We start from the raw sequence: 46,418 nt of genomic DNA, 5'->3' as shown, positions 1-46,418 counted from the left end.
CCAAACCAGATGGCTTTCCACTATGCATGACTTTCCCCGGACAGCCCTGCCCTTGAGGGGAGGGGTTAGGGGTGGGGGTAGCCGGCCGCGCGACGCTTCCAGAACTTCCATATGCGATCGTCCTGCCCGTTACCCTGGGAGGAGGACCATGCGAAGCATGGTGGAGGGGGCGCGAAGAGTTAACAACGGAACGGTCAGCGCAAGCACCCGCTGGTATCAGGCCGCGCGCAGTGCCCCGGTGCGCGCCTCGTCGACGACGAGCACGCCGAGTTCACCGCCTTCGACGAGCGCGACGCGGTAGACCGTCTCGGCGGCTTCGCGCGACAGCCAGCCGCGATTGACGGTGGCCGCGACGCGGCGCGGATCGCGCTTCAGCGGATCGCCATAGCCGCCGCCGCCGCAGGCGGTGAAGGCGATCTTGGCGCCCTGCTCGATCGTCTCCTCGGCGAAGGCCGGCAGCACGACGCGTCCGGAGCCGGTGAGCTTGATCGATTCGCTCTCCTTGCCGTCGCCGCCGCCTAGCACGCCGCGCGGCGGGAAGCTGGTGCCGTCGGCGGCGTAGACGATCGTCATGTCGTGGTCGAGCGGATAGAAGACGCCGGCCATGGCCGGCGCGCCCTCGAACTCGCCAAAACCCTGCGAGCCGGGCAGCACGCCGCGGCGCTCGATGACGATCGGGTACATCGACTCGTCCACTTCGACGGAGTCGAGCTGGATCAGGCCGGCGTTGGCCGGGCCGCAATAGGTGAGCCAGCCGTCGAAGCCGTGGCGCGCGCCGCCGCCGGCATAGCCGACGAAGACCTGGTTGACGTAGGCCTTGCCGTTCTTGAACGGATCGTGGCCGGAGATGACGCCGACACCCGCCGGCAGGTGGTTGCCGCTCTCGGCCTGGCCGTGCGGCGCGCCCATCTCGGCGAACACGCAGTTGCCGGCGATCATCAGGCGGTCGTTGACGTTGGTCGTGGCGACCGAGGTGCCGACCGGGTATTTCGGCTTGCCGACGACGCTGCCCTCGCGCAGCAGCACCTTGATCTGCGACTTGGCGCCTTCATTGTGCGGGACGCTCTCGTCGAGATTGTTGAAGACGCCGATGCGGCAGGAGCCGGTGGCGGTGTTCTCGGAGAGGTTTAGGCCGCCGGGCACGTTGTCGATGTTGTCGCGGGCGTCGACGACGATCTCGCCCTTCTCCGGATCGACATGGATGGTGACGCGCACCGGGATGCCCTCGTCGGCCACGCCTGGCACCGGATCGTGCCTGGTCTCGTAGGTGTAGCTGCCTGCCGGCAGCTTGGCGATGGCCGCCTTGGCGCAGCGCGCGCCGTAATCGAACCAGTCCTCGACGAAGCCCATGATGGTATCGCGGCCGTAGCGGGCGAACAGCTCGCCGATGCGCCGCTCGCCGGTGCGGCAGGCGCCGATCTGGGCGCGCACGTCGCCCAGCCACATGTCCGGCACGCGGTTGCGCATGGTGCCGATGCGCAGGATGTCCTGCTTCTCCCGGTAGTCCTGCGCCACCCGCACGCAGGGGAAATGCAGGCCCTCCTCGAAGATGTTCTTGGCGAAGGGCAGATAGGTCGACGGCACCGGCGCGCCGGTGTCGGCATGATGCGACAGCGCCACCACCCAGAACAGCGGCTCGCCCTCATGGAATACCGGCATCGCCATGATCAGGTCGGCATGATGAGTGCCGCCGGTATAGGGGCAGTTGTTGAGGAAGATGTCGCCCCGGGCGATGTCGTCGAAGAGCTCGGTGAGCGGCCTGGTCGCCATGTCCATCGACATGACGTGGATGGGCAAGGCATCCTCGACCGAGACCAGCTTGTGGTCGAAGGTGAGGATGGCGCAGGAGAAGTCGCGCGCGTTCTTGATGACGGCCGAGCGGCTGGCGCGCATGACCACCAGCGTCATCTCGCGCACGATCGCCTCGAAGCGGCTCTTCAGCACCGACATCAGGAAGGGGTCCACGCGCCGGTCGGCGATGTCGAGGTCAGATGTGTTGATGGCGTCCATGACGGTCACTTCCTCGTTCGACGATTGGATCAGGCGACGGCGACGACGAGATTGCCGTAGCGGTCGATCTCGCCGTGGTGCCGGTCCTTGAGGTAGGCGGTGAAAGTCTCGGCCTCGACCAGGCACGGCCCGGCGAGACGGACGCCGGCGCCGAGATCGCCCATCTCGTAGACGGGCAGCTCGTCCACCCGGCCGCTCTCCTGCCGGTAGACGCCGCGCTTCGCCTTGGGCGCCACATCGCCCGCCTGATCGGCTAGCGTGTTCCTCTGCCAGATGTCCTGGCCGGAGCGCTTGCCGATGGCGCGCAGCTTCCAGGCGGTGAACTCGACCACGTCGTTGTCGGCGCGAATCGAATAGATGCGCTCATGCATGCGGTGGAAGGCCTCCACCAGGCCCGGCAGGTCGTCGTCCGTCAGCACGCCGCCCGCGGCCTCGAACGGCACCTCGATCTCGAAGGACTGGTATTCGTAGCGACCGAGGAAGGCGAATTCGAACTGCCGGTTCTCCGGCGCCACGCCGGCCTCGGCAAGGAAACCGTCGCCGGCCCGGCGCAGGCGCTGCAGCGTGTCGGTCGCGCCCGCGGCATCGAAATTCGCCCCGGAGGTCAGGAAGACCGCGCTCTCCTCGTTGCGGATATCGGAGATCAGGCCGCCGAAGGCGCTGAGGCCAGCCATGAAGCGCGGGATCATGTAGCGCTTGAGGCTGAGGATGTCGGCCATCTCGGCGATGTGGATGGCGGTGGCGCCGCCGCCACAGACGAAGAAGCTGTCGCGCGGGTTGATGCCCTCGCGCACCGTGATCTCCTCGATGGCGGCGACCATGTTGTGGTTGCTGGTGGTGTAGATGGCGTAGGCCGCCTCGTGCAGCGACACCCCGAGGCGCGCCGCGATCCTGCCGACCGCAGCTTCGGCGAGGTCGCGGCGGAGCTGCATCTTGCCGCCGAGGAAATAGTCGGGATCGACGATGCCGAGCACGACATTGGCGTCGGTCACCGTCGGCTCGGTGCCGCCCTTGCCGTAGCAGGCGGGGCCCGGCCGCGCGCCGGCGCTGCGCGGACCGACCCGCAGCAGCCCGCCCTCGTCGACGAAGGCGATGGAGCCGCCGCCGGCGCCGACCGAGCGCACGTCGACCTTCGGGATGCCGAGCGAATCGTCGTGGATCATGCTGTCGGGCGTGACGATGATCTGGTGGTCGCGCAGGGCTGATACGTCAAAGGTGGTGCCGCCCATGTCGCCGACGATGATGTCGGGTTCGTCCGACAGCGCCAGCGCCGCCATCGGTGCCAGCGTCGGGCCGGACATGACGCTGTAGATCGGCTTCCTGATCATGTCAGCGAGCGGCATCATGCCGCCGACGCAGTTGGCGAGCAGCAGCTCGCCACCGAAGCGCTCGTCGTCGAGCGCCGTCTTCAGCTTCTCGATATAGGTGCGCACGATCGGGTTGATCGACGCGTCGATCGCGGCGGCGATGATGCGCTTGTACTCGCGCGGCATCGGGTTGATCTCGTGGCTGAGCGTGATCGGGATGCCCGGCAGCTCGCGCTCCAGCAGGTCGCGCACGGCAAGCTCATGCGCCGGGTTGACCACCGACCAGAGCAGGCCGACTGCAACCGCCTCGACGCCGAGGGCGCGGAAGTCGGCCGCCGCCTTGCCGATATCGTCGAGCGACAGCGCAACCAGCTCGCGGCCGCGCGCATCGATGCGGCCGCCGACGGTCCTGGTGAGATGGCGCGGCACATAGGGATCGGGATAGTCGAGGCGCCACTGGAAGGCGCCCTTGCGCGGCCCCTCACGCAGCACGAGGATGTCCTGGTGGCCTTCCGTCAGGATCAGCCCTACCTTCACGGTCTTGCGCTCGACCAGCGCGTTGGTCGACACCGTCGAGCCGTGCACGATCAGGTCGACCTGCTTCATGAAATCCGCCGGCGTCAGGCCGTAGCCTTCGGCCGCGACATGCAGGACGTCGATGAAGCCCTTCTCGAACTCGCCCGGCGTAGTCGGCGACTTGAAGATCGCGATCTCGCCCTTGCTGTTGGAGACCAGGCAGTCGGTGAACGTCCCGCCGATGTCGATGCAAACCTGATATGCCATACGGGTCCTCGAAGATATCTTGCGGGATCTCAGCGCCTGACGTCGCGGCTGACGATCAGGCTGACGATGATGATGACGCCCAGGCAGATCTGCTGGAGATAGCCGTCGATCTGGACGAGGTTCATGCCGTTGGAGAGCACGGTGATGAACAGCGCGCCGAGCACCGCCGCGCCGACGCCGCCCTCGCCGCCGGAGAGCCGCACGCCGCCGACCACGGCAGCGGCGATCGCCTCCAGCGTCAGGTTGCCGCCGAGATTGGGCTCACCGGAACCCGTGCGGGCGGTGAGTAGCAAGGCGCCGAGGCCGATCAGCACGGAGCAGAGCATGTAGGCGACCACCAGCACCGGCATGGTGCGGATGCCGGCGGCAACGGCCGCCCTCGGATTGGCACCGATGATGTAGAGGCTGCGGCCGAAACGCGTCGCCTTGAGGGTCAGGAAGAGCAGCGCGAAGACCAGCGCGGCGACCAGGATCGGAACCGGGATCGACAGGACGCTCGCCTGGGCGAAAATGGCGGTGAAGCCCGGCGGCAGGCCGGTGACGGGAAAACCGCCGCTGACGGTCGAGGCGAAGGCCATCACCACATTGGCCATGCCCAGCGTGGTGACCAGCGGATTGATGCCGATGCCAGCGATCAGCAGCCCGTTGGCAAGGCCGATCAGCGCCGCGACGAGGATACCGGCGCCGAGGCCCCAGAGGATCGCGGCATCGCCGCCGCCCATCGCGACCATCGCCATCGACGCCGCCACGCTGACCAGCGACACGGTGTAGCCGAGCGACAGGTCGAAGCCGCGGGTCAGGATGACCATGGTCTGCGCCATGGCGAAGATGGCGAGATAGCTCGCCTGGATGGCGATGTTGCGGAAATTGCCGAAGGACAGCACGCGCGGCTCGATCAGGCCGAACAGCACCAGCGTGCAGAGGATGGCGATCGGCAGGCGGGCGGCGCGCAGGCCGGCGAGAAAAGACGTGGCGGAGGCCCGCACCGCTGCCGCTTGCGTGCCCGAAGGAGTGCTCATGCCTGCCGCCTCCGCAGAAGCAGCCGCTCGATGGCGAGCGCCACGATCAGCACGGCGCCGAGCACCAGCGTCTGGTACTTGCTGTCGACCTGGACCAGGTTCATGGCGTTGGCGACCACCGCCAGAAACAGGGCGGCAAGCGCCACATGCTCGGCGCGGCCGACGCCGCCGCGCAGCGACACGCCGCCGATCACCGCCGCCGCGATGGTCTCCAGCGCCAAAGTCGTGCCGATGGTCGCGTGGCCGGCGCCCAGCCGCGACGTCATCAGGAAGCCGGTGAGCGCGGCCAGCACACCCGCCAGCACATAGGCCGCCATCAGGGTGCGGCCGGTGCGCACGCCGGAAAGGCGGGCCGAGCGCTCGTCGCTGCCGACGGCATAGATGTGACGGCCGAGCGCGGTGAAGCGCTGCAGCACGATGCAGGCGGCGAGCACGGCGAGCGCCACCCAGAGAACGACCGGCAGGCCGAGAAGCTGGCCGCGGCCGACACCGCTGACGAAGGCATCGGTGACGCCGTAGATCGGGATGCCCTGGGTGAAATAGAGCGCGATGCCCACCAGCACCGACATCATGGCGAGCGTCACCATGAAGGGCGACAGCGAGAAGGAGGCGACCAGCCAGGCATTGACCGAGCCGACCAGCACGCCGACGCCGACGACGGCGGCCAGCGACAGCAGGATCAGCAGCACGCCCATGTCCGGGAAGTAGCCGCTGCCGACCAGCATGACGGTGGCCGTCACCACCGAGGCGATCGCCACCACCGCGCCCACCGACAGGTCGAAGCCGCCGGCGGTCATCACCAGCATCTGCGCCAGCGAGGGGATGAGCAGGAAGGAGAAATTGCGCATCATGTTGATCAGGTTGAGCCGGTTCAGGAAACGCGGCTCGATCAGCGCGGTGGCGACGACGGCGATGACGAGGAATGTGATGACGATGCCGCCCTGCATGAGGAAGCGGTCGAGCAGGCCGACGCGGTGCGGTGTCCGCTCCGTGCCGGCCGAGGTCGCGGTCACCGAACTCATGCCTGGCCCCCAAAATAGTGGGAGAGAATCTGCTGCTCGGAGCGTTCGTTCTCGCCGAGCTCGGCCACCATGCGGCCCTCGTGCATGACGTAGATGCGCGAGGCGAGATTGACGAGCTCAGGCAGCTCCGACGTCGAGACGACGACGCAGGCGCCGCCTTCGACCAGCCGCTTGATCAGGTTGTAGACATCGGCCTTGGCGCCGACGTCGATGCCGACCGTCGGCTCGTCGAAGAGATAGACGTCGAAGGGTTTCATCAGCCCGCGCGCCAGCATCACCTTCTGCTGGTTGCCGCCGGAAAAGGCAGAGACCCGGCGCTCGGGCGCCATCGGCCGGAGCGCGAGCTCGGTCAGCGGCGCGCGGATCACCTCGTTCTCGCGCCAGAATTTCAGCACCGGCCCGGCGGCCAGCGACGGCAGCCTGAGCGCACTCATGGTGGCGTTCTCGCGCGCCGGGCGCATCACCGCCAGGCCCTCCGAGCCGCGGTCGGCAGGGAAATAGCAGAGATTGGCGGCCAGCATGGCCGGCGGCGACGGGCGCTCCACGACCTTGTCGCCGAGCCGGATCATGCCGGACTCGATCGCCTCCAGGCCGAAGACGGCGCGGCACAACTCGCTGCGGCCGCAGCCGACCAGCCCGGCCAGCCCGACCACCTCCCCCGCCCGGGCGACGAAGGAAGCGTCGATCACGGAGCCGTCGGCGGTGGTGAGATTGCGGACCTCGAGCCGGACCTCGCCGGGCTTCTGCTCGATCTTGGGAAAGAGCTGCTCGACCGGACGGCCGACCATCATCTCGATGAGCCCGTCGTCGGAAACGTCCGCGGTCGCCACGGTGCCGATCTTCTTGCCGCCGCGCAGCACGGTGACGCGGTCGGAAAGCTTCCGTATCTCGGCCATGCGGTGCGAGACATAGATGATGCCGACGCCGCGCCCCTTCAGCACGGCCATGGCGCTGAACAGCTTTTCCGCCTCGCCGTCGGTGAGCGAGGCCGTCGGCTCGTCGAGGATGAGCACTTCGGGCCGGGTGCGCAGCGCCTTGGCGATCTCGACCATCTGCTTCTGGGCGCGCGAGAGGAAGGCGACCTTCTCGTCGAGCGGCACATGGAAGCCGAGGTCGTCGAGCAGATCGACGGCCGCCTGGCGCATCTGCCGGCGTTTGAGGAAGAAGCCGCCTGATTGCTCGCGGCCGAGAAACAGGTTGTCGAGCACCGTCAGGTCCGGCACCAGGCTGAATTCCTGGAACACGGCGGCGATGCCGTTCTCGCGCGCCGCCTGCGGCGTCAGGCTGGCCACCGGCCGGCCGCCGATGCGGCAGGAGCCCTCGGTCCAAGGAAACGTGCCGGCGATCAGGTTGATCAGCGTCGACTTGCCGGCACCGTTCTCGCCGAGCAGCGCGTGAACCTCGCCGCGCTCGAGCGAGAAATCGACATTGTCGAGCGCGACGACGCCCTGAAACGCCTTGGTGAATCCTGTAACTTCCAGCATCCCGTCAAAATGCCCAAATTGGCGGCGGCAAGGCCCGACCACGACGGATGCGCGGCAAGCCCCGGGAGGATCGCGAACGCATGGCGGCGTGCGAGGACGCGAGCTCTGGCCCGCCTTCTATTTCACCGAGAATTCGGGGCGCCAGCCGTCGGGCGCGAAAATCTGGGTCGTGTCGATCTTGTCGACATTCTCGCTGGTCACGATGCCCGGAGCAACCAGCAGAATCCTCTCGTGCTCCTTCTTTTCCAGCGCGCGGACCGCGAGGTCCACGCCGATGCGGCCCATGATCACCGGATATTCGGTGGCAAAGCCGAGCACCGCGCCGTCCTTGACCGCCTTCAGCATGGTCTGGTTCTCATAGGAGGACATGATGGTTACGTTTTCGAGCCCGGCATCCTGCACGGCGCCAATGGCAGCCTCGGCGGTCGGCGCGCCGCCCCAGATGACGTTCACGTCGGGATAGGTCTGCAGTGCGTCCTCGACCAGCCGGAGCTGGGCCGGCACGCTGGCCTCGCCGAACATCTCGGCCAGCAGCTTGACGTTGCCGGTCTTGGTGCTGTCGCGGAAACCGCCCATGTAGGTCTCGGCCCAGCCGCTGCCCTGCGGACCAGGGAAGGCGACCGCCTGGCCCTGCTTGTCCCCCAGGAACTTCTTCACGTATTCGCCGGTCTGAAAACCTTTCTGGTAGAAGTCCGGGGTGATGCGGGCGGTGATCGGCGTCTCCAGGATCGGATTGGCGACGGCGACGTTGACGATGCCCTTGCCCATGCCCTCGCCGATCTTGGCGGCAACGCCGGCCTCGGAGATCGCCGAGATCAGGATGGCGTCGGCGCCGGAAGCGACGCAGTCGTCATATTGCGAAATCTGCTTGGGCAGCGCGGTGTAGCCGCCGGCCTGGAAGACCGTCACCTTGACGCCGAGGCGCTTGGCCTCCTCGACGATTCCGTAGTTCACCGACACCCAATAGCTGTCCTGCAGATGCGGGAACAGCACGCAGAGGTTCCACGGCTTCTCGGCCTTCTCCAAAGGCGCGTATTCGATCTGCTGGATGGTGTTGAGATCGCCATCCTTGGCGGAGGCAATCTTGAACGGCCACCAGTCGGCAGCCTCGGCCGCAGCGACAGAAACCATCGTGGCCGACAGGGCGAAGGCCAGCGTTCTTCCAAACTTGCGCATGAAAATTCTCCCATCTCTTTTGGCCAGACGCCCCCTCCGGGCGCTTCAGGCCGGTCGAAGGGCATCACCCTTCCGTTGCACCACTCTTCTATTGTCGTTTTCCCGACTTTACCTGGCGACGGATGCTCGCGTCACATCCTTCGCTCTTTTCGTCCGCTACGCACCCGAGTCATTTCCGATCTGCTTCGCCGCCGCGTCGAGCGCCTGCTCGACCGCCTGCATAAGGAGATCGACCTGCTTCTCCGTGATGATGAGCGGCGGGCAGAAGGCCAGCGCGTCGCCCATGTTGCGCGTGATCACGCCGTTGTCCTGGAGCAGGCCGTTGACCAGCCCGCCCAGCGCGCCGACCGACCCCCAGGGCGCCTTGGCAGCCTTGTCGGCAACGAGCTCGATCGCCGCGATGAGACCGACGCCGCGCACCTCGCCAACCAGCGGGTGCACGGCGAGGCGGCGCAGGCGTTCCTGCATATGGGTTCCCACCCTACGGGCGTTGCCGACCAGATCCCGCTCCTCGATCAGGTTGAGGTTCTCCAGCGCCACCGCCGCCGCGACCGGATGGCCGCCGCCAGTGAAGCCGTGCCCGAAGGTGCCGATGCGATTGCTCTCGTCTGCGATCGGCTCGAACACCCTGTCATTGATCAGCAGCGCCGAGATCGGCAGGTAGGAGGACGAGATCTGCTTCGACATGACGATGATGTCGGGCTTGATGCCGTAGGTCTGGCAGCCGAACATCGCACCGGTGCGGCCGAAGCCGCAGATCACCTCGTCAGCGACGAGCAGGATGTCGTACTTCGCCAGCACCGCCTGGATCTTCTCCCAATAGCCGGCCGGCGGCACGACGACGCCGCCCGCCCCCATCACCGGCTCGCCGAAGAAGGCGGCGACCGTCTCCGGCCCTTCCGCGAGGATCAGCTGTTCCAGCTCGCCGGCCAGTCGGGTCGAGAATTGCTCCTCGCTCTCGCCCGGCAACGCCTCGCGCCAGTAATGCGGCGATGCCGTATGCAGCACGTTGGCGATCGGCAGATCGAAGGAGGTCTGGTTGCTGGGAAGGCCGGTCAGGCTGGCCGCGGCGATGGTGACGCCGTGATAGCCGCGCTTGCGGGCGATGATCTTCTTGCGCTGCGGCTGGCCCAGCGCGTTCGACCGGTACCAGATCATCTTGATGGCCGTGTCGTTGGCCTCTGAGCCGGAATTGGTGAAGAACGCCTTGCTCATCGGCACCGGCGCCATCAGCACCAGCTTCTCGGCAAGGTCGATCAGCGGCGAATGCGATCTGGAGCTGAAGTTGTGGTAGAAGGGCAGCTTCGCCATCTGCCGGGCGGCCGCCTCGACCAGCCGCGGCTCCGAGAAGCCGACGGCCACGCTCCACAGACCCGCCATCGCCTCGATGTAGCGGTTGCCGGCGGCATCCTCGACATAGATGCCGTCGCCCTTCTCGATCACCAGCGGGCCGGTTTCCTGATGCTTGCGCGCATTGGTGTAGGCATGGAGGTGATAGCGGATGTCGCGGGCTTCGGGGGAGTTGGGCTGGGCATCCATGACGCTTCCTCGACGCAGGAGGCTCATACCACGAGCCGCCACACCGTGCCGGGTCGCCTCTTGCTATTTGCTGTTTGATGCATCATCTTTCTTATAAGATATGATGTCAAGAACAAGTATCGGTCACATGGCGGGGGATGAGGTGCAGTCGGATTTCACTCTGGAGACCCTGGCGCGCGAGAGCTTGGGCGACACCGTCTACACCCGGCTCGCCGAGGCCCTCATCAAGGGGCGGTTCGCCCCGGACCAGCGGCTGACCATCCGCGATCTCGCCCAGTCGCTGGGCACCAGCGTGACGCCGGTGCGCGACGCCATCCTGCGCCTCATCCAGGACGAGGGGCTCGTGCAGCGCTCGGCGCGGGAGGTGCGCGTGCCCATCATGACGCCAGCGCGCTATCGCGAAATCCGCCAGATCCGTCTGAAGCTCGAGGGATTGGCAGCGCGCGAGGCCGCCCTCAAGGCCACCCCGGCCGATGTCGCACGGCTCGCCGGCCTGATCGCCAGCAACGAGAGGGAGATCGCCGGGAAAAACTGGTTCGAGGCACTCGATCTCAACCAGACCTTTCATTTCGCGCTTGCCGAGATCGCCGACATGGCGGTGCTGCGCGGCATCCTGAACCGGCTCTGGCTGCAGATGGGACCACTGATCGCCGAATCCTACCAGGCCGGAGGACGCCTCATGATCGAGCACCATCATTCCGTGCTTCGAGCCATCGAAGCGAGGGACCCGGACGCGGCCGAGCAGGCGATCGTCGACGACATCAGCGAAGCCGGCCAGATCATCCTCGACCGGCTTGTCGCCCGCAGCGCGGCGGCCTGAGCATGGAGGAAGTCGAGTGCGTCGTCGTCGGCGCCGGCGTCGTCGGGCTGGCGATCGCCCGCGAATTGTCTGGACGCGGTCTCGAAGTGCTCGTCCTGGAGGCGGCCGACACGATCGGCACGGGGACGAGCTCGCGCAATTCCGAGGTCATCCATGCCGGCATCTATTACCCCGCCGGGTCGCTGAAGGCCCGGCTATGCATCCAGGGCCGCGAGCGGCTCTACCGCTACTGCGCCGAGCGCGGCGTTCCGCACGCCCGCTGCGGCAAGCTGATCGTGGCGACCGGCGCCGAGCAGGAGCCTATGCTGGCGCGGATCGCCGCCGGCGCCCGCGCCTGCGGCGCCGGCGAGCTGACGCTGCTCGACGCAGCCGAGGCGCAGGCGCTGGAGCCGGCGCTGAGCTGCACCGCCGCCCTGTTGTCGCCGATGACCGGCATCATCGACAGCCATACGCTGATGCTGACGCTGCTGGGCGACGCCGAGCAGGACGGGGCGGTGCCCGTCCTCAACACACGGGTGGTCGCGGGCCGTGTCGAAGACGGACGGATCGCGCTCGACACGCAGGACGCGGCAGGCGGCGGCGCCTTTTCCATCGCCGCCCGCCATGTGGTCAACGCGGCCGGCCTCGGCGCTCACGCCCTTGCCCGTTCGCTCGCTGGTCTCGATCCCGTGGTGGTGCCGCAGCTCCACTATGCCAAGGGCAATTATTTCTCCGTCACAGGGCGAGCGCCGTTCTCGCGGCTCGTCTACCCCGTGCCCGAACCGGGCGGGCTCGGCGTCCACATGACGCTCGATCTCAACGGCGTCGCCCGCTTCGGCCCCGACGTGGAATGGACGGATACGCTCGACTATCGTGTCGATCCCGATCGCAGCCTGCGCTTCTACGAAGAAGTTCGCCGCTACTGGCCGGGCCTCGCCGACGGCAGCCTGCAGCCGGCCTATAGCGGCATCCGCCCGAAGCTCTCCGGTCCTGGCGAAGCCGCGGCGGACTTCGTCATCCAGGGCGGCGAGGTCCACGGCCTTGAAAACCTGGTCAATCTGTTCGGCATCGAAAGCCCCGGCTTGACCTCCTGCCTTGCAATCGCCGAAGAGGTCGCCCTGCGGCTGGCGGTGCGGCGCTGACCGAAAGGCGCCGAGGAAGCCGGTAAAGCGGCCTGGCGCCCGTCACGCCGTCCCGTAATCGACCGGCGTGCTCAGCCAGCCGGCCTGCTTCTTCGCCCAATAGAGGTCGTGGATACGTCCGGTCACCGGGCCGGGCCTGCCGTTGCCGTAGATGCGGCCGTCCAGCACCGTCACCGGCATGATGCCGCCCGCCGTGCTGGTAATGAATATCTCGTCGGCATCGCGCAGTTCCTCGATCGCGACCGGGCGGACCTCGCAACGCAGCTCCGCCTCGCCCGCGAGTTCGATGACGGTGCGCCGCGTCATGCCCTCGAACACGCCGCGATCCGGCGTCGCGATCGTGCTGCCCTTGACGGCAAAGACGTTGAAGCCGGCGCCTTCGGTCACGTTGCCGTGGCCGTCGTTGAGCAGCGCCACGATCGCGTCGCGGTCGTAGGCCTCCAAGATGCCCATGGTCAGGTCGAGCCAGTGAAAATTCTTGATGCGCGGGTCGATGGCCTCCGGCGGGATGCGCTGCACGGAGCTCACCACCATCTTGAGCCCATCACGTCGCTGTTCCTCGTTGGCGATCCACACGAAGGGCTGGGCGAAGGCATAGAAGCGATTCTGGCAGAGCCGCGGGTCGCGCGTGCCGCGCGGCGGCACGCCGCGCGTGCAGGTCATCTGAACGTAGGCGTCGCGCAGGCCGCTGCGGCGCACGCATTCCACCAGGATTGCGGCGATCTCCGCCCGCGAATAAGGCAAGCTCATGCGCAGGCCACGCATCGACGCCTCGAAGCGCTCGATATGGTCGTCGAGGCGGAAGAAGCTGCCTTTCCACACATGGGCGACGTCATAGGTCGCGTCGGAGCGGACGAAGCCGCGGTCGGTGAGCGGCACGCTGGCCTCGGCGAGCGGCATATAGGTCCCGTTCACGAAAGCGATGCCGTCAGCCGGATCATAGTGCTTGTCGTTCATGGCGTCCTCCGTCGTTGAACGAGGCCGTGCTCAGCCCGGCCATGCCTCGATATAGCACTTGCCAGCGTCGTCTTAGACGCGGACGCCGTCGCCGCCGCGACGATCAGGGCACCGTCCTGCTCACCCCGCTTCAAATTCTACGAAACGCAGATGCAGCCTCATGTTGATGGCGCGCAACGTCCGGGCATTCCGAGGACCCGCGAAAATGATCCTTGCAGCTTACCTAATAACTTATATCATATAAGTCGTCGATCGAATAGAGACGGCCAGCGAATGGGCCATGCCCGCGGAACCGGAAGCCAGATCGTTCCGAAGAAGCATAAAGACACCCTCGCGGCCGTCCGACATGCCGATCCGCGATGCGTCGCCTTGTTCCAAATAACGAGGTGCATGGCGGGCCTATACTTTGTAGGATCAGACTCAGACGGATGATGCTGGGCAACGAAGGCTGAGGAGGACAGCGTCGTGAACATTCAGCCACTTGAACAGGGCAATCTTTCCGCCCGCGCCTATCAGGCGCTACGCGAAGGCCTGATCGCCGGCCAGTTCCGGCCCGGCCAGCGGCTGGTCATGCACGATCTCGCCGACCAGCTGGGCACGAGCGTGACACCCGTACGCGAAGCCTGCCTTCGGCTGGTCAGCGAGTGCGGCCTCGAGCTGCGCTCCGGCCGGTTCGTCACGGTGCCTGCCATGACCATGGCCCGCTACATGGAGGTGCGCACCATCCGGCTCGCCCTGGAGGGGCTGGCGGCGGGCCTCGCCGCACCGAACGCCACCGAAGACGACATCGCCAGGCTCACAGATCTCCAGGCGGCCTTCGTCGAAGTGGACAATGGCGGCGATTCGGAACGGGCCTTCCGCTACAATCGCGACTTCCATTTCACCGTCTATCGATTGTCCGGAATGGAGATGCTGGTCACCCACATCGAGAGCCTCTGGGTATCGATGGGACCGATGCTGACGGTCTTCTTCAACGAGGGCGACCACCGCTACGTCGGCGCGGCCGAGCACGACAACCTGATCGTCGCGCTCCGCGAGAAGAATACGGCCAAGGCACGCACGGCGATGGAACGCGACCTTATCCTGGGCGGCGAGGACTTTCTGCGCTTCCTGCGCACGCACGAGCAGTTCACCGTCGACTGAGACGTACCTGCGCCCAAGCCCTGAACTCGGCGTGACTCTGTGCCCGGTCGACCCGCCGCGTTATCCGCGGATGCCGGTTATTTCCGCCGAACTCTGTCATGCCGACACGCGGCATCGACCGATGAGCAACACCTCGCGGCGAAATTGCACCTGCCCTCGCGGCAGGGGTCGCCTTTAACTTGACTGAACTTATCCAGATATTTAGGAGCGCCCCGTCTGGAGGTCCGCCGCGTGCGGCGGGCCGCCAGGTTTCATGAGTGAGACCAGGGGTTTTGAAGTGAGCTTTTTCGGGTACCGCACCGGCCGCGCAGGGCTGTTTGCCGCATTGTCGCTGCCGTTGACGACGGCGGCCGTCATCGCGCAGGAGGCCCCCACGGTTCTCCAGCAGATCACGGTGGAATCGGAAAGCAACGACATCCTGGTGCAGGATGGCTATGTCGCCAAGCAGGACCGCATCGGCACCAAGGTGGACACGCCGATCGTCGAGATCCCGCAGGCGATCTCGACCGTCACCCAGGACCAGATGGAGGACCAGAAACCCCGCACCCTCAACGAATCGCTGAGCTATACGGCAAGCGCCAACCCCAACAGCTTCGGCTTCGACACGCGCTATGACGCGTTCTTCCTGCGCGGCTTCCCGGCCCATTACAACGGCATGTTCCGCGACGGGCTGCGCCAGTACAACAGCCCTTCGGCCTGGTTCAAGGCGGAGCCCTACGGCATCGAGGGCGTCACGATCCTGAAAGGTCCTGCCTCCTCGCTCTACGGCATCAGCGGCCCCGGCGGCATCGTCAACGTCGTCACCAAGCGGCCGAAGGACGAGCAGTTCCGCGAGATCGAGCTTTTGGGCGGCACCTATGACCGCGGCCAGATCGGCTTCGACTTCTCCGGCCCCGCCACCGAGAACGGCGCCCTGCTCTACCGGCTGACCGGCCTCGGCCGGCTGAGCAACACCGAGCTGCCCGGCTATCCCGACGACAAGGCCTATTTCGCCCCGGCGATAACCTTCAAGCCGGACGAGGACACGAAACTCACCATCCTCGGCGAGATATCCCATTCGGTGACCGGCGGCACGGCGGCCTTCTACAATCCCGCCTACGGCGTGGTCTCCGACATCTACGAGGGCGACCCCAACCACAACGACTTCACTCAGACGCAGGGGCGCATCGGCTACGAGTTCGAGCACCGCGTCAACGACCTGCTGACGCTGCGCCAGAACCTGCGCTTCAACGCCGTCGACGCCGACCTCGAATACAGCGGCCATTATCCGAGCGGCTCGGGCCTCGCCCGCTACTGGGGCCACTATACCGAGGACATGAAGAACTTCGTCGTCGACAACATGGCGCAGTTCGAGTTCGACACCGGCGCGGCCAGCCATACTGCGGTGGCCGGCGTCGACTATGGCTGGTCCGACTACGACGCCCATAGCGGCGTAGGCTACGTCTCGGCGGAGGACACGGCGGACGCGCCGGTTCCTTATGCCGGCGGGCAGCGCATGCACAATATCGGCATCTACCTGCACGACCAGGTGGAGTGGAACGACTTCACCCTGTTCGCCAGCGGCCGCTACGACTGGGTCGACACCAAGTCGACCGCGGTCGACGAAACGGAGAGCACGCAGAAGGATGAGGCCTTCTCCTACCGGCTCGGCCTCTCCTACCGGACCGAGTGGGGCATCATCCCCTACGTCAACTATTCCACCTCCTTTTCGCCCAATATCGGCCTCGTCTACGACGACGTCACCAGCACGGTGGGTCGGGTCGCGCGCCCGACCATCGGCACGCAGCGCGAGATCGGCGTCAAATACGAGGTGCCAGACTACAACGCCGTCATCACGGCCGCGCTGTTCGACATCGACCAGGAGGACGGCGTGGTCTTCGACGCCTCCACCGGCATCAACAAGCAGCGCCAACTCGACCTCAATTCGCGCGGCTTCGAGATCGAGGCCAACGCTTCGCTCGACAACGGCTTCAGCATCATCGCCTCCTACACCCACCTGCGCATGAAGATTCTGAACGGCGCGGAAGGAACCGACGGCAAAGAGCTCTCGGCCACGCCCAACGACATCTTCTCGCTGTGGGGCCACTATCTCTTCGAGGACGGCACGTTGGCCGGGCTCGGCCTCGGGGCCGGCATCCGCTATGTCGGCAGCAGCTACGGCGATGACACCAACACCTTCAAGAACGAGGCCCGCACCTTCGTCGACGCCGCCGTCTCCTACGATTTCGGCGCGAAGAACCCGGCCTGGGACGGCGTGATGCTGCAGGTCAACGCGAAAAACCTGTTCGACGAGCAGAAGCCGATCTGCTCGGCCGGCTATTGCTACAAGGACGAGGGCCGCTCGGTGTTCGGCAGCCTGCGTTACCGGTTCTGATGGATTCGGCTGGCCGAGCCGATCCGACCGTGCAGGGCAGCGGGACATGACAAAAGACGAGAGCTTCCGCCACCTGGTACCCCCACCCCTGACCCCTCCCGACAAGGGAGAGGGGGACTTTGCGGCCGCCATGCCGCAGAAAACCATCGACGATTGGCACCCGGCGGAAGCGCACGCAAGTTCCCCTCCCCCTTGTGGGGAGGGGTCAGGGGTGGGGGTAAACTCCCATCCAATTGCCCCTGCCGGCGTGGTGTTCGCCATCGGCGGCCTCTATGTCGCGCAGAGCGTGATCGGCGGCATAACCTGGACCGGCCTGCCGGCGGTGTTGCGCGACGGCGGGCTGGCGCTGGATGATGTCGGCCTGCTGTCGCTGATCGCGCTGCCCTGGGCGCTGAAGTTCCTGTGGTCGCCGCAGGTCGAGCGCTTCCGCCTGCCCCGCAGCGGGCGCAACCGCTCCGGCACGATCGTGCTCGTCGGCGGCCTGATCAGCATTCTCGGCCTGGCGCTCGCCGGCATGCTCGGGCCGCAGGCGCTGTTTCCGGTGCTGGCCTGCCTGACGGTTGTGGCCTTCGCGGCGTCGACGGTCGATATCGCCTGCGACGGTTATGCGGTCGAAACGCTGGCGAAGAAATTCCACGGCTGGGGCAACGCCGCCCAGGTCGGCGGCGCCTATCTCGGCTCGGCCATCGGCGGCGGCCTGTTCCTGGTCCTCGTAGCCGCCGGCGGCTGGCAGGTTGCGGTTTTGGCCATGGTGCTGCTGCTGGTGCTGCTCGGCGCACCCTTCCTGCTGCACGCCCGCTCCCACGCTGCCGCTGAGACCCGACCGCACACTCCGTCGCTCGCCTCCGCCCTGCGGCGCAGGGAAGTGCGCAGGGGCCTTCTCGCCGCCGCGATTTACGTGGTCGCGCAGAAGGGCAGCATGATGATGCTCGGCCCCTTCCTGATCGATGCGGGCTTCGGCCTCGCCGAGATCGGCCTGCTGAACGGCGTGGGCAGCCTGTTCGTCGGCTTCGCAGCGGCGCTCGCCGGCGGCGCTCTGGTCAGGGCTTGGGGCGCGAGAACCGTGCTGGTGCTCGCGCTCGTGCTGCAGGGCGCCGCGCTGCTGTTCTTCGCCGGCTACGGTCTGTTTCCGGGCATATCCAAGACGCTGCTGATGGCGGTGGCGGTCGCCAGTTCGTCGGGCGTCATGGCGCTGGGCTTCGTCGCGCTCTATGCGCAGTTCATGGGCTGGTCCGATCCGCGCCAGGGCGGCGTCGACTTCACCCTGTTCCAGTCGATGGACGCGCTGGTCAGCATGGCCTGCGGCGTGCTCGCCGGCTACGCGGCAGAGCATTTCGGCTACACGGCCTTCTATGCCGGCGCGGCTGCCGGCGCGCTCGCCGCCATTCCGGCGATCGCGCTGGTCGCCGACGGAAAACCGTCCGGCGGCGAAGTCGCGGCGCCGGGCGCAAAACCCTCCGGAGTTTTCGAGCGATGAACGCAATCCTGCCGCTCAAGGCCGAAACGCTGGTCCGCGTGCGCTCCCCCGAGACGGTGATGGCGCATCTGCACGAACATTTCGGCGAGCACGGTATCGTCTCGGGCGAGTCCGGCGGCTGGTCGGTGGAGTTCGAGATCGGCACGGCGTCGGTCGCCCTGCGCGATGGGGCGCTCGCCTTCCGTGTCGAGGCCGGCGACGACACCTCGCTGTCGTTCCTGCAATGGAGCGTGGCCGAGCATGTCAACGAATTCGCGCCCGGCGAAGAGCCGGACATCGTCTGGCAGGGCGGCACGACGCCCGGCGCACCGCTGCCCTATTTCCGCGAGATGCGGGTGGTCCGCGCCGTCGACGTGACGCCGGCGATGCGGCGCCTCACGCTTGCCGGCGAAAATCTGGCTCGCTTCGCTCATGACGGGCTGCATGTGCGGCTGCTGTTCGCGCCCCGGCCGGGCGTGGCCCCGGTATGGCCGGTGATGGCGGCGGACGGGCGGCAGGCCTGGCCCGAGGGGGAACGGCCGGTCGCCCGGGTCTACACGATCCGCAGGATCGACGTCGAAGCCGGCGAGATCGACATCGATTTCGTCCTGCACGAGGGCGACGGCATGCCCGGCGCGCACTTCGCTCGTGACGCCTGCCCCGGCGCGCTGGTCGGCATGACCGGACCGGGCGGCGGCGGGAGCCTGCCGCCGGCCTCGCGCCGTATCCTTGCCGGCGACGAGACGGCGCTGCCCGCCATCGCGCGTATGCTGGAGGAATTTCCGGCCGGGACACGCGCCACCGTGCTGATCGAGATCGCAGACGATGCCGAACGGCAGGACCTTGCGGCAAAGCCCGGCATCGATGTGCACTGGCTGTCGCGCGAGGGGCGTCCGGCCGGCTCCACGACGCTGCTGATCGACGCGCTGCGGTCGCTCGATGGCTCGCATTGGCAGGACGACACGTACGTCTGGGCGGCCTGCGAGCACGCCGCCGCCCGCGCTATCCGCGCTTTCCTGAAAGCGGAGCGCGGCCTGCCGAAGAAACGCTTTCTTGCCGCCGCCTACTGGCGGCGCGGGCAGGCTGGCGAGGTCGACGAGTAAACCGAGACGACGGGGACGGCCGGTCTATCCACGAGGCCAAACGGCGGCAACGCCGCGTCCCCGACAGCGCGGTCGTCGCATGTCAAAACGTATATTGCATGCGATATGCGCTTCCGCTAGCTTCCCCATGTGGAGCGGCGGCCCGATCGGGTCGTGACAGCTTCGCACCAGGGAGGATCCGATGAAATTGTTCTGCGATTCCCGTCGCGGCTTGGCCGCGTCGATGATTGCCGCCGGCCTGGCGATGTCGCTCGGCGGCTCGGCATATGCATCCGATAACAAGATCGCGCTGATACCAGGCGGCCCGCACCCCTATTTCAAGCCGTGGGAGCAGGCTGCCGCCGATGCCCAGAAGGATTTCGGCATAGCCGCCGTCGACTTCAAGGTGCCGACCGAGTGGAAGCTCAGCCTGCAGACCGAGCTGGTGGAGAGCCTGGCCGCGCAGGGCTACACCGCCTTCGGCATCTTCCCCGGCGACGCCGTCGGCATCAATTCGACCGTCGAGGAACTGAAGGCATCGAGCATCCCGTCGGCGGCGCTCGCCGGCTGCGCCCAGGATCCGACCGGCGTCGCCTTCTGCCTCGGCACCGACGTCTACAATTCCGCCTATCTCGGCACCAAGGAGCTGATCAAGGCGATGGGCGGCAAGGGCGCCATCGTGCACCTCGCCGGCCTGCTAGTCGACCCCAATACGACGCTCCGCGTCAAGGCAGTCGAAACCGCCGTGGCCGAAACCAACGGCGAGGTGACGCTGCTGCAGACCGTCGCCGACACCGACGCCCAGGAAGCCGCCGACCAGAAGATCAACGCGCTGCTCGCCGCCCAGAAGGACGAGATCGGCGGCATGATCGCCACCGGATACATCCCTTCGGTGGTCGCCGCGAAATCGCTGCGCACGCTCGGCGACAAGCGCATAAAATTCGTCGGCATCGACGACGACCAGATCGTGCTCGACGCCATCAAGGACGGCTTCGTGTCCGGCACCATGGCGCAGAACCCATACGGCCAGGGCTATGTCGGCGCCTTCGCGCTCGACCTGCTCGCCGGCGGCGGCTGCACCATGAAGGACGACGCGCCGTGGATCGAAACGCCGCAGACCAAGCGCTTCATCGATTCCGGCACCATGGTGATCAATGCCGACAATCTCGAGAGCTACAGGGACGACCTGAAGAAGATCACCACGTCGATCCAGGCCTCGTTCAAGGACAAGTACATGAATTGTCCGTAGGTGTCGGATCGACAAGGCCAGGCTTCGAGGCGACCGCCTCTCTGCGGGGCCTACGGCTTCGGCTTCACATATTTCAAGGCGGACTTCAGCCGCGTAACTGTAGGGATTTTCTGCATCGGCTTTGGCTTCGCGGAGTCCGAGGCATAGATTCCCGACACTCTCCGCTCGCTGCGCTCGCTCACGAGGTCGGGAATGACGACAATTATGGTTAGCTTCGGCCAAACACCGACGTTGGCGACTGTCGCAGGCTTCCTTGCCTGTCGTCATTCCCGACCTCGTGAGCGAGCGCAGCGAGCGGAGAGTGTCGGGAATCCAAGCCTCGGACTCGATGAAGCCAAAGCCGATGCAGACGGTTGGCGTCCGAACGATAGGCGAGTTCAGCCAAGTCGGAGACGTGTGAACACAACAAACGGCTGCGGAGAGCGGGCGCCAGCAGCCAGGAGCAGCGCCTGCGTTCGAAGCCGCCAGCACAAATGACCAGGACAAGATGACAGACGACGCCATCCCCGCAGCCGCACCGCGACGACCGGCCCTCTTCGGCGCCTCCGCGCAAGTCGGCCTGTTCGCCATCGTCGCTCTGCTGTGGGTCGTGTTCTCGGCGCTCGCGCCGGGCTTCACCTCGCCGATCAACCTGTTCTCGATCGGCCGGTCGCTCGCCGTCGACATCGTCATCGGCTTCTCGCAGATGGTGGTGCTGGCGACCGGCGGCATGAACCTCGCGGTCGGCTCGATCGGCGTCTGCGCGGTGATGGCGGCCGGCTTCCTGCTGCAGGATCTCGGCCTGCCCATCCCGCTGGCGCTCGCCGGCGCGCTGGCGCTCGGAGGCGGGCTCGGCTGGCTGAACGGCGTCGCCATCGTCAGGACCGGTGTCAACGCCTTCATCATCACCCTGGCCAGCGCCAGCCTGTTCCTCGGCGCGATGCTGATCCTCACCAAGGCCGTGCCCTACAACGGCCTGCCGCCGGAGATCGGCGCCTTCGGCCGCATGCGCATCGGCGGCTACGTGTCGCCGCTGCTGATCATCGCGCTGGTCATCGGCGCGGTGCTCTACGTGCTCTACCGCCATTCGGCGCTGGGCCGGCAGATTCTCGCCGCCGGCGCCAATCCGCGTGCCGCCGCGATGTCCGGGGTCCCGGTCGACCGCGTCATCGTCATCAGCCACACGCTGTCGGGGCTGCTCGCCGCCACCGCCGGCCTGATGATCGTGGCGCGGCTCGGTGCGGCGATGCCGTCGGTCGGCGGCGAGGAATGGCTGCTGCCCTCCTTTCTCGGCCCGGTGCTCGGCGGCACTCTGCTGGCCGGCGGCTCGGTGGCGGTGGTCGGCACGATCATCGGCGCGGCGCTGGTGACCACCATCCGCAGCGGCCTGCTGGTGCTGCAGATCGGCAATTTCTGGCTGCAGCTCTTCCTCGGACTGATCCTGCTCGCCGCGGTCATGGCCGACCGCTATCGCGGCATCTTCGTCGAGCGCCGCTCCATGGGGCGCCGATGAACGCCATCCTCCGCCGCCTCCTCATGGTCGAATGGTCCGGCCTGCTGGCCGCGATCATCCTCGGCGCCGCAGTGCTTGCCTGGCTGTCACCCGCCTTCCTCACCGAGTTCAACATCTACGTCATGCTGCGCAGCTTCTGCGTGGCGCTGCTGGTCGGCTTCGCCCAGATGGTGACGCTGGCCGTCGGCCAGCTCAACATCTCGGTCGGCGCGCTGGGCGGGCTCGTCGCCGTGCTCGCCGGCGGCATGATGGAAAAGCTCGGCTTCCCGGTCGCCGTCGCCGTGCCGCTTGCCATCGGCATCGGAGGGCTCGCGGGTCTGCTGAACGGCGTGCTCACGGTTCGCACCGGCATCAACGGCTTCATCATAACGCTGGCCACCGCGTCGGCCTTCACCGGCATCAATCTCGGCATCACCGAGTCGATCCCCTTTTACGACATGCCGCCTTCCCTGGTCGCCTTCGGCTCGAACCGCTTCTTCGGCTTCCCCTACCTGCTGATCGCGCCGATCGTGGTGGCAGCGCTGCTCGGCCTGTTCCTGGCCCGCACCGTGCCGGGGCGGCACCTGCTCGCCGTCGGCGGCAACCCGCAGGCTGCGGAGCTTTCCGGCATCTCGCGCGACGGCATCACCATGCTCGCCCATGCGCTGTCGGGCGCTCTCGCCGGCGCCGCCGCGGTGCTGGCGGTCGCACAGCTCGGCTCGGCGCAACCGACCATCGGGGCCGACTGGCTGCTGCTCTCCTTCGCCGCGCCGATCATCGGCGGCGCCGCACTCACCGGCGGCCACGTGTCGGTGCTCGGCACCACGCTGGCGGTGGTCCTGATCGCGCTCATCGAGAACGGCATGGTGCTCGCCAAGGTAGATCCCTACTGGGTGCAGTTCGTGCTCGGCGCGCTGATCCTCGCCGCGGTCTGGCTGAACCGCTGGCGCGCGGTCAGGACGGGGATGGGCTGATGCATCTCGCCATCGAATCCGCCAGCAAGGCCTTTCCCGGGGTCCAGGCGCTGGACAATGTCTCGCTGGAATTGAGGCCCGGCGAGATCCACGCCCTGATGGGCGAGAACGGCGCCGGCAAGTCGACCCTCATCAAGATCATCACCGGCCTCTACCGGCCGGACGGCGGCCGCCTGCTGGTCGACGGCCGCGAAGTGTCCTTCCAGTCGCCGCGCGACGCCATCGCCGCCGGCATCAGCGCCGTGCACCAGGAGCGCAACCTGATCCCGCGTTTCTCGGTCGGCGAGAACATCCTGCTGGAACGCCTGCCGACGCATCGCGGCCTGCTCGACCGCGAGGCCATCCACCGCGAGGCCCGCCGCTATCTCGACCTGCTCGACCGCGGCATCGACACCCGCGCCGAGGTGCGCACGCTGTCGGTGGCGCAGATGCAGATCGTCGAGATCGCCAAGGCGCTGTCGCTCGAGACGAAATGCCTGCTGATGGACGAGCCGACCGCTTCGATCACCGAGCACGAGACGGTGGCGCTGTTCTCGCTGCTCAGGCGGCTGCGCGACGAGGGCGCGGCGATCGTCTTCGTCAGCCACAAGCTGGAGGAGGTCTTTGCCATCGCCGACCGGGTGACCGTGCTGCGCGACGGCCGCAACGCCGCGATCGGCGAGCCGATGAGCGCGATGACGCGCCAGCGCCTGATATCCTTGATGGTCGGCCGCGAGGAGCGCATCGTCGAGCGGCCGCAGCGCACGGTCGAGACCGACGTGGTGCTGGAGGCCTGCGGGATCGATACCGCCTTCGGCCATCGCGACATCTCCTTCGCGCTCAGGCGCGGCGAGATCCTCGGCCTCTACGGCCTGGTCGGCGCCGGCCGCAGCGAGCTTGCCCGCGCCATCGTCGGCGACATTGCCGTCACCGGCGGCGCGCTGCGCCTCAAGGGCAAGGCGGCGCGCATCCGCGACATGCACGAGGCACTCAACCGCCACCGCATCGGCTACATCAGCGAGGACCGCAAGCAGGAAGGGCTGATCCTCGCCCATTCCATCCGCGAGAACATCGCGGTGACGATCTGGCGCCGGCTCGCCGGAGCGCTCGGGCTGATCGCGCCGGCGGCGGAGCGCCGCGCCGTGCAGCCCTATGTCGAGCGGCTGGAGATCCGCACCCCGTCGATCGAGCAGATGGTAGGCAATCTCTCGGGCGGCAACCAGCAGAAGGTGAGCGTGGCGAAGTGGCTCGCCGCCAATGTCGAGATCCTGATCATAGACGAGCCCACGGTCGGCATCGACATCAAGACCAAGGCCTATCTGCACGAGCTTATCCACGAGATCGCCGAGGCAGGCACGTCGGTGCTGCTGATCTCCAGCGACATGCCGGAAATGGTGGCGCTCGCCGACCGCATCCTGGTCATGCACGGCAAGCGCCTGGTCGGCGAGGTCGCCAACGACCGCCGCTACGAGACGGTGAGCCGGGCGATCATGAACCGCATCCACGCGGTCGAGGAAGAGCGTCCCGCGGCGGCGGAGTAGGCAATGACTTCCAGCCGCAGGCATCACCCCTCCTCGCCCTGCCGGGCACTTCCCCAGGCAAGCGGCCGGGCAATCGCATGTGGAATTACCCCCACTTCTGGCCGCTCCCCACAAGGAGGAGGGGGACCGGCTTGCACTTCCGCCATACGCCGATCGTCAATAGTTTCGCGTGGCATGGCGGCCGCAAAGTCCCCCTCCCCCTTGTGGGGAGGGGTTGGGGGTGGGGGTACGAGGCCGCCGAATTTCCCGCCGCCTGCCATATACGATCGCCCCGCCGCTTGCGGGAAGAAGGACGCAGGCCGCTTCGACGAGACTCGTTCTGCGACGCTGACGATTGGCGAAATCATTGATGAACGTGTCCCTCTCCTCGCCTGCGGGGAGAGGATGCCGGCAGGCAGGTGAGGGGCGGCACGACGTGCGAAAAAAGGCCTCACCCCGAGCACAACTCGGCGCCTCGCCGCTCTACGAGCTCATCCACGGCGTGCTGCGCGACCATATCGTCGAGGGCGTCTTCCCGCCCGGCCTGGTGCTCGGCGAGACCGGCGTCGCCCGCGCCTTCAGCGCCAGCCGGGTGCCGGCCGCGGCGGCGCTGAGGCGCCTGCAGGAGGAAGGTCTGGTCGAGGCGTTCGAGGGCCGCGGCTATGTGACGGCCAGCCGGCGCAACGGCAAGCCGGTGCGGCTGGACCTGTTCGCCGCCGGACTGACGCTGCCGCCCGATTTCGCCGGCGAGACCAAGGCGCGCAACCGCCACGAGCTCCTCTACCCCCTGGTCGAGCACGAGGTCGCCGCCTGCCTCGCCTATGGCCGCTTCCTGCTCAACGAGAGCGCGCTGGCCGAGCATCACAAGGTCAGCCGCACGGTCGCCCACGAGGTGCTGACCAAGCTCGACCGGACCGGCCTGATCGCCCGCGATTCCAACCAGCGCTGGTATGCCGGGCCGCTGACGGAACGGCTGCTGCGCGAGCATTTCGAGATGCGCTGGCTGCTGGAGCCGATTGCGCTCGACCAGGTCGCGGCCGATCTCGACCCCGCCGAGCTCGACGCCAAGCGCCGGCGCGCCGCCGAGGCGCGCGACGGGCCGCGGCCGCCGTCGGTTCTGGAGGGCCTGGAGAACGACCTCCATGTCGATATCGTGCTGCGCTGCCCCAACCAGCAGCTGCGCGAGACGATCCGGCGCAGCCAGTTGCCGATCATCGCCACCCATTCCACCTACGAGCACCGCAGCCGCGAAGAAATCTCCACCATGATCGGCGAGCATCTCGAGATACTCGACCGCCTGCGGTCGGGCCGCCGCAAGCAGGCAGCCGTCGCGCTCGAAGCGCATCTGCGGCGGTCGCTCGGATCGAACCTCGAGCTGATCCGCCGCCTGAAGCCGCTGTCGCAGGATGCGCTGCCGCCCTACCTCGTGTCGATCGAGGCTTGATTGCGACCGACCCGAACCGGTGCGAGCGCAGCCAGCAAGGGGAGACAAAAAATCGCCCCGCCGGGAATATTTTCCTGCCTTTCCAGTCCCTTGGCACGCGCACGCCCGAGAATCCCGTCGTCCTTATCCCCTCCCTCTCCGTCTCTCCCATAATCCCGGCAGTTCCTCCCGCGGGAACACCGGTCGCGACGGTGGTTTGGTGGGGAGGGACCGGCGCCTCCGGTGCGGGAAGACGTAGCCCGCGCCCGGGGAGGCCCGTCCGAAGGTTCCTCCTCCGCAACTATGTGCGGGGCGCACTGGACGAGTGCTGCGGCATGGCCAGCCGAGGCGACGCAAGAAGCCGGAGCCGGAGCTATAGCGAAGCGGAACGGGATGGTGCCCGAAATCGCCGGCGGGGCGCGAAGGCCGCGCCATGTTTTTACTAAAGAGGCTCGGCCCAGCGCCCCGCTTCCCGACTTCTCCCTCCGCGGCAGGGAGCGCTCTTTGAACAATGGCCAGACTGCGAAGGCAGGGCGTGGCGAGGATGGAGGCTGGATGCGCGTGGCAGCCGCGGCGTTACCCGTCGATCGCGTCCATGAACTTTGCCAGCTCGGCCGGGTCCATGTGCACGATGTGCCGCTCCTCGGGATAGGCACGGCTGTTGCAGTCTTCCACGAACTCGCTGAAGGCGGCCACACGCTCGGCCTGCAGCCGGTCGTATTCGGCGGCGAAGTTGCGGTAGACCTTGGAGTGGCGGGGCACGTGGCTGCGGTTCTGGCCGAGCACGTCCTCGGCGAAAAGATACTGAGCGTCGCATCCGGTGCCGGCGCCCATCGAGATCAGGAACAGCGATGTGCGCTGCGAGATCGCGGCCGCCACCTCCACCGGCACCACCTCGATCTCGGCGCCGAAGGCGCCTGCCTCCTCGAGCTGGCGCACGGCCGACAGAATTTCGAGCGCGCCCTCGGCGGTCTTGCCGACCGCCTTCCAGCCGCCGGTCCAGGTCCGGCGCGACGGGATCAGCCCGACATGGCCGATCACCGGGATCGCCTCGTCGGCCATACGCTTGATGGTGGCGAAGCTGGCGCTGCAATAGACCGCGTCGGCGCCCGCCTTGTACATGCGGAATGCCCAGCGCACGAAATCGTCGGCCGTGCCGATCTCGTAGAAATTGTCGCCCGGCATCGAGAACAGGCTGGGCGCTGCGTCGCGGTAGCGCGGATCGAGCAGCAGGTCAGGCGGGATCGACACGATGTCGACGCCGGCCCGCTCGGCTGCTTCCGCCTCCTCCAGCGTCATCACGCGCAGCATGGTAAGCTGGCGCTTGCCCTTGATCGCGCGCAGGTCGGCGACGGTCGGTCTGGTGCGGCTCATGGTCGTTCTCCTCAGGCGGCGGGCGGCGTCTTCAGTGTGGTTTCGGCATCAGCCAAGCTGGATGAAGACCTTTCCGGCCTCCACCTTCACCGGATAGGTCTGGAGGTTGACGCAGACGGGTGCACCCTTGGCCGCGCCGGTCTTGTAGTTGAAGCGGCCATTGTGCTTCGGGCATTCGATGACGTCGTCCATCACCAGCCCATCGGCCAGATGCACCTTCTCATGCGTGCACAGCCCGTCCGTCGCGAAATACTCGTCGTCCGGCGAGCGGTAGATCGCGAAGGTCTTCCCGCCGTGGTCGAAGCGGATCACATCTTCCTCGTCCACGTCTTCGGCGGCGCACGCCTCGATCCATTCAGCCATGTCTGCTTCGTCTTCTCTCGGATGTTTGTCGGGACGCCGCGACCGGGCGGCGCCGGATGCTTGGAGCGCCTATTCCGCCGCGGAAGGCACGGTCATGTTGTGGAACTCGTCGCGATACGGCTTGGCCGTCGGCGGCAGGTCGCGCTTGAGGTAGAAATCCTCGTATTTCAGCTGCTTCAGCAGCACCGGCCATACCTCCCTGTAGGCGTGCCACATCGACGGGTTCGCCTCCGGCAGGTCGTGCTTGATGAGTTCGTGCAGCCTGGGCAGCGCGTGATACGGCACCATCGGGAACATGTGATGCTCGACGTGGTAGTTCATGTTCCAGTAGATGAAGCGGCTGACCGGGTTCATGTAGACGGTGCGCGTGTTCAGCCGGTGGTCGGTGACGTTGTCGGCGAGGCCGATGTGCTGGAGCAGCCCCGTCAACACCATGTGCCAGGTGCCGTAGAGGCGCGGCAGGCCGATCAGCATCAGCGGCAGCCAGGAGCCGAGCGCGATCGCCAGCGCCACGGTGGCGGCATAGATGGCGACGTGCCAGCGCGCCGCGACCACCGCCTTGTGATGCTCCATCTCGGGGACGTAGCTTTTCTCCTCCGCGTTCAGCCCGACAAGGGCCTGGCGGAACAGCGCCGGCAGCGAATAGCGGAAGTCGAGCAGGCCGGTGAAGGCCAGCCCCGCCTTCAGCAGGTCCGGCGGGCGCATGACCGCGATCTCGGCGTCGCGGCCAACGATGATCGTGTCGGTGTGGTGGCGTGCATGGCTCCAGCGCCAGGCGACCGGGTTGCGCATGAGCTGGAAGGAGGCGATCTGGTAGACGACGTCGTTCATCCAGCGGGTGCGGAAGGCCGTGCCGTGGCCGCATTCGTGCCAGCGCGAGTCGCTCGCCGAGGCATAGAAGACGCCGTAGACGAGGAAGAACGGCACGCACCACCAGGTGCCCCAGAAATAGATGGCGCCGGCGGCCGAGACGATCTGCACGCCCGCCCAGACGATGGTGTCGCGGATGGCGGGGCCGTCCGAGCGCTGCATCAATTCCTTCATCACCTTGCGCGGCACCTCGGTGTGGTACCACTCCGCCGAGGCCAGGCCGGTCTCGATCGCCCGCTTCGTGCTCTCGCCGACCAGGCTGTAATCGCGCTTCGTCTTTTCCATGCTAGTCATCGTCTTCTCCGGAAGCCGCCTTTCGTCCGTTCGTTCCTCCCGATCTCCTCCCCGCAGTCCTTTCCCCCGCTCATGCCCGCGACCCTCGCGCCAGTGCCGGGAACCGTCCCGACGGCGCCGGAAAATCCTCCTCCGGCTGGCGCGCGATCGCCGCGATCCGTTTTTCCGCTGCCGCGATCTCGGCGCCGCCATCCAGCACCCGAAACGTCGCCTCGTAGGAGCGCTGCTCGTCGTGCTCCAGCCAGATCATCTCGCCGCGCTCGCGGGCCGCGTTGTTGCCCAGCACATGATGCGTCGACGGTTCGATCCCCATCGCATATTGGCCCGCCTGGAAATTCTGCCACTGGTACATGCAGGGAAGCTGGTCCTTGCGGGTGACGACCTCGAAACCGAGGCCGATGCGGTCGTTGACGACGGCGACCGGTACGAGGCCGCCGGCATCCGCACCAAGCTCGTGCTGCCAGACCTGCTCGCGAAACCCGAGCTTCGGCGCGGGCAGCGTTCGGTAGCCGACGCCCTGGGCGCGATAGGCGTCACCGGCATGCGCGGCCCACAGCACCTCCTTCACCGGGGCGACATAGCGCGCGCCCTCGTCGACCAGCGGATGGCTGACATTGACGTGGTAGAAATACATGTGCGGCGTGCGCAGGAAGCCGTGGTTCACCACCCGGTCGGAAATGCGGATCTCGCTGCCGCCGACATCGGCTTCGATGCGGCGATGAAGATGCAGATCCTCGCCGAACACCGCCGACTGCTGGACGACGCCTTCAGCCCACAGCACGCAGCGGTCGCCGTCCCAGCGCTCGCCATAGCCGGTCAGCCGCGCGGGAATGGTGCTGATGCGGCCATGCAGCGAATGCCGCACGCTCGTCTTGCCGGGATAGTTGTAGCTGTCGGCCGCAACCTCCTGCCCGCCCAGGATATGGTCGAGGCCGCAGGTGAGCAGCAGGCCGGAGAAGGAGCGCGCCCAAGCAAGGCCGTCCTCGCCCTCGTATTCGTGCAGCCCGGGATGCCTGAACCCGCTCGGCGAATGCCAGCCGATCGCCTGGCCCTTGTAGTCGCAGTCGGCGATGTCCAGCGCCCGGTCGACCAGCGCGGTGAAGCGCAGCCCGCTGCCGGTGCGGAACTCCAGCATGCGGATGCCGCGCTCGACGCCGTCGCCGAGCGTCATCAGGCGCACCCCGGCGAATTGCGACAGCATGCCGGAGCGTTCGGCGACCTGCCTGCGGGTGAGCGTCTGGCCGTAGAGGGTCACCATGCGCGTCGGCCTTCCCATTTACCCCCACCCCTGACCCCTCCCCTCAAGGGGGAGGGGGACTTTGCGGCCGCTATGCCAAGCCAAATCGCCATCGATTGGCGTCTGGAAGCGGCGCAGCAAAATCCCCCTCCCCCTTGAGGGGAGGGGTTAGGGGTGGGGGTAAACGCATATCCGACTGCCCCTTCCTCGAGCGGGAGATGGCCGGCAGGCCAGAGGGGTGTGTGCAAGAGAGCATTCATCTCAATGCACCTTCGCCTGCTCGGCCAGCGTCGAGACGTCGACACCCATGATCAGCGCCTCGACCTCCAGCAGGTTGGTGTCGGCGACAGCGCGCTCGGCAACGATTTCGCCGCGGCGCATGACGACGATGCGGTCGGCGACCTGGAACACGTGGTGGATGTTGTGGGTGATGAACAGCACCGTGTGCCCGGCGTCGCGCACCTCCTTGACGAAACGCAGCACGCCATGCGTCTCCTCGACGCCGAGATTGTTGGTCGGCTCGTCGAGGATGATCACCTTGGCAGCGAACTGCATGGCCCGCGAGATGGCGATCGACTGGCGCTCGCCGCCCGACAGGGTGTTCACCGCCGCGTCGGCGTCGAGCTTCTTGGAGATGCCGACGCGCTTGAGCAGCGCCGAGGCGGCTCCCCGCAGCGCCGGGAAATCGATCGGCGCGAACACGCCGAGGAAGGGCAGCTTCACCGGCTCGCGGCCGAGGAAGAGGTTGCGGGCGATCGACAGGTCGGGCGCCAGCGAGGTGTCCTGGTGGATGGTCTCGATGCCGAGGTCGATGGCGTCGCGCGCCGAGCGGATCGACGCCTTCTCGCCGCGCACATAGATGGCGCCGCCGTCGATCGGATGGACTCCCGACACCGCCTTGATCAACGTCGACTTGCCGGCGCCGTTGTCGCCGAGCAGCGCCACCACCTCGCCCTCGCGCAGGCTGAGCGAGGCCCCGCGCAGCGCCGTGACGCTGCCGAAGGATTTGCGGACGGATTCCAGGCGCAGGACTTCCGCGGTCATCGCCGGGCACTCCGTTTCTGGATCATGGCGTGCATGATCAGCATCACGAGGATGATCGCCCCGACGAAGATGTTGAAGGCGAGGCCGGGCACGCCGATCAGCACGATTCCGTTGCGGATGACGCGCAGCATGACGGCGCCGACCACCGTGCCGAGGATGGTGCCGTAGCCGCCGGTGAGCGCCGTGCCGCCGACCACCACCATGGCGATCACCTCCAACTCGTAGCCGGTGCCGGCGACCGGCGACGCCGCCGAGATGCGGAAGGCGCTGATCATGCCGGCAAGCCCGGCCAGCACCGAGGTGGCGATGAACAGCCCGATCTTGACCGCGTCGGCGGGGACGCCGCGCGCCACCGCGGCGCTGCGGTTGGAGCCGATGGCGCTGATCCAGTTGCCGAGCTTCGACCAATTGAGGATGTAGGCGGCAAGCAGCGTCAGGCCGACGAACCAGAACAGCGAGACGTAGAGCCGGAACGGGCCGACCTCGAAGCTGCCGGCGAGCAGCGTCACGAAGACGCCGGGCTGGTCCCACGACTTCAGCGGGAATCCCTGGGTGATGTAGAGTGCCGCACCGCGTGCGATCAGCAGCATCGACAGCGTCACCAGGAAGGACGAGATGCCGATCTTGGTGACGATGATGCCGTTGATGGCGCCGATGGCGATGCAGACCGCCAGCCCGACCAGCAGGGCAAGGCCGATGTCGACGCCCGCCGTCTGCGCCAGCAGCATGACGATCACCGGTCCGAGCGCGAAGACGGCGCCCACCGACAGGTCGAACTCGCCGGCCGTGAGAAGCAGCGTCATGGCCAGCGCCATGATGCCGAGCTCCGGCAGGAAGGCCATCATGTTGGAGATGTTGAGCGGCGAAAGGAAGTTCGGGTTGGCAAGCGAGAAGCCGACCAGCACGACCGCCAGGATGATCAGCGATGCGACCTGCGGCGTGGCCACAAGGCCACGCCACCGGCCCCCCCGCATAGTCGCTTGTTCCGTCACAACTGCCATCGTCTTGTCCAGGAGAAGGCGCGGCGCCGGCCGGAGCCGGCGACCGCATCACTTGTTGTAAAGCTTCAGGATCGGGTCGACGCTGCCCTTGTCGTAGAGGCTGAACGTCTGGATGTCGTATCCGATCGGCTCGCCGGAAGCGGCAAGGTTGAGCAGCGCCACCGGCATGAAGCCCTGCGCCGAGGGGAACTGCCAGGCGGCGGCGTTGAAGTAGCCGTCGCGCACGGCCTCGGCCGTCTCCTTCGAATTGCCCCAGCCGACGACGGGGATGGAGCCCGCCTTGATGCCGGCATTGTCGAACACTTTTCGCACCGCCGCCGCCACCGAGTCGCCGAGCGCGATGATCGCCGGCGGATTGTTGGCGAGCATATAGTCGCTCATCTTGGCGATGATCCCGGCCGGGTCGGTGCCGGCGTCGACCACGTCGTATTTGATGCCAAGCGGATCGAAGACGCTGGCGATGCCTTCCGTCTCGAGTTGCTGGTAGCTGGCGCCGGGCACCTCGACCGGCAGGAAGACGGTATCGCCCTGCTTCACCAGCTTGTTGTCGACCAGGAACTTCGCCCATGTCACCCCGGCCTGGCGCAGGTCGGCGCCGACATAGGCCTGGCGGCCGGTGGCGGTGTCGTCGGTGTTGAAGAAGACGATCGGGATGCCGGCCGCCTTGGCCGCCTTCACCTCCTCCGTCCACAGCCCCGGCTGCGCCGAGGTAGTGCCGATGCCGGCCGGCTTGGCGGCGATCGCCGAGTTGAACGCCTCCTTCTGGGCAGCCATGTCGCCACCGGAGAAGGAGATGTTGCAGGTGACCGCGAGCTGCTTGCAGGCGGCTTCCGCGCCGGCGTTCCAGTCAAGCCAGAAGGCGTCCGACGGGCCGCCATGCGACAGCAGGTAGAACGTCTTGTTGGCGTCCTGCGCCTGTGCGGGCGTCGCGAAAGCGGCACCGGCCAGCAGCGCGGCGGCGAAGAGTTTCAGACCGAGCTTGAACATCAAAACCTCCCTTCGGCCGTCACAGGCCGTTTTCGCGGAATTTGCCGTCGAGGAATTTCTTGGCGCGCGGCACGTCGTCCTCCGACAGGTGCTCGATGATGACCGGGATGTTCGGGTGCTTCTCGGCCAGCCGCTGCAGATAGAGGTCGTAGTTCAGCGAGCCGAGGCCGGGCGCCGGCAGCTCGATCTCGCCGACGCCGCGGAAGGTGTGGCTCTCCAGCGCGTCGTCATCGCCGATGTCGGCATGCTTCTCGGTCTTGTCGTCGCCCGAGCGCTTCACGTCCTTGGCATGAGCTATCCTGATCTTGTCGGTCAGCGTGTCGAAGACCTGATTGAGGATCTGGTCCATGCGGTCGATGTTGTGGGTCTCGAAATAGTTGGTCGGGTCCATCAGCAGGCCGAGGCCGGGATGGTCGACCTGCGCGAACATCCTCACCGTCTCCTCGACCGAGCCGACGACGTTGTTGACATAGGTTTCCAGCAGGAACACCGCGCCGTGGTCGTATGCCGTCTGCGCAAGGTCGGCGATGACCTTGCGGCACTCCTCGAAGCCCTCCTCGGTCTTGTTCTTCGGATGATGCACCCAGTCGGACTCGGTGTTGTAGGTGCCGGTCTCGGAGATCACGTAAGGGCTGCCGAAATGGCGGGCGTTGCGGATGATCTCCTTGAGATAGCCGACGCGCCGCTCGCGCTCGCCTTTGTCGGGATGGATGATGTTTGTGTAGCCGGAGATGCAGCAGATCGGCAGGTTGTGGTCGCGGAAGACGTCGCGCACCTGCTTCGCCTTCTCCTTGGTGATCTGCCCGGCCGAGAGGTCGACGTCCTTGAAGTGCAGGTCGAGCTGCACCGTGTTGAAGTCGAGGGCGCGGATCTTTTTGGCGGTCTCCTCGAGACCGTAAGGGAAATAGCCCGTGAAAATACCGGCTTGCATCATGGCGTGAAACTCCTCCCGGATTGGTTCAGTTGATCGAGATTTCGGAAAGCTTGACCGTGCGGCCCTCGGCGATCGACCGGTAGCCGGCCTCGACGAGTGCCATGGTCCTGACATTGTCGGCGACGGAGAGCGCCGGCGCCGTGCCGGTGGCGACGGCGTGCTGGAGCTGCTCCATGACGCCGATGAAGGCGTGCGGGAACCACATGGTCTCCCAACTCGGCGTGACCCATTCGCCGCCGGTGGTCTTGGCGGAAGCGTAGGAGAGCGTCGACGCCGCGCCCGTCGGCCAGCCGATCGTGCCCCTGGCGACGCCTTCGGTGCCCTCGACGCGCCACGAAATATGCTGATCATCCCTGTATCCCTCCTGGCGTGGGCCGGACCAGACATCCTCCAGCGACACGGCGAGCACGCCGGAGGGAAAACGCAACGTCGAGACGGTGATGCCGTCCTTGTGGTCGAATGTCGTGCGCGGGTCCTTTCGCGTTAGCGTGGTGATCTCGTCGGGATCGCCGAACAGGAAGCGCAGCACGTCCAGATGGTGCACGCTCATGTTGGAGAGCGTCAGCCGGTCGTAGTCCTGCAAAAAAGCCTGCCAGTGCGGGATCGCGTGCATGTCGATCTGCGCGAAGACGATGTCGCCGAGCGCGCCGCTGTCGATGATCTGCTTCAGCACCCGCATCGACTGGTCGTAGCGCATGTTCTGGTTGACGGAGAGGATCTTGCCCGCGGCCTTTGCCTCGTCGCGCAGCAGAACCGCCTCCCCGAGCGACAGCGCCAGCGGCTTCTGCGCCAGGATCGCCTTCACATGCGGCTGCTTCAGCGCGTGGCGGATCAGCGCCGGCTGCTGGTCGGGCGGAAAGGCGAGGTCGATGATGTCTACGGTCTCGTCCTCGATCAGCGCCTCCGGCGTGTCGTGGACCGTCGGAATCTCCCAGCGCTCCGCCACTTTTTCGGCGTTGGCCTTCGTCCGCGAGGCGATAGCCACGACCGGAAAGCCCGCTTCCTTGTAGGCGGCCAGATGGCACTCGGCCATGATCATGCCGGCCCCGATGCAGCCGATCTTGTAGTCTCTGCTCCGAACCTCGACGTCCGGCTGGAACGCGGCTTGCGCCATCTCAATCCTCCCTTTCAACTCTGATCGCCCGGGCGCAGCGCAGCACCGTCGCGCGAAAAGCGGTGGACACGCGCGGCCTCGCAGGACAGAGCCACCATCGCCTCCGGCCGGATGTCCGGTTGGCCGCGCAGCAGCGCCCGCACTCGCGCGGCTCCGGCATCGACCGTCACCACCGTGTAGCCCCCCAGCGGCTCGACCTCGTAGACGCGCGCCGGCACGCCGGCCGCGCCTTCCGTCCAGGCGGCCACCTTGATGTCCTCCGGGCGCAGGCCGACTTCGATCACTTCCGCGTCGGCGGCCAGCCCCGGCACGGCGATGGCGCCGTCGGCCACGCGCAACGCGCCCGCGCTGGTCTGCGTCGGCAGAATGTTCATCATCGGCGAGCCGAGCAGGCGCGCCACATAGACGCTGGCCGGACGGTCGTAGATGTCGAGCGGCGTGCCGACCTGGCGGATGGCGCCGCCCTCCAGGATGGCCATGCGGTCGGCGACCGACATCGCCTCCTCCTGGTCGTGCGTCACGTAGATCAGCGTCTTGCCGAGCTCGCGCTGGATGCGCTTCAGCTCCACCCGCGTCTCCTCGCGCAGCCGCGCGTCCAGCGCCGAAATCGGGTCGTCCATCAGATAGGCGACGGGATCGCGCACCAGCGCCCGGGCGATCGCCACGCGCTGGCGCTCGCCACCGGAAAGCTGCGCCGGCGGCTTGTGCAGGATATGGCCGATATGCAGCTTCTCCGCGACCTCGGCCAGCCTGCGCTCGATCTGCGCCGGCGGCGCCTTGCGCTCGACCAGCGGGAAGCGGATGTTGTCGCGCGCGCTCATATGCGGGAACAGCGCGAGATTCTGGAACACCATGGCGATGTTGCGTGCCGCTGGCGGCACGCGGTTGACGGGACGGCCGTCGATCAGGATCTCGCCGGAATCCGGCGTCTCCAGGCCGAGGATGAGGCGCAGGATCGTCGACTTGCCCGACAGCGGCGGCCCGAAGAAGCAGAAGAACTCGTTGTCCTCTACGGTGAAGGACGCATCGGCCACGGCGACCGTGTCGCCATAACGTTTCGTCACGTTGCGGAAGGCGATCTCAGCCATGGGTCGGCGTGCTCCCAACGGCACTGTGCTCGACGCAAACGCGCTGGAACACCCCCTCACCGGCTCGCTTCGCTCGCCACCTCTCCCCCTGCCCGGGGGAGAGGAGAGCAGCTTCGGCATTGGCGCCAACCTTGCGGCCGGCGCTCCTCTCCCCCGTCCCGGGGGAGAGGTGGCGAGCGAAGCGAGCCGGTGAGGGGGTGCTTGACGCGACGATCCAGAACAGCATCACACGCCCCCCACCGCCGTGCCGCTCGCGCGGTCGAAGACGCGCACCGCCTCCATGTCGGGGCTGACCACCGCCGAAGTATCCAGCGTCGTGCGCTGGTCGTTGTCCAGCACGACCTTCATCGCCTGTTCGCCGCTGCCGAGATGCACGATGGTGCGGGCGCCGATGCGCTCGACCGCCGTGACCGGCGCGGTAATGCCCCTACCCTCTGCGGCCAGCGTCGCCTGTTCCGGGCGGAAACCGAACAGCACCTCGCCCGAACTACCGCGCAGGACGTACGCCAGGCGGTCCGGAAGCGGCGCGGTAGCGCCCAGCGGTCCGAGGTCGATCACCAGCCCGCGGTCGCTTTCGGCCGGCCGGCCGGGCAGCAGGTTCATGCCCGGCGAGCCGATGAACTTCGCCACGAAGACATTGGCCGGGTTGTTGTAGACCTCGATCGGCGTGCCGACCTGCTGCAGCACGCCGTGATCCATCACCGCGATACGGTCGGCCATGGTCATTGCCTCGAGCTGGTCGTGGGTGACATAGACCATGGTCTGCCGGAACTGCCTTTGCAGGTGCTTCAGCTCCGTGCGCATCACGGCGCGGAACGCCGCGTCGACATTCGACAGTGGCTCGTCGAGTAGAAAAATCGCCGGCTCGAGGATGGCCGAGCGGCCGATCGCCACGCGCTGCAGGATGTTGACCGACAGGCGGTCGGCGCGGCGGTCGAGCAAGGGCGTGAGCTGCAGCAGCTCGGCGATGGCGCCGACGCGGCGGTCGATCTCGGCCTTGGGCGCGCCATGCATGCGCGGCCCGTAGGCGAGGTTCTGGCGGACCGTCATGTGGGTGAAGATGGCGTAGTTCTGGAACACGAAGCCGACGCCGCGGCGCCCCATCGGCACGCCGGCCATGTCGCGCTCGCCGAACAGGATGCGGCCCTCGGTCGGCTGCTCCATACCGGCGATCATGTTCATGGTCGTCGACTTGCCGCAGCCCGACGGCCCCAGCAACGCCATGAACTCGCCGTCCTCGATGGTGAGATCCATGGTCTTCAGCGCGGTGAAGTCGCCGAATTTCTTGACCAGGTTGTGCAGGTGGATCGCGCTCATGCCCGCGCCTCCCGTGCCGCCGCCATGCGCTTCATGGCGAAAACGGTGGCGAAGGAAAGCACGATCAGGATGGCCAGCGCGATCGCCGCGACATAGCCCCAGATCAGGTCCTGCGTGGTGACCTTGTAGATGTAGACGGAGATCGTCTCGGTGGCGACGCCCGGACCGCCGCCGGTCATGATGTAGAGCGTGTCGAAGATCTTGAAGTTCTCGATCACGCGGATGGCGAGCGCGATGATGATGATGGTCTTCATCTTCGGCAGCACGATGGTGAGGAAGCGCTGCCAGGCATTGGCGCCGAGCAGCGTCGCCGCCTTGATCTGGTCCTGCGGCACGCCGACCAGGCCGGCGAGCAGGATCAGGAACATCAGCGGCGTCCACTGCCAGATGTCGGCGATCATCACCGCGATCAGCGCCAGCGTCGGATCGGAGAGCCAGGCAATCGCGATGCGCGTGCCGGTCAGCGTCGACAAGATGTCGTTCACCGGCCCGCCCGACTGGAACAGCATGAAGAACATGTAACCGGCCACCGCCGGCACCACCATCATCGGCATCAGCAGGATGGAATAGAACAGCCGCTTGCCCGGAAAATCGTCGGCGAACAGCGTCGCCAGCGCCAGGCCGAGCAGGAATTCGACGGGAACGCAGACGATCATCACCACGAAGGTGCGCCACAGCGCGCCCCACAGCCGGTTGTCCGAGACGAGGTCGGAATAGTTGGCAAAGCCGTTCCACAGCTCCCAGGCGCTCCACCAGCCGATGCCCGACAGCGGCGACCAGTCGGTCAGGCTGATGTAGAGCTGCATCAGCAGCGGGAAGACGGCGATGAAGAGCACCAGGATTTGCGCCGGCAGCGTCAGGCGGAAGCCGAGCCGGGCGGATTCGGAATCGGCGGCTGGAGCTGGCTTCGAGCCGGCCTCGAGAGCCGTGATCGGAGCTATCGGTTCGTCTGCGGGCGCCATTGTCGCGGTCATCGTCCGAGGGCCTCGAACTCGGCACCCCCACCCCTAACCCCTCCCCTCAAGGGGGAGGGGGACTTTGCGGCCGTCATGCCGCGCGAAACCATCGACGATTGTCGCCTAGCGGAGGCAGGGACGAATCCCCCTCCCCCTTGAGGGGAGGGGTCAGGGGTGGGGGTAAATTCAGCCAAGAGACCACTCATTGCTTCAGCGCCCCGAAGGTGAGGCCGCGCACCAGATGGCGCTGGATGGCGATTCCCATGATGACCGGCGGCACGGCGGCGATGAGCCCGAGCGCGGCCTTGGCGCCGTAGAGCTGGCCGGTCATGGAGGACGACAGCGAGGCCATGTAGACCGGGACCGTCACCCATTCGCGCGTCGTCAGCAGCAGCGCGATCAGATAGTCCGACCAGTTGAGGATGAAGACGAAGAGCGCGGCACTCGCCAGCGGCGCGCGCATCATCGGCAGCGTGATCTTCACGAAGACGCGCCAGCGCGAGCAGCCCTCGACCAGCCCCGCCTCCTCGATCTCGCGCGGCATATCGTCGAAGAAGGTCTTCATCAGCCAGAAGGCGAAGGGCAGCGTGACGATGCCGTAGACCAGCGCCAGCCCCCACCAGGTGTCGGTGAGGTTGAGGAAGGCCCACATGATCATGACCGGGATCATCACCGCCATGGGCGGGAACAGCCGGAGTTGGGTGAGCGCCAGCGGCAGGTTCTGGCCGGAGCCGAAGCGCGACAGGCCGTAGGCGGCGGCCGTGCCGGCGATCATGGCGATCAGCGTGCCGAATGTCGCCGACAGCAGCGAGGACAGGATCGGCTTCGCCGCCGACCGGTCGAGCGCCACGATCAGGCTGGAATCCGACTCGCCGAAGATGAAGCGGAAGTTGGAAAGCGTCGGCTCCTTCGGCCACCAGGTGAGGTCCGCGCCGGTCGCCGACCATTCGCCAATCGGCTTGAACGCCATCGACGCCATCCACAGGATGGGGATCAGCGTCAGCGCCAGCGCGAGAAGGATCGCGGCGTAGCGGAACAGCTCGAAGGACAGGGAACGGTTCATTACGATCGATGCATTGCTGGCTGAAGGTGACGGGAGGGGCGCCGAGCGTCCCTCCCGTCCGGCTTGCTTGGGAGGATCAGCTCACCGGGTCGAGCACCGTGGGCCATGCCTCCTTGTTGGTCTTGATCGCCTCGAGCAGCTTGTCCTCGCCGGTGCGGCGGGCGATGCGGGTCCACTCCCGCTCGGTGTCGGCCATGGCCTGCTCGGGCGTCTTCGTCTTGGTAAGCGCAGCCACAAGGTTCTCGTCGAGCGCGTTGTGGAAGGCGGTGGCGCCGGGATAGTTGATGGTCGGCACGGTGCGAGCGACCGTCTCGCGCACCACGTCCATGTGGTAGGCGTGGTAGGTCTGGCGCACCAGCGGATCGGAGAAATCCGACAGGCGGAACGGATCGAAATAGCCGCCGGGATTGGCCGTCATCCAGGCATAGATGCGGGCCGAGCCGAGCCATTGCAGGAAGAGGTAGCAGGCCTCCGGGTTCTTCGCCTGCGACGATACCGAGGCCGACAGGTTCAGCCACAGCACCGAGCGGCTGACCAGCTTGCCGTCGACCTCGCGGCCAGGCGGCAGCATCGAGCCGATCTTGCCGGTGACGGCCGAATCCTTGTTCGCCGCATTGTCGAGGAATTTCGGCAGGTTGGAGAAGGCGCAGGTCATCGCCGCGCCGCCCTTGGCGAAGTTGCCGTACTGCTCCGGCCAGCCCCAGGAGATCGCGTCCGGGGACTTGTAGGCGAGCGAGTCCACATATTCCTTGGTGGCGGCGATGCCGGCCTCGGAATTGATCAGCGCCTTGCCGGTGTCGTCGAACAGGAACTGGTTGGGCGAGCCCATCGAGACGTAGCGCTGGTACCAGTTGGTGTAGCCCCAGCCTTGGTTGCGGATGTCGGTGGAGCCCAGCATGTTCTTGTCCGGGCGATGGAAGAACAGCGATATCTCGTCGAGCTGCTTCCAGGTCCGCGGCGGCGCCAGGTCGTAGCCGTGCTTGTCCTTGAACGCCTTCTTCTCCGCCTCGTCGCTGAACAGGTCGGTGCGGTAGACCCAGGTCTGGAAATCGCCGTCGAGCGACACGCCGTAGGTCGAGCCGCGATACTGGTTGAGCAGCGACACGCCCTTGGCGCCGCCGACATAGCCGTTCTCGGGATTGTCCCATTCCGGTCTGTGCTTGGCGACGAAGTCGTCGAGCTTGAGGATGCCGCCGGTCTCGGCGAGGTCGCCGAGGCGGTTCCACTCGACGGCATAGATGTCGTAGGCTCCACCCTTGGTGGAGATGTCCTGCATGGTCTTGGTGAATTCCTGGCCGTTGGGGACGCCGACGATCTCCAGCGTGATGCCGGTCTCCTTCTCCCACAGGTCCTTGATCGACGGCGCGCCGGCCGGGAAGGGCTGCGTGAGCTGGCCGATCGAACCGTCGGACAGGCCGAGAACGATCCTGTCGACGCCCGCCGCCTTCATCGCCTTGGCCGCCTCGACGGCGCGTCCTTCCGGCGTGTCGGCGCCATACTGGTAGCGCTCGGCTCCCTCGAAGCCCGTCGGGCCGCCGATCATGCCGGCGGCAAGCGCATCGGCCGCGAAGGCGCGGCTCGGACGGATGAATTTCGGTGCGATTCCGACCGCGCCGGCAAACAGGACGGCTTTTCCTCCGGACGCGAGCAGACCGCGGCGCGACATGCGCATGATGTTCGACATTGATTTCCTCCCCTCTGGAACCTCCTCCGGCACCAGCTTGATGCACATTGACGCGAGGCGATGAGGCTGTCAACATCAGTTCAAATCAAAAATCATCATATCTGTCGCCTAGGAGGGAAACTCATGCAAAATGAACGATCTTCCGCGCCGTAAGCGGTCGCCGTCATGATGGGTTTTGATGCCTCTCTTCGACGGATCAGGATGCGCATCCGTGACAAGGCTGAGGAAACATGCCGCGCCGGCTTGTTGCCGCGCCAGCATGAGATACATCATTTCCCATCAGAATCGCAGTCAGCGGCTTTCATCCGGAGGATGAAGTTGTCCCCGTTCGGCCCCGCAAATTCACGGGATTTCTCCTAGCATGCGCTCGACCCTTATCGACATCGCACGCGAAGCCGGCGTTTCGGCCGCCACGGTCGACCGCGTGCTCAACAACCGGCCGGGCGTGCGCGAGCGCACCCGCGAGATCGTGTACGAGACGGCGCGAAGACTGGGCTATATCGCCGGGGATCGCGACGTCTCCGATTTCGGTCCGTCCGAAACGATCCGCCTCGACTTCGTCCTGCCCGAAGGCACTAACACCTTCATCCGGATGCTGCGCGACCAGCTGGCGCTGCAGGGCGCGGCAAGGCAGGAGCTCGACGTCCACATCAGTTCGATCGAGGGGTTCAATCCCGACACGCTCGCGCGGACCCTGCACGATCTGGAGGGCAGGACGCGCGGCGTCGGGCTGATCGCGCTCGACCATCCGACGGTGCGCGAGGCGATCCGCTCCCTGTCGGCCAGCGACGTCAAGGTGGTCACGCTGGCCACCGACGTGCTGCATGTGCCGCGCATCGCCTATGTCGGCATCGACAACCGCCAGGCCGGCCGCCTCGCCGGCTATGTGCTCGGGCGGCTGCTCGGCGGCAGCGCGCCGCGCAAGGTGGCGATGTTCGCCGGGTCCCTCTCCTATCGCGGTCATCAGGAGCGCGAGATGGGGTTCCGGCACGTGCTCGGCGAGGAGTTTCCGAACCTGTCGATCGTCGAGCTGCGCGAGATGCTGGACGACCGCGAGCGCGCCTATGTCGAGGCCGCCGCCCTGCTCGACCGCCACGACGACCTCGCCGGCATCTACAACATCGGCGCCGGCAACCAGGGCGTCGCCCGCGCCCTGCGCGAGCGCGACCTGGAGCGGTCGGTGGTGTTCCTCGGGCACGAGCTGACCGAGGGGACCAAGCGGCTGCTGCTCGAAGGTACGCTGGACGCGGTGATCGACCAGAACCCGCGCGTCGAGGCCCGCGAGGCGCTGAACCTCTTGACCCATGCCGTGCGCGGCCTGCCTTATGAAGGTCACCCGCCGCGGCTGCACCTCATCCTGAAGGAGAACATTCCGGAGGTGTGAGCGACGGTTCGGGTTTCGGCATGGTCACACAAATCGCCAGGCCAGAGAGATCGCAGGACGCTGCAGCAGTTCCCCCTCCTGGGAAACAGCGCCGAAAAGCGGGTCGAGCAGTCCGGATTTGCATCGCTTTGGACGAGAAAAGCTCTCGCTTTCCACCGAAAACCGAGGGCCTCCTACGGAAATCGATGTTGATTTCCCGAACCCTCTTCGTCAGACGGCCTGCTGCTCGCCCTTGCCCTTTTCGGCGTCGGCCTTCTCCTGTGCCGTGACCAGCACGTCGCTCCAGCGGATATCCTCCTGCATGGCATGCTTGGCGGCGGCGGGATCGCGCGCCTTCAGCGCGTCGAGGAACTGGAAATGCTTGTGGTTGCGGCCGGTGAGCTGGCGAACCGGGATCTCCTCGTGGAAGGTGCGCAGGAACGGCCCCATCAGCGTCCACATGCTTTCGCAGATGGCCTCGACATAAGGCATGCCGGCGAGCTTGAGGATGCGGAAATGGAAGTCGCGATTGGCACGGCTGGCGAGTTTGGGATCGTGCGCGGCGGCGCGGGTGAAGGTGTCGTTGAGCGCCTCGAACTCCTCGACCTGCTGCTGCGTCACGGTCTCGGCAACGCGGTAGGCGGCCATGCCCTCGAGCTCGACGCGGATGGCGACGATCTCGCGCAGGTCGCGCGGCGTCAGCTTCGGCACGACGATCGAGGTGGCGGCGCGGACCTCCAGCGCCCGCTCGCTGGCGAGCCGCGAGATCGCCTCGCGCACCGGCGTGATGCTGGTGCCGTACTGCTCGGCGAAGGCGGCGATGGTGAGCCGCTGGCCGGGCTTGAAATGCCCGTCCATCAGCCCCTGGCGCAGATCCTCGTAGAGCTGCGTCGAGAGGTTGGCGCGGGAAAGCGGCTTGCCATGCATGCAACGGGATCCTTTGTTTCGACAGACCCTACATCACGCGCGATCGGCCTGTCAGTATGCCCGCCCGGCCGGCCGACCGGCACATCGAGTGCCCAGCCGCGGTAGCGGACGAAGAGCGAGCCGGCGAGCGGGACCGGTTCGACGATGCCGGGCTCCGGCGCCTCCTTCATCGAGGTGGCGTAGAGGCGGTCGAGATTTTCGCCGCTGCCGCCGGGGGCGAAGCGGTGCCCGCTCACGACCGCAAGAATTCCTCCGCGACGCTGCGTATGCCGGCGCCGTCGAGCCTGTAATGGGCGTAGAGATGCGTCGGCGGGGCGATCAGGCTGAACTCGTCATAGATGCCGTGGCGCTTGAGCTTGACGCCGGCGCCCTCGTCGGTGAGCACCTCGGCCACCGCCGCGCCGAGGCCGCCGAGCACGTTGTGCTCCTCGACGGTCATCATCTTTTTCGTCCGCGCGGCGGCGGAAAGGATGGCATCGCGGTCGATCGGCTTGATCGAGGCCATATCGATGACGCCGACGGAGCGGCCCTCGGCGTTCATCGCCCTCGCCGCCTCGATGGCGCCGTGGACGGCCATGCCGCAGGCGATGATGGTGAGTTCGTCCCCCTTCAGATGCTCGTGCGCCTTGCCGAAGGCGAAGCTGGTGCCGCCCGCGTAGACGACGGGATCGCGGCCGCGGCCGATGCGGACATAGATTGGCCGGTCGTAACCGGCGGAGGCGCGGATCACCGCCTCGAGCTGCGCGCCGTCGGCCGGCGAGACCACGGCGAGATCGGCGATGGAGCGCATCGTCGCGATGTCCTCGGTGGCGTGGTGGGAGGTGCCGTAGAAGCCGAGCGAGATGCCGGTGTGATGGCCGATGAGGCGCACCGGCTGCGCCGAATAGGCGACGTCCATGCGGATCTGCTCGCAGGCGAGCAGGGCCATGAAGGAGGCGAAGGTGGCGACGAAAGGCACGACGCCGCAGCTCGCCATGCCGGCGGCCGCACTCACCATGTTCTGCTCGGAGATGCCGAAGGAGACGTAGCGGTCGGGATAGGCGGCGGCGAAGCGGTTCAAGCCGTTGGAATATTGCAGGTCGGCCGAGCCGGCGACCACGTTGTGGCCGGCCTTGACCAGCTCGATGAGACCGTTGGACAGGTGGTCGAGGCCGGGATTGGCGGCGTTAAGACCGCGATACTGCCAGGAATTGGGGGAAAGCGGACCGGTCATGCTCAAATCTCCCGGGACTTGATTTCGGCGATCGCCGCTTCGGCGTCGGACGGGTCGAGATAGCCGAGGTGCCAGCCGGGCTCGGTCTCCATATAGGAGACGCCCTTGCCCTTGACGGTTTTCGCGATGATGCAGCAGGGTTTCGCGCGCTCGTCGTCGGCGCGGACCCGGCGCAGCAGCTCGGTCGTCTCGGCGACGTCGTGGCCGTCGACCACATGCACCTCCCAGCCGAAGGCGCGCCACTTGTCGTCGAGCGGCTCGATGTTCATGACGTCGTCGACCTTGCCGTCGAGCTGGTAGCCGTTGCGGTCGACGATGGCGATCAGGTTTTTCGCCTGGTGCTGGGCCGCGCCGATGGCGGCCTCCCAGACCTGGCCCTCCTGCATCTCGCCGTCACCCATCATGCAGAAGACCTTGTAGTCCTCGCCGGTCCAGCGCTGGGCGAGCACCATGCCGAGGCCGTTGGAGAGCGCATGGCCGATCGAGCCGGAGGAGAAGTCGACGCCCGGCACCTTGCGCATGTCGGGATGGTCGCCGAGCGGGCTGCCGAGGCGGGTGTAGTTGTCGAGCCATTCCGCCGGGAAGAATCCGAGATCGGCGTAGATGGGGAACAGGCCAACGGCGGCGTGGCCCTTGCCGATGGTGAAGCGGTCGCGCGACGGCCAGCCGGGCTCGCCGCGCCTGAGCCGCATGACGTCGTAATAGAGGGCGGCGAAAATCTCGGCCGCCGAGAACACCGAGGTGTAGTGCCCGGTCTTGGCGATGTCTATGAGGCGCACGGTCTCCAGGCGGATGAAGCGCGCCCGCTCCTTCAGCATGGCGACCGTCTCCGGCGCAGGCGCGAAGCTGTTGGTCCGGGACCTGGCACCGTCGCTGCTCGGTGAAGCCATCAGTGCTCTCCTGTAGGGATGAGGGAGGATGCGCGATCGATCGCGCGCATGGCGCCGAAAATAGAGTCGGCGATAACAGGCGCGATGCGTAGATGTCAAGGCATCATGCATGATGCATGATAGTTTGAAGGCTGTGCGCAGCAGTCCTCAAGAAGATTGATACAAGACCTTCCTCCACAGCCAGCCTCCATCCTCGCCACGCTGCCTTGCGGCCCTGGCCGTTGTCGAAGGGCGCTCCCTGCCTCGGAGGGAAAAGTCGGGAAGCGGGGCGCTGGGCCGAGCCTCTTTAGTAAAAACATGGCGCGGCCTTCGCGCCCCGCCGGCGATTTCGGGCACCATCCCGTTCCGCTTCGCTATAGCTCCGGCTCCGGCTTCTTGCGTCGCCTCGGCTGGCCATGCCGCAGCACTCGTCCAGTGCGCCCCGCACATAGTTGCGGAGGAGGAACCTTCGGACGGGCCTCCCCGGGCGCGGGCTACGTCTTCCCGCACCGGAGGCGCCGGTCCCTCCCCACCAAACCACCGTCGCGACCGGTGTTCCCGCGGGAGGAACTGCCGGGATTATGGGAGAGACGGAGAGGGAGGGGATAAGGACGACGGGATTCTCGGGCGTGCGCGTGCCAAGGGACTGGAAAGGCAGGAAAATATTCCCGGCGGGGTGATTTTTTATCCCCCCTTGCTGGCTGCGCTCTGCCAAGCGCCCTCGTGGTTCGACAAGCTTCTGTAATTGCGGTCAATAGGGTTGCGTGTCCGGGCTTCGTGCTTCTGTCCGCGGGTCAGCGCTTTGGCTGCC

General features: G+C 66.7%; 37 protein-coding genes. 12 read left to right on the top strand and 25 right to left on the bottom strand.

Annotated elements, in window-relative coordinates; translation table 11 throughout:
* Window positions 1-216: 216 nt before the first annotated feature.
* The 7 genes from AC5JDC_RS16690 to AC5JDC_RS16660 all read right to left on the bottom strand — a co-directional run bounded on the left by AC5JDC_RS16690 (window position 217) and on the right by AC5JDC_RS16660 (window position 10,340).
* On the bottom strand, window positions 217-2,010 hold the full coding sequence (locus tag AC5JDC_RS16690) for a hydantoinase B/oxoprolinase family protein (RefSeq protein WP_495842874.1): 1,794 nt from the start codon (window positions 2,008-2,010) through the stop codon (window positions 217-219).
* A 29-nt stretch (window positions 2,011-2,039) separates the two neighbouring features.
* A complete protein-coding gene (locus tag AC5JDC_RS16685; RefSeq protein WP_495842872.1) occupies window positions 2,040-4,100 on the bottom strand; it encodes a hydantoinase/oxoprolinase family protein in 2,061 nt (686 codons plus the stop codon).
* Between the two features lie 29 nt (window positions 4,101-4,129).
* Window positions 4,130-5,119 carry an ABC transporter permease gene (locus AC5JDC_RS16680; RefSeq protein WP_495842870.1) on the bottom strand — a complete coding sequence of 330 codons (990 nt, stop codon included), beginning with the start codon at window positions 5,117-5,119 and terminating at the stop codon, window positions 4,130-4,132.
* The gene (locus tag AC5JDC_RS16675) at window positions 5,116-6,141 is read right to left on the bottom strand and encodes an ABC transporter permease (RefSeq protein ID WP_495842868.1); all 1,026 of its coding nucleotides are present in this window, start codon (window positions 6,139-6,141) and stop codon (window positions 5,116-5,118) included. Before AC5JDC_RS16675 ends, AC5JDC_RS16680 begins: the two co-directional genes overlap by 4 nt.
* A complete protein-coding gene (locus tag AC5JDC_RS16670; protein WP_495842865.1) occupies window positions 6,138-7,625 on the bottom strand; it encodes a sugar ABC transporter ATP-binding protein in 1,488 nt (495 codons plus the stop codon). Before AC5JDC_RS16670 ends, AC5JDC_RS16675 begins: the two co-directional genes overlap by 4 nt.
* Window positions 7,626-7,742: 117 nt before the next feature.
* Window positions 7,743-8,801: a TMAO reductase system periplasmic protein TorT gene (gene torT / locus AC5JDC_RS16665; protein WP_495842863.1), complete on the bottom strand. Its 1,059-nt coding sequence runs from the start codon at window positions 8,799-8,801 to the stop codon at window positions 7,743-7,745.
* A 156-nt stretch (window positions 8,802-8,957) separates the two neighbouring features.
* The gene (locus AC5JDC_RS16660) at window positions 8,958-10,340 is read right to left on the bottom strand and encodes an aspartate aminotransferase family protein (protein ID WP_495842861.1); all 1,383 of its coding nucleotides are present in this window, start codon (window positions 10,338-10,340) and stop codon (window positions 8,958-8,960) included.
* 127 nt (window positions 10,341-10,467) lie between these two features.
* Here AC5JDC_RS16660 and AC5JDC_RS16655 point away from each other — a divergent pair, with 127 nt between their 5' ends.
* Together AC5JDC_RS16655 and AC5JDC_RS16650 are read left to right on the top strand one after the other, a co-directional pair.
* A complete protein-coding gene (locus AC5JDC_RS16655) occupies window positions 10,468-11,160 on the top strand; it encodes a GntR family transcriptional regulator (protein ID WP_495842878.1) in 693 nt (230 codons plus the stop codon).
* Between the two features lie 2 nt (window positions 11,161-11,162).
* Window positions 11,163-12,281 carry an NAD(P)/FAD-dependent oxidoreductase gene (locus AC5JDC_RS16650; RefSeq protein ID WP_495842859.1) on the top strand — a complete coding sequence of 373 codons (1,119 nt, stop codon included), beginning with the start codon at window positions 11,163-11,165 and terminating at the stop codon, window positions 12,279-12,281.
* A 42-nt stretch (window positions 12,282-12,323) separates the two neighbouring features.
* On the opposite strand, the gene AC5JDC_RS16645 is transcribed toward AC5JDC_RS16650, so the two are convergent.
* A complete protein-coding gene (locus tag AC5JDC_RS16645; RefSeq protein WP_495842858.1) occupies window positions 12,324-13,238 on the bottom strand; it encodes an aminotransferase class IV in 915 nt (304 codons plus the stop codon).
* A 465-nt stretch (window positions 13,239-13,703) separates the two neighbouring features.
* Between AC5JDC_RS16645 and AC5JDC_RS16640 the strand changes: the two genes are divergently transcribed.
* From AC5JDC_RS16640 to AC5JDC_RS16600, 9 genes are all read left to right on the top strand, one after another.
* Window positions 13,704-14,381 carry a GntR family transcriptional regulator gene (locus AC5JDC_RS16640; protein ID WP_106771752.1) on the top strand — a complete coding sequence of 226 codons (678 nt, stop codon included), beginning with the start codon at window positions 13,704-13,706 and terminating at the stop codon, window positions 14,379-14,381.
* A 277-nt stretch (window positions 14,382-14,658) separates the two neighbouring features.
* Complete coding sequence (locus tag AC5JDC_RS16635) at window positions 14,659-16,755, top strand: TonB-dependent siderophore receptor (protein WP_495842856.1); 2,097 nt, start codon at window positions 14,659-14,661, stop codon at window positions 16,753-16,755.
* Between the two features lie 211 nt (window positions 16,756-16,966).
* The gene (locus AC5JDC_RS16630; protein WP_495842854.1) at window positions 16,967-18,232 is read left to right on the top strand and encodes an MFS transporter; all 1,266 of its coding nucleotides are present in this window, start codon (window positions 16,967-16,969) and stop codon (window positions 18,230-18,232) included.
* Window positions 18,229-19,314, top strand: a complete 1,086-nt coding sequence (locus tag AC5JDC_RS16625; protein WP_495842852.1) for a DUF2218 domain-containing protein — start codon at window positions 18,229-18,231, stop codon at window positions 19,312-19,314. The genes AC5JDC_RS16630 and AC5JDC_RS16625 overlap by 4 nt, the downstream gene beginning before the upstream one ends.
* Window positions 19,315-19,495: 181 nt before the next feature.
* Window positions 19,496-20,542 (top strand): sugar ABC transporter substrate-binding protein, encoded by a 1,047-nt coding sequence (locus tag AC5JDC_RS16620; RefSeq protein WP_495842851.1) that lies wholly within the window; start codon window positions 19,496-19,498, stop codon window positions 20,540-20,542.
* 487 nt (window positions 20,543-21,029) lie between these two features.
* Window positions 21,030-22,034 (top strand): ABC transporter permease, encoded by a 1,005-nt coding sequence (locus AC5JDC_RS16615; protein ID WP_495842849.1) that lies wholly within the window; start codon window positions 21,030-21,032, stop codon window positions 22,032-22,034.
* Window positions 22,031-22,987: an ABC transporter permease gene (locus AC5JDC_RS16610; protein ID WP_495842847.1), complete on the top strand. Its 957-nt coding sequence runs from the start codon at window positions 22,031-22,033 to the stop codon at window positions 22,985-22,987. The genes AC5JDC_RS16615 and AC5JDC_RS16610 overlap by 4 nt, the downstream gene beginning before the upstream one ends.
* Window positions 22,987-24,507, top strand: a complete 1,521-nt coding sequence (locus tag AC5JDC_RS16605; protein WP_495842845.1) for a sugar ABC transporter ATP-binding protein — start codon at window positions 22,987-22,989, stop codon at window positions 24,505-24,507. Before AC5JDC_RS16610 ends, AC5JDC_RS16605 begins: the two co-directional genes overlap by 1 nt.
* Window positions 24,508-24,922: 415 nt before the next feature.
* On the top strand, window positions 24,923-25,930 hold the full coding sequence (locus AC5JDC_RS16600) for a GntR family transcriptional regulator (protein WP_245428361.1): 1,008 nt from the start codon (window positions 24,923-24,925) through the stop codon (window positions 25,928-25,930).
* Window positions 25,931-26,485: 555 nt separating this feature from the next.
* Here AC5JDC_RS16600 and AC5JDC_RS16595 read toward each other — a convergent pair.
* From AC5JDC_RS16595 to AC5JDC_RS16530, 14 genes are all read right to left on the bottom strand, one after another.
* On the bottom strand, window positions 26,486-27,283 hold the full coding sequence (locus tag AC5JDC_RS16595; RefSeq protein WP_495842842.1) for a 3-methyl-2-oxobutanoate hydroxymethyltransferase: 798 nt from the start codon (window positions 27,281-27,283) through the stop codon (window positions 26,486-26,488).
* Window positions 27,284-27,331: 48 nt separating this feature from the next.
* Window positions 27,332-27,646 carry a MocE family 2Fe-2S type ferredoxin gene (locus AC5JDC_RS16590; RefSeq protein ID WP_495842839.1) on the bottom strand — a complete coding sequence of 105 codons (315 nt, stop codon included), beginning with the start codon at window positions 27,644-27,646 and terminating at the stop codon, window positions 27,332-27,334.
* A 69-nt stretch (window positions 27,647-27,715) separates the two neighbouring features.
* On the bottom strand, window positions 27,716-28,810 hold the full coding sequence (locus tag AC5JDC_RS16585; protein ID WP_495842837.1) for a fatty acid desaturase family protein: 1,095 nt from the start codon (window positions 28,808-28,810) through the stop codon (window positions 27,716-27,718).
* Between the two features lie 70 nt (window positions 28,811-28,880).
* Entirely contained in the window at window positions 28,881-30,068 is a 1,188-nt protein-coding gene (locus AC5JDC_RS16580) for an aldose 1-epimerase family protein (protein WP_495842876.1), read from the bottom strand.
* 240 nt (window positions 30,069-30,308) lie between these two features.
* Window positions 30,309-31,091, bottom strand: coding sequence for an ATP-binding cassette domain-containing protein (locus AC5JDC_RS16575; RefSeq protein WP_495842835.1), 783 nt, complete (start codon window positions 31,089-31,091; stop codon window positions 30,309-30,311).
* Complete coding sequence (locus AC5JDC_RS16570; RefSeq protein WP_495842833.1) at window positions 31,088-32,065, bottom strand: ABC transporter permease; 978 nt, start codon at window positions 32,063-32,065, stop codon at window positions 31,088-31,090. The genes AC5JDC_RS16575 and AC5JDC_RS16570 overlap by 4 nt, the downstream gene beginning before the upstream one ends.
* 75 nt (window positions 32,066-32,140) lie before the next feature.
* Window positions 32,141-33,079 (bottom strand): sugar ABC transporter substrate-binding protein, encoded by a 939-nt coding sequence (locus tag AC5JDC_RS16565; RefSeq protein ID WP_106771767.1) that lies wholly within the window; start codon window positions 33,077-33,079, stop codon window positions 32,141-32,143.
* Between the two features lie 19 nt (window positions 33,080-33,098).
* A complete protein-coding gene (locus tag AC5JDC_RS16560; RefSeq protein WP_495842831.1) occupies window positions 33,099-34,013 on the bottom strand; it encodes a sugar phosphate isomerase/epimerase family protein in 915 nt (304 codons plus the stop codon).
* Window positions 34,014-34,038: 25 nt separating this feature from the next.
* Window positions 34,039-35,127, bottom strand: coding sequence for a Gfo/Idh/MocA family protein (locus AC5JDC_RS16555; RefSeq protein ID WP_495842829.1), 1,089 nt, complete (start codon window positions 35,125-35,127; stop codon window positions 34,039-34,041).
* 14 nt (window positions 35,128-35,141) lie between these two features.
* Complete coding sequence (locus AC5JDC_RS16550; protein ID WP_495842827.1) at window positions 35,142-36,215, bottom strand: ABC transporter ATP-binding protein; 1,074 nt, start codon at window positions 36,213-36,215, stop codon at window positions 35,142-35,144.
* Between the two features lie 225 nt (window positions 36,216-36,440).
* Window positions 36,441-37,532, bottom strand: coding sequence for an ABC transporter ATP-binding protein (locus tag AC5JDC_RS16545; RefSeq protein WP_495842825.1), 1,092 nt, complete (start codon window positions 37,530-37,532; stop codon window positions 36,441-36,443).
* Window positions 37,529-38,494 carry a carbohydrate ABC transporter permease gene (locus AC5JDC_RS16540; RefSeq protein WP_495842823.1) on the bottom strand — a complete coding sequence of 322 codons (966 nt, stop codon included), beginning with the start codon at window positions 38,492-38,494 and terminating at the stop codon, window positions 37,529-37,531. Before AC5JDC_RS16540 ends, AC5JDC_RS16545 begins: the two co-directional genes overlap by 4 nt.
* 196 nt (window positions 38,495-38,690) lie before the next feature.
* A complete protein-coding gene (locus AC5JDC_RS16535; protein WP_495842821.1) occupies window positions 38,691-39,551 on the bottom strand; it encodes a carbohydrate ABC transporter permease in 861 nt (286 codons plus the stop codon).
* 76 nt (window positions 39,552-39,627) lie between these two features.
* Window positions 39,628-41,235, bottom strand: coding sequence for an extracellular solute-binding protein (locus tag AC5JDC_RS16530; RefSeq protein WP_495842819.1), 1,608 nt, complete (start codon window positions 41,233-41,235; stop codon window positions 39,628-39,630).
* A 361-nt stretch (window positions 41,236-41,596) separates the two neighbouring features.
* On the opposite strand from AC5JDC_RS16530, the gene AC5JDC_RS16525 reads away from it, so the two are divergent.
* Entirely contained in the window at window positions 41,597-42,619 is a 1,023-nt protein-coding gene (locus AC5JDC_RS16525) for a LacI family DNA-binding transcriptional regulator (protein ID WP_495842816.1), read from the top strand.
* 210 nt (window positions 42,620-42,829) lie between these two features.
* On the opposite strand, the gene AC5JDC_RS16520 is transcribed toward AC5JDC_RS16525, so the two are convergent.
* The 3 genes from AC5JDC_RS16520 to AC5JDC_RS16510 all read right to left on the bottom strand — a co-directional run bounded on the left by AC5JDC_RS16520 (window position 42,830) and on the right by AC5JDC_RS16510 (window position 45,628).
* On the bottom strand, window positions 42,830-43,525 hold the full coding sequence (locus tag AC5JDC_RS16520) for a GntR family transcriptional regulator (RefSeq protein WP_495842815.1): 696 nt from the start codon (window positions 43,523-43,525) through the stop codon (window positions 42,830-42,832).
* Between the two features lie 232 nt (window positions 43,526-43,757).
* On the bottom strand, window positions 43,758-44,738 hold the full coding sequence (locus AC5JDC_RS16515; RefSeq protein ID WP_495842813.1) for a transketolase family protein: 981 nt from the start codon (window positions 44,736-44,738) through the stop codon (window positions 43,758-43,760).
* 2 nt (window positions 44,739-44,740) lie between these two features.
* A complete protein-coding gene (locus AC5JDC_RS16510) occupies window positions 44,741-45,628 on the bottom strand; it encodes a transketolase (protein WP_495842811.1) in 888 nt (295 codons plus the stop codon).
* Window positions 45,629-46,418: the final 790 nt, after the last annotated feature.

This window comes from Kumtagia sp., assembly GCF_059502445.1.
The sequence above is the reverse complement of the archived record's forward strand: the minus strand, read 5'-3'. Positions and strand labels throughout refer to the sequence as shown.

What these genes read in the sequence shown, in the direction of transcription:
- AC5JDC_RS16690 (WP_495842874.1), bottom strand. Translation starts at nt 2,010, where the DNA reads ATGGACGCCATCAACACATCTGACCTCGACATCGCCGACCGGCGCGTG.
- AC5JDC_RS16685 (WP_495842872.1), bottom strand. Translation starts at nt 4,100, where the DNA reads ATGGCATATCAGGTTTGCATCGACATCGGCGGGACGTTCACCGACTGC.
- AC5JDC_RS16680 (WP_495842870.1), bottom strand. Translation starts at nt 5,119, where the DNA reads ATGAGCACTCCTTCGGGCACGCAAGCGGCAGCGGTGCGGGCCTCCGCC.
- AC5JDC_RS16675 (WP_495842868.1), bottom strand. Translation starts at nt 6,141, where the DNA reads ATGAGTTCGGTGACCGCGACCTCGGCCGGCACGGAGCGGACACCGCAC.
- AC5JDC_RS16670 (WP_495842865.1), bottom strand. Translation starts at nt 7,625, where the DNA reads ATGCTGGAAGTTACAGGATTCACCAAGGCGTTTCAGGGCGTCGTCGCG.
- torT (WP_495842863.1), bottom strand. Translation starts at nt 8,801, where the DNA reads ATGCGCAAGTTTGGAAGAACGCTGGCCTTCGCCCTGTCGGCCACGATG.
- AC5JDC_RS16660 (WP_495842861.1), bottom strand. Translation starts at nt 10,340, where the DNA reads ATGGATGCCCAGCCCAACTCCCCCGAAGCCCGCGACATCCGCTATCAC.
- AC5JDC_RS16655 (WP_495842878.1), top strand. Translation starts at nt 10,468, where the DNA reads ATGGCGGGGGATGAGGTGCAGTCGGATTTCACTCTGGAGACCCTGGCG.
- AC5JDC_RS16650 (WP_495842859.1), top strand. Translation starts at nt 11,163, where the DNA reads ATGGAGGAAGTCGAGTGCGTCGTCGTCGGCGCCGGCGTCGTCGGGCTG.
- AC5JDC_RS16645 (WP_495842858.1), bottom strand. Translation starts at nt 13,238, where the DNA reads ATGAACGACAAGCACTATGATCCGGCTGACGGCATCGCTTTCGTGAAC.
- AC5JDC_RS16625 (WP_495842852.1), top strand. Translation starts at nt 18,229, where the DNA reads ATGAACGCAATCCTGCCGCTCAAGGCCGAAACGCTGGTCCGCGTGCGC.
- AC5JDC_RS16620 (WP_495842851.1), top strand. Translation starts at nt 19,496, where the DNA reads ATGAAATTGTTCTGCGATTCCCGTCGCGGCTTGGCCGCGTCGATGATT.
- AC5JDC_RS16615 (WP_495842849.1), top strand. Translation starts at nt 21,030, where the DNA reads ATGACAGACGACGCCATCCCCGCAGCCGCACCGCGACGACCGGCCCTC.
- AC5JDC_RS16610 (WP_495842847.1), top strand. Translation starts at nt 22,031, where the DNA reads ATGAACGCCATCCTCCGCCGCCTCCTCATGGTCGAATGGTCCGGCCTG.
- AC5JDC_RS16605 (WP_495842845.1), top strand. Translation starts at nt 22,987, where the DNA reads ATGCATCTCGCCATCGAATCCGCCAGCAAGGCCTTTCCCGGGGTCCAG.
- AC5JDC_RS16595 (WP_495842842.1), bottom strand. Translation starts at nt 27,283, where the DNA reads ATGAGCCGCACCAGACCGACCGTCGCCGACCTGCGCGCGATCAAGGGC.
- AC5JDC_RS16590 (WP_495842839.1), bottom strand. Translation starts at nt 27,646, where the DNA reads ATGGCTGAATGGATCGAGGCGTGCGCCGCCGAAGACGTGGACGAGGAA.
- AC5JDC_RS16585 (WP_495842837.1), bottom strand. Translation starts at nt 28,810, where the DNA reads ATGACTAGCATGGAAAAGACGAAGCGCGATTACAGCCTGGTCGGCGAG.
- AC5JDC_RS16580 (WP_495842876.1), bottom strand. Translation starts at nt 30,068, where the DNA reads ATGGTGACCCTCTACGGCCAGACGCTCACCCGCAGGCAGGTCGCCGAA.
- AC5JDC_RS16575 (WP_495842835.1), bottom strand. Translation starts at nt 31,091, where the DNA reads ATGACCGCGGAAGTCCTGCGCCTGGAATCCGTCCGCAAATCCTTCGGC.
- AC5JDC_RS16570 (WP_495842833.1), bottom strand. Translation starts at nt 32,065, where the DNA reads ATGCGGGGGGGCCGGTGGCGTGGCCTTGTGGCCACGCCGCAGGTCGCA.
- AC5JDC_RS16565 (WP_106771767.1), bottom strand. Translation starts at nt 33,079, where the DNA reads ATGTTCAAGCTCGGTCTGAAACTCTTCGCCGCCGCGCTGCTGGCCGGT.
- AC5JDC_RS16560 (WP_495842831.1), bottom strand. Translation starts at nt 34,013, where the DNA reads ATGATGCAAGCCGGTATTTTCACGGGCTATTTCCCTTACGGTCTCGAG.
- AC5JDC_RS16555 (WP_495842829.1), bottom strand. Translation starts at nt 35,127, where the DNA reads ATGGCGCAAGCCGCGTTCCAGCCGGACGTCGAGGTTCGGAGCAGAGAC.
- AC5JDC_RS16550 (WP_495842827.1), bottom strand. Translation starts at nt 36,215, where the DNA reads ATGGCTGAGATCGCCTTCCGCAACGTGACGAAACGTTATGGCGACACG.
- AC5JDC_RS16545 (WP_495842825.1), bottom strand. Translation starts at nt 37,532, where the DNA reads ATGAGCGCGATCCACCTGCACAACCTGGTCAAGAAATTCGGCGACTTC.
- AC5JDC_RS16540 (WP_495842823.1), bottom strand. Translation starts at nt 38,494, where the DNA reads ATGGCGCCCGCAGACGAACCGATAGCTCCGATCACGGCTCTCGAGGCC.
- AC5JDC_RS16535 (WP_495842821.1), bottom strand. Translation starts at nt 39,551, where the DNA reads ATGAACCGTTCCCTGTCCTTCGAGCTGTTCCGCTACGCCGCGATCCTT.
- AC5JDC_RS16530 (WP_495842819.1), bottom strand. Translation starts at nt 41,235, where the DNA reads ATGTCGAACATCATGCGCATGTCGCGCCGCGGTCTGCTCGCGTCCGGA.
- AC5JDC_RS16525 (WP_495842816.1), top strand. Translation starts at nt 41,597, where the DNA reads ATGCGCTCGACCCTTATCGACATCGCACGCGAAGCCGGCGTTTCGGCC.
- AC5JDC_RS16520 (WP_495842815.1), bottom strand. Translation starts at nt 43,525, where the DNA reads ATGCATGGCAAGCCGCTTTCCCGCGCCAACCTCTCGACGCAGCTCTAC.
- AC5JDC_RS16515 (WP_495842813.1), bottom strand. Translation starts at nt 44,738, where the DNA reads ATGACCGGTCCGCTTTCCCCCAATTCCTGGCAGTATCGCGGTCTTAAC.
- AC5JDC_RS16510 (WP_495842811.1), bottom strand. Translation starts at nt 45,628, where the DNA reads ATGGCTTCACCGAGCAGCGACGGTGCCAGGTCCCGGACCAACAGCTTC.